The sequence below is a fragment of the Ruegeria sp. SCP11 genome (genome assembly GCF_040329455.1).
Lineage (GTDB): Bacteria > Pseudomonadota > Alphaproteobacteria > Rhodobacterales > Rhodobacteraceae > Ruegeria > Ruegeria atlantica_E.
The window spans coordinates 1-57671 of sequence record NZ_JBDZYG010000009.1 but is presented as its reverse complement, the minus strand read 5'-3'; the positions used below and the strand labels follow the sequence as shown (position 1 = coordinate 57671).

Here is a 57671-nt window from a genome sequence, read left to right as displayed (position 1 = left end):
ACGATGTCATTGCGCTCTGTCTGCCTGACATCTGCCCTTGCGCTGACCGCCGGTCAGGCCGTGGCAGAAATGAATTTCAACCGAATTGCGTCCTTCCCCGTCGTCAAGAACATGGCCGAGGGGACCGACACAAACCGCGAAACCTCACCCGAGATCATCGCGGCGACAGCGGATAGCATGACGCTGGTCTATACCGACAGCCCGCTGGGCGTGATCGGAATGGTCGACATCACAGACCCCGCGAACCCGGCTCCTTTGGGCGCGATGGATGTGGGTGGCGAGCCGACATCGGTTGGGATCGTCGATACGACGGCGTTTGTGGGCGTGAACACCTCGGAAAGTTATACCGCCCCCTCGGGCAAACTGATCTCGGTCGATATCGCGGGTAAGGCCGAAACCGGTGCCTGTGATCTGGGCGGTCAGCCTGACAGCGTCGCCATCGCCCCCGATGGCAGCTTTATTGCCGTGGCGATTGAGAACGAGCGTGACGAAGACCTCAACGACGGCGTCATCCCGCAGTTGCCCGCCGGGTCGCTGGCGCTTGTGCCGCTGAAAGACGGCGCGCTGGATTGCGCGGGCATGAAGATGGCTTCGCTGACCGGTCTGGCCGAGGTTGCACCGACCGACCCCGAGCCGGAATTCGTGGACATCAACGCCCTGGGCGAAACCGTCGTCACCCTGCAGGAAAACAACCACATCGCAGTCGTCGACAATGACGGCACCGTGATCAGCCATTTCTCGGCGGGCGCGGTGGATCTGGAGGGCATCGATGCCACCGATGAACGCGGCGCGCTGATCTTCACCGAAAGCCAAAAGGGCCGCCTGCGCGAGCCCGATGCGGTGAAGTGGATCGATGACAATCACTTCGCCACTGCCAACGAAGGCGACTATCAGGGTGGTTCGCGCGGGTGGACGATCTTCCACAAGGACGGCGTCGTTGTTTATGAGAACGGCACCGAGTTCGAGAAGGCCATCATCCAGATCGGCCACTACCCCGACAAACGCTCGGACAGCAAAGGCGTTGAACCCGAAAGCGTGACTGCAGCGACCTTTGGCGGCACGCCGATGATCTTTGTTGGGGCCGAACGCGCCTCAGTCGTGGGGGTCTATGATGCCACCGATCCGGCGAACCCTGTACTGAAACAACTGCTGCCCTCGGGTGTTGGCCCGGAAGGCTACGTTGCCATCCCCGAGCGCAACCTGCTGATCTCGGCCAACGAAAAGGACCTGATCGAAGATGGCGGCCCGCGTGCGCATGTGTCGATTTTTGAGTATCAGGACGCGCCCGCCAACTATCCGCATCTAACCTCCGCTGGCGCGGATGAGCTGATCGGTTGGGGTGCTCTGTCCGGTCTGGTCGCGGATGAAGATGGTATGATCTACGCGGTCAATGACAGCTTCTACGGCTTCCAGCCTTCGATCTTCAAGATCGACCCCAGCCAGCAACCCGCCCGCATCGTGGACGTGATCCGCATCCACCGTCAGGACGGCAACCCGGCGCAGAAGCTAGACCTTGAGGGCATTACGCTGGACGGCAAGGGTGGCTTCTACGTCGCCTCCGAAGGACGTACCGACCGCGTCATCCCGCACGCGTTCTATCACGTCTCGGCCGATGGTCTGATCAAGGATCGCAAGGGTGAGATCGGCCTGCCGCCAGAGCTGATGGCCGTTGAGAAACGCTTTGGATTTGAAGGCATCACCAAGGTTGGCGACACCCTTTGGATGGCCGTTCAGCGTGAATGGAAGGACGACCCGGAGAACCACGTGAAGCTGGTGGCCTACAACCTGGACACCAAGGAATGGGGCGCCGTGCATTATCCCAAGGCGGACCCGGAAAAAGGCTGGGTCGGCCTGTCAGAAATCGTGGCGTTTGGTGATTACGTCTATGTCATCGAGCGCGATAACCAGCATGACCACCGTGCGGTGACCAAGAAGATCTACCGCATCCCGCTGACCGAGATGACTCCGGCTCCACTGGGTGGTCCACTGCCCGTGGTCAGCAAGGAAGAGGTCCGCGACCTGCTGCCTGACCTAACCTCCACCGGTGGTTACGTTCTGGACAAGATCGAAGGTCTGGCCATCCTGCCCTCGGGCGAGGCGTTCGTGATGACCGACAATGACGGCGTCGACGATGCCTCGGGCGAGACTATGTTCTGGTCAATCGGGTCGGTGACGGCTGGTAATTGAACCGTTCGCAGATCAAAAAAGAAGCCCCGTTCAGAAACGTGCGGGGCTTTTTTATACAGGATGCCCTCGAAGGAAAAACCCAGCTTGAACGACACAACATACTGAATCAATATCGAATTAATAAAACCCAATCATAGTTTGGAGCTTCGCAAATGGGTGCTAAGGCCTGGTTCGCCGCTTACTACGACGAAAACGCCCGGGACATTCTGGCAAAGAATCCCCAACTGGATCGCGATGCGTCCCGCCGTCTGGCAAATCAGCTTTTACTCGATGCCAAACTGGAAGAGGTTGAGGACGGATCATTAGATTTTCTGAACCCTGACGAGCGTGAAGTTCTTGTCGGCGATTACGGCGGTATCAAAATCGTCGCCCATCAAGCTTTCAATATCGACTGTCTTTCTCAACTAGACGCGCGATGGCGCTTTCCTGATCTGGGTTCGACCATCTACGTACGTGCAATGCATTCCGTCATTGATTGGGGCGCCTTTGCGCTCTGGAAAAACGGTGACTTAGTTCGTGCACTGAGCGTTCTTCCAGACGGCGGGGTTATTGAGGACGTGGGACCTCGCATGCCGTTCGAGGCTCCTTTCTGGGACGGAACACCAGCTTTAGAAGGCGACGACGAAGAGGACGATACATACCCTTTGCCATTTCATCCTCTGGAATTTTCAGAGGCAGCACTTCTTGAGCATTTGGGCTTTCAGTTCGAAGGTTATCCGAACGACTGGGTATGCGATCCGTTCGAAATTCCGATCATGAAATTCCGGGCGTCTTCAAAACCATTCTGGAAGCTTTGGTGATTCCAACCAAATACGCCGGCACCCAAAAAAACAACGCCCCGCGTCTGGAGGAACGCGGGGCGTGCAGTCTGCGATAATCCTGAGAGGCGGGATTATCGCCGTGTGTTCGGGCCTTAGTTCACGGCTTTGGCGTCGACCACATCCTTTTCGATGGCTTTGCCGGACGAAATCTCGATCCGCCGCGGCTTCAGCGCCTCGGGAACCTCGCGCTTCAGGTCGATGTTCAGCATGCCATTTTCATGGCTTGCGCCAGTAACGCGCACGTGATCGGCCAGCGCAAAGCGGCGCTCGAACGCGCGGGTGGCGATGCCACGGTGCAGGTAGCTGCGCTCTTTGTCCTCGGCGGCTTTCTTGCCGGCAACGATCAGCGCGTTTTCCTTCACCTCGACCGACAGGTCCTCTTCCGAAAAACCGGCGACAGCGACCGAAATGCGATAGGTGTCAGCATCGGTTTTTTCGATGTTGTAAGGCGGATAGCTGGGCTGAGCCACGTCATTGGTCAGAACGCGGTCCATCATGTCGGCGATCTGGTCAAAGCCAATGGTGGCACGGTGCAGCGGTGCAAAATCAAAAGTACGCATGTGTCATATCCTCATGTTTGAGCGATCTGCTTTTTACCCTCCGTACGGACGGGCGATGGTGTATGCCGAGCCCCGTTCGTGGCGACCCGGTACAGTTCACATGGGGAGCATTTTGATCGAGTTCAAGACCCGTCTGAGGAGATGAATTTCGCGCCGGAACTGGACTTGCCCGACCCCACCTGCAACCGGCGGATCGTGGCCTTGGGTTGGGGTGCATCACGGCGCAAGTCAGCCTTGAGTTCTGCAACGATACCAGACAGTTCCATACCAAACCCGACCTTCTGACGCCCGTCGGTTCCAACCGCGGACACCACCGACAAAATTTGCCAGCGCGGACCGTTTCGGGCCAGCAAGGCCGAGCCCGATGACCCGAAGGTAATATCGCAGTTAAAGGTAATCAGCCCCTGCCGCCGTTGCAAAATTCGGCACGAGCGTTCCCGCGTGATCGCCTCGGAACGGCCACGCCCATAGGAGGCAATGCTGACCTCATTTCCGGCCACACGACCACTGTGCAAAGCAAAGGGATCGGCCACGGAATAAGGAATGGGTTTTTCCAGCCGCATCAGAGCCACGTCTGATCGAACGGCCGCGGCCGACAGTTCTGGATGATTGGCATAATCCGAATGCACCGCGATTTGAACAACTTCACGATCTGCCAATGCCTTGCCATTGCTCAAACCGGCACGGAAGGTCACTTTTCCAGAAGCAAATGGCTCTCCGGTTTTCTTGTCTATCGCACAATGGGCTGCTGTGAGAACAAGGTCCTGCGCAATCAATGTGCCGGTACAGAATCCTTGGTTGCCGATATCCAGCCGCCCGATAGCTTCCCAGCCGTATAGGTCCTCACGGTCCGTCAGCTTGCGCTTGGCGCTTTGGGCATAGGTTGCGGTCGACAGGACCGACAACCACAAAAGGGCACCAAGGAATAATCGCATCATGGCCTGATGAACCTCGCGCCGATATTTCTGTTGGTGGCACTGTCGGGCTTTGCAGCACGGAAACCGCGACCGGCAGACAATTCTGCCTGCAGCACGTTCAACGATCCTTCAACCGGAGTGCCGACCGCGACACGCTGGCCGTTGAATTCAGCCTTGGCTGCCACCACCGATACGATACGCGGGCGATCACCTTCGAACGAAAAAACAGGCGCCCCCGATGAGCCGAATTCCACATCGCAGGACATTACCAAAACCTCGGAGCGCCGGGTCATGACCGAGCAAACCTCTTGCAATGCCGGTGCTTCTGCCCGGTCCTGCGCGTATGAAACCACGCCAACCTCTTCACCTCGATGCGGGCGGTTTCCTGTTTCAAAGGGAATAATGGTGGTGCTGCGAATGGGCTGCCACAGTTCGATCAAAGCAATGTCATTGCGAAGGCGCGCGGCCGAGGTTTCCTTGTCGTACTTGTAGTCCGGGTGAATGACGGCCTGACGCGCTGCACGATAGGCAGACGCGCGCCCCAAGCGCCATGCCGCCAGAAACTCGATCTCAGACAGATCAATCCGCTGCCCCGTTACCTTGTCATACAGGCAATGTGCCGCTGTCAGGACAAGGGTTGGCGATATCAACGTTCCGGTACAGAACCCTGCGCCATTGATGTCCAGACGACCTACAGCCATCCACGCCCGCCCGGCGTCGGTGGTTTCAAGGCTTTTCAGTCCGCTGTCCTGCGCCATGGCAGCCATCGGCGTCAAAGCCAGTACTAAAGCCCTGATCCAGTTTCGCAAACGGTTCTCCGGCGTTGCTGTTAGCTTACATTCCTATGTGCCGGGTAGGGCGAAAATAGGGCGTTTGCGCAGGACAAGGTTTCTGGCGGCGAATGATGCAGGGCTGCATCAGGCTTTTCAACTGGGGATTGTGGGGCCGGACTGGATCTTAAGCCCCTGTTGCATCGCCCTCGGTTTCGGTCCACCGCTGGCCCAATCCAAAAGCTCGACCGTATGCACAACGGGAATTTCCGTACCCGAGCCGATCTGCATCATGCAACCGATATTGCCGGCAGCGATCACATCCGGCTTTTTAGCCTCAAGCGTCCTAACTTTGCGCTGTTTCAGTTTACCCGAGATTTCGGGTTGCATCAGGTTATACGTCCCCGCGCTGCCGCAGCATAAATGCCTTTCAGAAGGCTCTAACACAGTAAATCCAGCCTTTTTTAGCAGATCCTTGGGGTGTGTTTTGATCTGCTGGCCATGCTGAAGCGAACAGGCCGCGTGATAGGCAATCGTCATGTCCTTGTCTGCACCCTTGGGCAGGTCCAGTTGCACCAGAAGTTCACTGACGTCCATTGCAATAGCGGAGACGCGCGCTGCCTCCTCAGCAAGCGGGTCGTTTCGGAACATGTGACCATAGTCTTTCACGGTGGTGCCACATCCACTTGTATTGACGACGATGGCGTCCAAGCCCTCAGCATCCATTTCGGAAATCCAGGCTCTAATATTGGCCTCTGCAGCTTTGTGGCTTTCCTGAACCCTGCCCATGTGATGGGTGAGCGCCCCGCAACACCCAGCCCCGTCAGCCACAACAACCTCGCAGCCCAACTGGGTCAGAAGCCGGATTGTGGCGTCGTTGATATCGGTGTTCAGTGCCTTTTGGGCGCAGCCTGTCATCAGTGCCACCCTCTTTAAGCGCGAACCCTTTGGCGCAAAGCTCTGCGGGTCGTCATTCTGACTGACCGGAGGAATATGCTTCGGTGCCATGTCCAGCATCGCCCGCAGCCGCGCGTCCGGCATAAGAAACCGGAACGGTCGCCCAAGCTTTGCCCCGATCAGCGCCCAGCGAAACCGCGTCGGATAGGGCAGAATCTGTGCCAGCACCCACCTCAGCGCGCGATCGGTGAAGGGGCGTTTGTAGTTGGCCTCGATATACTCTCGCGCGTGATCGACCAGATGCATGTAATGCACACCCGATGGGCAGGTGGTCATGCAGGCCAGACAGGACAGGCAGCGGTCAATATGCTTGACCGTTTTTTCGTCCGGCACCCGCTCATTTTCGAGCATGTCTTTGATCAGATAAATACGCCCGCGCGGACTATCCAACTCATCTCCCAGCACCTGATAAGTTGGGCAAGTCGCGGTGCAGAACCCGCAATGCACACAGCTGCGCAGGATTTCGTTGGAGCGCTGGATTGCCGGATCCTGCAGCTGTTCTTCGGTGAATGTCGTCTGCATCGGCTTACCCCATCAGTCCCGGATTGAAGATGCCGCGCGGATCGAACCTTTGCCTTAACCCTTGTGTTAGAGCCTTTATCTCTGTCGGTTCAGGTTGGAAATGACCCAGAGATACGACAGTATCGATTGCCCCTCGCACCAGTGTGGCATGGCCGTCAAACCTACACAGATTTCCTCGTATGTCCGTGCCACTTGGGGCCCGTGCCCAGATCAGGCCACCTCCCCAATCGAACAATGTCTGATCCGCATTCAGCCGTGCCTCAATATCCGGCGCGTCTGTTGGTTTGACTGAAATCCGCCAGACGTCACCGTCCTGCCCGTGAAACGGCCTGACATTACGAAGAGCGCGCCACAACTCGGCGGAGCCAGACGCCTCGGTGATCTCACCAAACCCTGACAAAACAGTCTTCAACCGGTCAATTCGATATGCCACTGAATCCGAAAACCCCTCGACCCGCAACAGGACACGACCGTCTTGCGGATCAAACGCGGCCCCGCTCACTTCATACGGAGATTTCAGCGCCGCAGACATGACCTGTATGGCTTGAGTCAACTCCGCCACATGAACGATCAAGGTTGCAGTGGACTCGGGTTTTGGCAGCACTTTCAGCGACAGCTCAGTCAGAACCCCTAGCGTGCCCCAGGACCCTGCCATCAGTTTGACCAAATCATACCCGGTCACGTTTTTCATTACGCGGCCACCATTCTTGACCACCTGGCCCATGCCATCGACATAGCGCACGCCAAGAAGAAAATCCCGGCAGGCCCCGGCCTGAACGCGACGCGGGCCCGATATATTGGCGGCAACAACGCCGCCGATGGTAGGCTCTCCGTTCGTGCCTAACAGACCGCGATGATCCATCGGTTCAAAGGCCAATTGCTGGCCCTCTGCTTCCAACGCAGCCTCGATATCGGCCACGGGCGTGCCGGCTTGCGCCACAAGGGTCAGGGCACCAGGCTCATACAAAGTAATGCCGGTCAGACCGGAGGTTTCAATCATAACCTCTGGGCCAGTCACACCGCGGGTCCCGCCTCCGACAATGCGCACCGGTTGCTGTAGTCCAGCCACCAACTCGGCCAGTTCGGCTTCTGTCTCAGGTTTCATAGCAAATCTTCTGTGTTAGAGCCTTATTGAGCCGCCAATCGCGCAACACGGCGAGCTTCAGATGCGTCCAACGGGAACACTTTCGCAGGGTTCAGCAGCCAGCTCGGGTCGAAGACATCTTTGACAGCCATCTGCGCCTCGAGATCCTGCGGCGTGTACTGATGCGACATCAAATCCCGCTTTTCGATACCCACACCATGCTCGCCGGTCAGGCACCCGCCCACATCCACGCAGAGCTTGAGGATTTCGGCGCCGAACGCCTCGCATTTTTCAAGATCGCCAGGCTTGTTGGCATCAAACAGGATCAGCGGGTGCATATTGCCATCACCCGCATGGAATACGTTGCCAACCGGCAAGCCGTATTCCTCGCTCATTTCACCGATCCGGCGCAACACTTCGGGCAAGGATGAAACAGGGATCGTGCCATCCAGACACATGTAATCGTTCATCTGCCCCATCGCCCCGAAAGCCGACTTGCGTCCCAGCCAGATCTTCGCACTTTCCTCGGCCGACTGACTTTCGCGCAACTCGACGGGGTTATGACGCTTGGCGATTTCGGTGATCTTCGACAGTTGGTAGTCAATCTCGGCCTCGGAACCTTCAACCTCGACAATCAGCAGCGCGGTGCAATCGGGGTAACCGGCATGGGCAAAGTTCTCACAGGCCTTGATGCAGAGCGTATCCATGAATTCGATCGCCACCGGCAGGATGCCCGATTTGATGATGTCCGAGACGCATTGCCCGGCCACCTCGTTGTCGTCAAAGCCCATCAGAACGGGTCGTGCTCCTTCGGGTTTACGCAAGATGCGCAAAGTTGCCTCGGTCACTACGCCTAACTGCCCTTCCGAGCCACAGATCAGCCCCAGCAGATCCAGCCCACCCGCATCCAAGTGCGCGCCACCGATCTCAATCACACTCCCATCCATAAGGACCATCTTCACGCCCAGCAGGTTATTGGTGGTCACGCCGTATTTCAGGCAATGCGCCCCGCCGGAATTCATCGCGATATTGCCCGCGATGGCGCAGGCCAGTTGCGAGGACGGGTCGGGGGCGTAAAAGAAATCCTCCTCTTCGACCGCGCCTGTGACGCTCAGGTTGGTGCGGCCGGTCTGAACGCGAATGAAACGGTTGTCATAATCGGTCTCCAGCACTTCATTCATCCGGGCAACCCCCAAGATGGCGCAATCGGCGGTGGGCAAGGCACCGCCAGCCAGAGAGGTGCCAGAACCGCGCGGCACCACCGGCACGCCCTCCTCTTGGCAAATCCGCAGGACATCCGAGACTTCTTGCGTAGTCGACGGCAAAACGGCCAGCATCGGTGGGCAGCGATAAGCAGTCAGTGCGTCACATTCATAGGCGCGGGTCTCGACCGGATCGTGGATCACCGCATCTTCGGGAAGCACCTGCAACAATCGACTTAAAACCACTGCCTTGCGGCGCAGAACGTCGGGGTTTGGCGTTGGCATGTCCACTGGCTGATCCTCCCATTTGGTAAAATAATATTACCAATTTTCTGATCTGGCAAGTTATGACGTCACGCCGTAGTGTCGCGCCATGTCCTGGATCGCTCAATCTATGCCGTTTTCCCCGTTAGACTATGCCGCTTTGCTGTTGCTGCTGGGCGCATGGTTGTGGATCGGTTGGCGGGTCGAGAATCCCTCGCCACAGAAATCCTCGGTCAGCAAGATCATGGACGAGTACCGCCGCGACTGGATGAAGGAAATGGTGACCCGGCAACCGCGCATGTTCGATGCTCAGGTGGTGGCCGCGATGCGACAGGGCAGTACGTTCTTCGCCTCGACCACGATGATCGCCATCGGCGGTGGGTTGGCCTTGCTGGGAAACCCACAACGACTGGCCGGCGTGGCCAAGGATCTGGCCCTTGGCTCTGCGCCCGCACTGGTGTGGGAGGTCAAGATTCTGATTATCCTGCTGTTTCTCACCAACGCCTTTCTGAAGTATGTCTGGGCGCATCGTCTGTTCGGTTATTGCGCCGTACTGATGGCTGCAGTTCCCAATGACCCAGAAGATGCCAGCGCCTATCCCCGCGCATCGCAGGCGGCCGAAATCTGCGTCACCGCCGCACGCAGTTTCTATCGGGGCCTGCGCGCCACCTATTTTGCACTGGCCTCAGCGGCGTGGCTTTTAGGGCCTGCCCCGCTGATGTTGGGCACCGTGATCACGGTGGCGATGCTCTACCGGCGGGAATTTGCGTCCCAGTCCCGAACAATTCTGCTTAACACCGGATCGTGATCACTGGCCGGGCCCAGAGAGGTTAGGTTCACACCATGAGATATCTTGTTTTGTTCGCTCTTATGGCCTCACCCGCCTTTGCCGATGATCCGGTGATCGAAAACGCCACCACCCAGCGCAGCGGGGATACATGGCGATTCGATGTAACCGTCTCACATCCCGAGACGGGTTGGGATGATTATGCCGATGGCTGGCGCGTGCTGGATATGGAAGGAAATGAGTTGGGGATGCGTGTTCTGCATCACCCGCACGAGAATGAACAACCCTTTACTCGATCGCTGAGCGGGGTGGCGATTCCTGAGGGTACATCCCAAGTACAAGTGCAGGCCCGCACTAACGTGGATGGCTGGGCGGAAGACACGTTTATTGTCACCCTGCCCTGATCAGAACACACCCATCTGCAAACCGGCGGCCATGGCCAACCCAATTTCACGACATTTCTCAAGCTGATCTTCGGGGATGGCTTTTTCGGCCATAATTGCCTCGGGTGTCTGCGCATGGGTGCAGATGATCAGTGGCGGTTGCACCTCTTTCAACCGCCAGCCGGTGGCGATCCGGGCGGTTTGGCGAGCGGCGTTCTCGCCATCCGACCCGGCACAGATCATCTGGGCGTAAGGGCGACCCTCAATCTTACCCAGCACGGGATAGTAGCTGCGGTCAAAAAACTCTTTCATCAGACCCGAAATCGCCGCCAGGTTTTCGGGCGCGCAGAAGATATATCCATCGGCGGATAACAAATCCTCGGGCCCAGCCTGATCTGCAAATTTCAGAACAACATCCGCCTCGGTCCGTGCCGCCTCGGCCGTGGCTTCGGCCATCTGCCGGGCACCGCCGGTGCGCGAGTGGTAGACGATCAGAAGCTGCGCCATGTCAGACCCGGTGATAGGGGCCGCCCGACAGGATGGTTGCGGCCCGGTAAAGTTGCTCGGCCAGCATCACACGGACCAGCATATGGGGCCAGACCATCGACCCGAATGAGATGGAAAAATCGGCCTCAGCCCTCAGATTAGGGTCTATTCCGTCCGCCCCGCCAATGATCAACGCCAGATCCTGCCGCCCGGCATCGCGCCATCCGCCCAGCTTTTTCGCAAAATCCGGCGAGGACATCACCCGCCCGCGTTCGTCCAAAGTGCAGATCACTGCGCCTTTGGGCAGCGCCTTGCGCAGCAGTCCAGCCTCGGCCGCCATGCCTGCGTTCTTCTTGTCCTCAACCTCGATCACCCGCGCAGGACCAAGGCCCAGCGCACGACCGGTCCGGTCAAATCGGGTCAGGTAATCGTCAAGCAGGGTCTTCTCCGGTCCGGCTCGCAATCGCCCGACCGCACAAATGCTTATACGCATATTTCTCTCGCCTCCGGCCTGTTAATGCAGACCGGGATGGCGCCTCAGTTGGCCGAGGCGCTGCCGCCCTGAGGCAGCCACATCTTTTCCAGCTGATAGAATTCACGCACTTCGGGGCGGAAGATATGGACGATTACATCGCCCGTATCGATCAGCACCCAGTCGCCGGCATCCTTGCCTTCGACCTTCGAGGTGAAACCGAATTCCTGCTTGATGCGATCCGTCAGCTTTTCCGCCATGGCCGAGACCTGACGGGTCGACCGACCCGAGGCAATCACCATGTGATCCGCAACCGAGGATTTGCCTTGCAGGTTGATCTGCACGACGTCTTCGGCCTTGTCATCGGAAAGTGAGGAAAGGATACGTTCAAGCAGCTTGTCGCTGATTGACTGAGAGTGGGCCATTACACCGGCCCCGTCATCGGCGGGCAAACCCGCCTGAGTATGTAGAGACAGAACATAGTCCTCCTTTGCTGCGCGCCGTCAAACCCCGGCGCCGGGGTACTAATAAGGTAACAAGCAGATTGCAACATTTCAATGAAAGGCCGGGAAGACGGCTGCACGGTGACTCACTCTTTGGCGATCTGTTGCGAGTCTGCGCCGTCGTTCAACAAACGAACCTCGCGCTGAGGGAAGGGGATCGAGATGCCTTCGGCCTTGAATGCGTCCCACAGCGCCAGATAGACATTGCCCCGAATATTGGTCAGACCCTTGGTCGGATCGCTGATCCAGAAGCGTAAGACATAGTCCACGCTACTGTCGCCGAACCCGGTGATGTGACAGACCGGCTCGTGCGACCCACCGCTGAGAACCCGAGTGACGGCCTTTACAGCCCGAATTGCAGTTGCACGCACCTGATGGGGATCATCGTCATAGCTGGTTCCAAACTCCAGATCCAACCGCACGAATTTGTCCGAATGGGACCAGTTCACCACCTGATTGGTGATCAGATCTTCGTTGGGGATCAGATATTCCCGCCCATCCCGCGTGACGACCGAGACATAGCGCGCGCCCAGCGCGTTGATCCATCCAAACGTATCGCCCAGCGAGATCACGTCGCCCGGTTTGATCGACCGGTCCATCAGGATAATGATCCCGGAAATCAGGTTCGACACCACCTTTTGCAGGCCGAACCCGATACCCACACCGATCGCACCGGACAGCAGCGCGATACCCGTCAGGTCAAAGCCGAGCGTGCGGATCGCAGCCAGAAAGACCGCACCGTACAGCAGCACCTGAATGCCTTTGGCCAGCAGAACCTGCATTGACGGGGTGATGTCGTCATTACTCATCAACCCGCGCTCGGCGGCACGAGTGCCGATACGGGCCAGCGTCAGCAGGATGCCGACGAGCAGTACAGCCTGAATGATACCCAGCGCCGAAATGTGCAGGTCACCGATGGAAATCGCCACCCCATCCAGAAACTCGGCCACGTCATCCGTCAGGTTCAGCGCAACAAGCGTCGCATAGATCCACATAGCCCATTTGAATATCCGCCGCAGCGTCCGGTTGCGCACCAATCGCGCAACCAGCGCAATGGCCAGCCATGCCAAGGCCAGAGTCGCCACGACACCGATGATGTAACTGCGCGATGGCCATGTGACCTGCTGCATCAACAGGTACAAAGCCCAGGACATCGCCACGAAATAAACCAGTGTCAGGCGCTGCATGAGCTGAACCAAAACGCGCAATCGCCATTTCGGCCAGCCTTCGCGGGCGCGGGCCCAGGCCTCCCACCGGCCTTGCGTCGTCAATTTCAGAACGTAGGCCAACGCCCACAGGCCCAGAATGATTATCAGCTGGTGCTGGCGCCAGCCCGGCGTGACGACCAGCTCGACAAGGTTTTCGATTTGCACGGAAAAGCCCGCGACCATGTTTTCATAAAGGTCCGACAGCGAGCTGGGGATCAGATCCTGATTCATGGCCCCAGCTTGGACAGCGTTTCCGCGCGATGCAAGCCCGTCGGGGATTGAACCTTGATTGACGGCCAGACGCGATATATCTGATGCGCATGAGACTCACCTTGGCCCCAGCACCGACGTTGCAAGACCGCACGCGCCTGCGTGAACGGTTCTTTGGGGCCGCCCGCACGGTTCTGGCCCGCCTATAAGCGGCGCCCAGCCACTCGCCAGCTATTTCTCATTAAATACGGGAGAGGACCAATGTCCCCCAAAACACTCTATGACAAGATCTGGGATGCCCATGTCGCGCATGAAGCCGATGATGGCACCTGCCTGCTGTATATCGACCGCCACCTGGTCCACGAAGTAACCAGCCCGCAGGCGTTCGAAGGCCTGCGCATGGCGGGCCGCAAGGTGCGCGCGCCGGAAAAAACAATCGCCGTGCCGGATCACAACGTGCCGACCACTGCGGACCGTGTGCATGGGATCGAAAACCCGGAATCGCGCATTCAGGTCGAAGCGCTGGACAAGAATGCCAAGGATTTCGGCATTCACTACTACCCCGTGCATGACGTCCGTCAGGGCATCGTGCACATCGTCGGCCCCGAGCAAGGCTGGACCCTGCCCGGCATGACCGTCGTATGCGGCGACAGCCACACCGCCACCCACGGCGCGTTTGGCGCTTTGGCGCACGGCATCGGTACGTCCGAGGTCGAGCACGTTCTGGCCACCCAGACACTGATCCAGAAGAAATCCAAGAACATGAAGGTGGAGATCACCGGCAAACTGCAGCCGGGCGTGACCGCCAAGGATATCACTCTGGCCGTGATCGGTGAGACCGGCACCGCTGGCGGCACCGGCTATGTCATCGAATATTGCGGCGAAGCGATCCGCGATCTGTCGATGGAAGGCCGCATGACCGTCTGCAACATGGCGATCGAAGGCGGCGCCCGCGCCGGTCTGATCGCGCCGGACGAGACCACCTATGAATATGTCCAAGGCCGCCCGCACGCCCCGAAAGGCGCACAGTGGGAAGCGGCTCTGGCGTGGTGGAAAACGCTTTATACCGACGAAGACGCGCATTTCGACAAAGTCATCACCCTGCGCGGCGAAGACATCGCGCCGGTCGTGACTTGGGGCACCAGCCCCGAGGATGTGCTGCCGATCACTGCGACGGTGCCACACCCGGAGGATTTCCAAGGCGGCAAGGTCGACGCGGCCCGCCGTTCGATCGAATACATGGGTTTGGAAGCTGGTCAAAAGCTGAGCGACGTGGAAATCGACACCGTGTTCATCGGCTCGTGCACCAACGGCCGTATCGAAGACCTGCGCGCCGCGGCCGAGATACTGAAAGGCAAAAAGATCAAGGACGGTCTGCGTGCCATGGTCGTGCCGGGTTCGGGTCTTGTTCGTGCTCAGGCCGAAGAAGAAGGCATTGCCGACATCTTCAAAGAGGCCGGATTCGAATGGCGTCTGGCGGGATGCTCGATGTGTCTGGCGATGAACCCCGACCAGCTGCAGCCGGGCGAGCGCTGTGCCGCGACCTCGAACCGCAACTTCGAAGGCCGTCAGGGTCGTGGTGGACGCACCCACCTGCTGAGCCCGGCAATGGCTGCCGCAGCGGCACTCACAGGACGGCTGACAGACGTCCGTGAATTGATGTAAGGTCCCCTCATATCTAGATATTTGAGGGATTGAAAACATGAGTGACTGGGTCAAATGGCTCCTGCTGGGGCTGCTGTCTATCGCGTTTGGTATCTTTGTACTGGGCGCACCGGTTGTGGCGTCTGTCGCCGTGACGGTGGTAACCGGTGTGTTGCTGCTGATCTCGGGCGCGCTGCAAGTTGTTGGCGGCTTCACCGTCGAGGGAACCGGCAACAAGATCCTGTCATTCATCATGGGCCTCGTGATGCTGTTCCTAGGCTGGTCTTTCCTGGATCACCCGCTGCAAGGAACGCTGACATTGGCGACCGTCTGTCTAATCCTGTTCATGGCAGGCGGTATTGCCCGTGTGATTCTGTCGTTCCAGATGCGCGGAACGCAGTATTTTTGGGCAACGCTGATCTCGGGCATCATTTCGATCCTTCTGGCGATCCTGATCTGGCGTTTCGCCGCCGCCGATCCGGCGGTGTTGCTGCAACTGCTGGGCATCCTGCTGGGCATCGAGATGATCTTCAACGGGCTCGGCCTGGTCTTCATGGCGTTCTACATCAAGGACGCCCCCAAAGACGACAAAGCGCCGTCAGGCGAAACAACCGAAGCGAAGGAAGCTTAAACGCGGGGCATGGGCGCGGCCCTCTCCCGCAGGAGTGTGAACATGGAAAAGTTTGAAAAAGTCCACGGGGTGGCCGCCCCAATGCCACTGATCAATATCGACACCGATATGATCATTCCGAAAGTGCACCTGAAAACCATCAAACGGTCCGGCCTTGGCGTCGTTCTGTTTGACGAGATGCGCTATCACGATGATGGGCAGGAGAACGAAGAGTTCGTCCTGAACAAACCCGCTTACCGCCAAACCGAGATTCTGGTCGCAGGCGACAACTTCGGCTGCGGATCGTCGCGGGAACACGCACCATGGGCGATCAAGGATTTCGGCATCAAGGTCGTGATCTCGACCAGCTTTGCCGATATCTTTTTCAACAACTGCTTCAAGAACGGCATCCTGCCCATCGTGGTCGAGGAAGAACACCATGCAATTCTGATGGACGATGCGCACAAGGGCGAGAACGCCCGCATGACCGTGCATCTGGAAGATCAGCAGATCACGACCTCGGATGGTGTCGTGATCGAGTTCGACATCGACCCACACCGTAAGCACTGCCTGCTGAATGGTTTGGACGATATCGGCCTGACCATGGAAAAGGACCATCACATCGACAAGTTCGAGAATCACGCAAGCCAGGCCCGTCCCTGGGTGTGATTCCCAGGCAGAATCTCTGGGTACTCAACTTAATGGGGTCGCCAAGGCGGCCCCATTCGCATTCTTGGTGTTGAATCCTCAGCAACCACAACATGTAGACCAGATCGTGGTCTACACGTCGGATTTGCGTCAGAAATGATGCAAACTCGCACCAGTTTCGCCATCTTTTTGCCTGAAATGGCGTGTTTTCTGCAGGTTGGCTTGAGCCATTTGTTTTACAGGGTCAATGTTAACGCTCAAGAGGTAGCCGTCAAAAAAACCAGATGGCGGACACAAGTTGGAAAGAAGTCGGCAAAGAATCGACCAATCCAGTTTGAAAGGGTTCGGATAGTGATTGCGCGCACAACAGGGGCGGCAATTCGGGGAATTTTGGTCGCATTAATGGTGTTGACCCCCGCGTTGTACCTGCCCGTATCGTCAACGAATGGCACCGAGATTGTTGTCTTTCTCGCCATTCTCGCCTTCTTTCTGACCTTTGCCGAATATAACTCGGCCTTTCCCAGCTTCATTGAATTCCGCGACGCACCGCCTGTAAACCGCCTGCGCTTTGTTGGGCTGATGTCGATGATCACCTTCCTGACACTGGTCTGCAAAAACGCCTATGCACCCAGCGATCTGACCGCCGCCATCTATGCATTGGGCCTTGGCGTCGCCAACGTAGCGGATTTCCCGTATTCGCCGGTAAGGCTCATCGTGCTCATGCTGCCGGACGATGCAAGTACATCGCTGATCGAATTGGTGCGTATTTCGGCCAGTGTGGCGTATGTGGCTGCACTTGTCACAATAGGCAGCTTTGTCTACGCAGTGAAAATGCGGGGCTGGCCAACCGGCAATGGCGCGTTCAACGTTTGGACCAACCTGCCCCTGTTCGATCCGACCAAGGGTGGTGACGTTGTCACCCGCTTACAGCGTGACGGACGCCTGAACATCTCGATCGGAGTGCTCCTGCCCTTCGTGATCCCAGCGCTGATCAAACTGCTGACCGACTATGCCAACCCAATCTCGTTGAGCAATCCACAGACCCTGATCTGGACTATGAGCGCCTGGGCCTTCCTGCCTGCCAGCATGATCATGCGCGGTATAGCAACCTTACGCATCGCAAATCTGATTGTTGAGAAGCGTCGCGCCTACTCTACTGCCGAGTCTACACAGGCCGCATGATCCGTATCCTTCTGCTGTTGCTGCTGCCGACTTTGGCACAGGCAGAAACAGTGCGCATTGCCACCTACAACACGGAACTCAGTCGCGACGGGCCAGGCCTGTTGCTGCGCGACATTCAGCGGGGTGATGCGCAGGTGCAGGCGGTGGTTGACGTACTGGTCGCCGCGCAACCTGATATCGTTACTCTGCAGGGCATCGACTGGGATATGGATGCTTTGGCCGTGGCTGCGTTGGCCGAGCAGTTGCAGTTAGCCGGGTTGGATTTCCCGCACCACTTCTCAGCACGGCCCAATGCTGGACTGGAAACGTCGCAGGACTTGAACGGCGATGGCCGCACCTATGGCCCCGCAGACGCACAAGGGTGGGGGCGCTTTACGGGCCAAGGCGGGCTGGCGGTGCTTTCGCGATATCCAATTCACACCGATAGCGTGCAGGACTTCACCGATCTGCTCTGGCGCGATCTGCCGGGCGCGCAATTGCCGGTCACGGAAGCCGGGCCCTTTCCCTCAAAAGAGGCCCAGCGCATACAGCGCCTTTCAGCCGTGGCCCATTGGATCGTGCCCGTGGACACGCCCATCGGCTTGCTGGACCTGATGACCTTTCACGCAGCGCCCCCGGTCTTTGACGGGCCAGAGGATCGCAACGGGCTGCGCAACCGCGATGAAATCCGCCTTTGGTCCGTGGTTATGGATGGCGAGCTGGGGCGTGGGGCTGACGGGCCGTTCGTGATCGCGGGAGATGCCAATCTGGACCCGGAACAAGGTGAAGGGCGTAGAGAGGCAATTCGAGATCTACTCACCAATCCTCGCCTGCAGGACCCCCAGCCCAGTGCTCCATCCGGGGCGTCGACAACTGTTGTCTGGAAAGCGGTGGGCGAGATGCGGGTGGACTACGTACTGCCCTCGATCGATCTGGAAATCGTAGGCGCAGGTGTGTTCTGGCCGGAAGAAGGCACGCCGCTGCGCAAAGCTGCGGAACAGGCCAGCAGGCACCGGCTCGTCTGGGTCGATGTGGCAATGCCCGATAAACCACTGAACTGATCCATTCAGTTTACACAAGGCGTTGCCGCATGTCAGAGAACGTGTATTCATATTTGAATGGACAAATCTCTTACTCATGCCGACTGGTCGCTGATCCAAAGTTTTCTGGCTGTGGCGGAAACCGGCTCGCTTTCTGCGGCGGCGCGACAATTGAACCGCAGCCAGCCAACCCTTGGCCGCCAGATTCACGCTCTCGAGGATGAACTGGGCGTGTCGCTCTTTGATCGCCACGCGCGCGGCCTGAAGTTAAGTGAGGTAGGTACCCAACTATTGCCGATGGCGCAGCAGATGCACTCGGCCATGACGTCGTTCAGCCTAGCAGCAGCAGGTCAGGCGCAGCAATTGGAGGGGTCAGTGCGGATTACTGCCTCGGTCTTTGCCTCACACCACCTGTTACCACCGATTCTGGCGCAGATCCGGGCGCAGGAACCGGCTATTCAGCTGGAGCTGGTTGCCACGGACGCCACCGAGAATTTGCTGTACCGAGAGGCTGACATTGCCGTACGCATGTACCGCCCGGAGCAGGTTGATCTCATCTCGCGCTACATAGGGGATGTGCAACTGTGTTTCTGTGCCGCCCGGTCCTATCTGGATCGCGCGGGGCGACCAGAGCAGCCCGATGAATTGTTCGACCACGATCTGGTCGGCTTTGATGCCAATGAACAGATGATCACCAAGATGCGCGACCGCGGCTGGCCCGCCACCAGAGACAGCTTTGCCACGAGGTGCGATCTGCAAAGCGCTTATTGGCAGTTGGTCCGCGCAGGTTGCGGACTAGGGTTTACTCAGGTTCAGGTGGCCAAGGCCGACCCGGATATCGAGATCGTTCTGCCGAATCTAGACGTTCTGGCGCTGCCGGTGTGGTTGGCTGCGCCTCAGGCCATGCGCCAGACCCCGCGTATTCGCAGAGTCTGGGATTTGCTGACCGACGGGCTAAAGGCCAGCCTTCAAAGCTCGCCAGTATAGGTACCGCGCGGCGGGTAGTTGTTGCCCAGCGTGAATTTCAGGCCCCCAACAATGTCGGACATTGCTGGCCGGGCGAAAGGTGTCGTCTGCTGCCACGCGTAGTACAGCATCCGGTCTGGTGAGATGAAGAAATGTCCGGGCTCGGCAAACAGGGCGGGCTCGGCACTGCCTTCGCGCGCCGTCGAGATGTGCAGGCCCCAGTCCTCGCGCGCCGCCGCCATCGGCAGGCCGTAACCCACACGCAACCGCGAAACTTCGGCTTTTTCGACCGTTTCAGCGGCACGATCCGCCGTATCCGTAGTGATCATGATCACTTCGATACCCAGCTCCGCGAAATCGTCCAGAGCGGCCTCAGCCTCTTTCATCTGCTTGATGCAGATCGGGCAATGCAAGCCACGGTACTGAATCACCAGGGTACCGTTTTCGCCCTTGTCCGTGTCCAGATCGAATGTTCCGTGGCCCACAGTTTCGATTTTCAGCGCAGGAACTGGATTTCCCGGTATCAACATGTGTTTTCCTCGTGATTTGGCCGGGCGTCTCATTGACCCGATGCGGCGCAGACGCTAGGGCCTTTGCGACGAAACGCAAGGAGATCCTTCATGTCCAACCCTTCGCTCCTCATCCTGCCCGGAGACGGAATTGGCCCGGAAGTTATGGCCGAAGTGCGCAGAATCATCGACTGGTTCGGCGAAAAGCGCGGCCTTCACTTTGACGTGAGCGAAGACCTGGTGGGCGGCGCAGCCTATGATGCGCATGGCAAGCCCCTGTCCGATGAGACAATGGCCAAGGCGCAAGAGGTGGACGCTGTTCTGCTGGGCGCCGTGGGTGGTCCGAAATACGACGATCTGGATTTCAGCCTCAAGCCCGAGCGCGGGTTGCTGCGTCTGCGCAAAGAGATGGATCTGTACTCCAACCTGCGCCCGGCCCAGTGCTTTGACGCGCTGGCCGATTTCTCGTCGCTGAAGAAGGACATCGTTGCTGGTCTGGACATCATGATCGTGCGCGAGCTGACCTCGGGCGTCTATTTCGGCGAACCACGGGGTATCTTCGAGGAAGGCAACGAGCGTGTGGGCATCAACACCCAGCGCTACACTGAATCCGAAATCGAACGCGCTGCACGCTCGGCCTTTGAATTGGCGATGCGCCGGAACAAGAAGGTCTGCTCGATGGAGAAGGCCAACGTGATGGAATCGGGCATTCTGTGGCGCGAGGTCGTGGATCGTGTGGCCAAGGACTACCCCGAGGTCGAACTGAGCCACATGTACGCCGACAACGGCGCGATGCAGCTGGTGCGCGCACCCAAGCAGTTTGACGTGATCCTGACCGACAACCTGTTCGGCGACATCCTGTCGGACTGTGCCGCGATGCTGACCGGATCTCTGGGTATGTTGCCGTCGGCCTCTCTGGGTGCCCCGATGGCCAACGGCCGCCCCAAGGCGATGTACGAGCCCGTGCACGGCTCGGCACCGGATATCACGGGTCAAGGCAAGGCCAACCCGATCGCCTGTATTCTCAGCTTTGCTATGGCGCTGCGCTACAGCTTCGATCAGGGCGAAGAAGCAGACCGTCTGGAAGCAGCAATCGAGAAAGTGCTGGCCGATGGCGTCCGCACCGGGGATCTGTTGGCCGATGAGGGCGTTACCCCGGTCTCTACCACCGAGATGGGTGACGCGATCCTGGCAGCGCTGGACAGCAGTCTCTGATCACGCCTCACAACTGAATCGAAAGGCGGTGCCCGGTGCACCGCCTTTTTTTTGCGCCTCAGTTTCCGAAAATGTTGTTCAGCAAGTTGTTGATGGCGTTTTCAAACCCACTGCCCTGCCGACGTCTTTGTTGCCGCGGCTGTGCCGTTCGCACCGGCGGGTCCGGTGCCAACATTGGCAACGGCGTGGGCGTCATACCTTCGGTCACGCGCAGCATCGTCTCTTTCCAGATCTCGGCAGGCAGCCCGCCACCGGTTACACCCGACAGGGGAGTATTGTCGTCGTACCCCATCCAGACCCCCGCCACATAGTCGGCCGTGAATCCAATGAACCACGCATCCCGCGCCGCTTGCGTCGTGCCGGTCTTGCCCGCAACCTGCCAACCGGGTAGCTGCGCCCGTGCGCCGGTGCCCTCGGACACCACACGCATCATCATCCAGGTCAATTGCTTGGCCGCTTTGTCGTTGATCACCCGCTCGCCGATACCTGATGTCTTGACCATCATTGGGGTATCATCCCCAAGCAACTTCAACTCAGACAGGCCAAACGGCTCCACGGCCGAGCCCCCGTTCAGGATACCGGCGTAAGCCCCGGTCATCTCGATCAGCGTGCTTTCCGATGCGCCCAGCGCCAGAGCCGGACCCTGCGCCAGATCGCTTTCGATACCAAACTCGCTGGCCACGGTGCGGACATTTTCCAACCCCGCAACCTCAGCCACTTTTACAGCTGGGACGTTCAGCGAATTCTTCAGCGCATCCGCCAGTGTGACGCGACCATAGTACTTTCTGGTGTAGTTCTCGGGGCACCACTGGCCCGAACCTGGAATGTTGATGCAATAGGGCTCATCCACAACTGTATCCAGTGGCGAATACCCCAGCTCCAGCGCCGTGGCATAAACGAAGGGTTTGAAAGAAGACCCGGTTTGGCGCAGCGCCTGCGTGGCCCGGTTGAACGCACCTGACACACGCGTCTTGCGTCCGCCTACCATCGCCCTCACGGCCCCATCCGCCGACATCACGACAATGGCCGCCTGAGCTTTGGAGCCTTCTCGCACTTTCTCCTGAAAGATATATTGCAGTGCCTCTTCTGCAGATTTCTGCAAGCGCTGGTCCAGCGTGGTCCGGATCACCACATCATCCGTGGTGTCGGTACCAAAGAAGCTCGGCAACTCGGTAATCACCCAATCGGCGAAATAGCCACCAGCGCGCGCCGCAGCCGCCTCGGACAATTGCGCCGGGTTGCTGCGTGCCGTGCTGGCCTGCGAGGCGGTCAGATAGTCCTGCGCCTCCATCAAGCCAATTACCAGCCGTGCCCGGTCCTGCGAGCGTTGCAGGTTGTTCGTGGGCGCGTAACGTGTCGGCGCGACCAGCAGGCCGGCCAGCATTGCGGCCTGTGACGGGTTCACCTCGGCGGCCGAGATACCAAAGTAGCGCTGGCTCGCAGCCTCGAACCCGCGCGCGCCCGCGCCCAGGAAGGCGCGGTTCAGATAGATGGTCAGAATCTCGTCCTTGGAGTACTTGACCTCCATCGCCATCGCATAAACCGCTTCCTTGGCCTTGCGCCAAAGGGATCCCTGACGGCAATCGGACTCATAAGCGGCCTCAGACTCCCATTCGCTGGGCACGTAAGGCACGCCAAGACACAGCAGCTTGGCGGTCTGCTGCGTGATGGTCGAGCCGCCATGGCCGGACAGCGGCCCCCGCCCTTCGCTCAGGTTGATACGCACGGCGCTGGCGACGCCGCGTGGGCTGACACCGAAATGGCGGTAGAATCGTTTGTCTTCAGTGGCGACAACGGCGTTTTTCAGATGAGGTGACACGGTATCGGCGGTAATCACCCCGCCGAACTGATCCCCACGCCAGGCAAAGACCTTACCATCACGGTCCAGCAAAGTGACCGAGCCGCGCGCACGACCATCCAGCAGGGAATCCACATCGGGCAGCGACGTGTAGACAACCCCAACCGCAAGCGCCAATAGCAAGCCGGCCACTGCCCCGACGCGCCATGTAATGCCCCAGATCAGACGCCAGACCCAACGGAACAGGCGGCGGAAGAATCCACCTCCGTTGCCACCTGATTTCTTACGGGTTCTCTTTCGGGTGGTCTTTCGAGTCGTCGTTTTTCGCGCAGCCGCCTTTTTGCCCGCGGGTTTCGCGGTGCGTTTGGACGTCGCTGGCTTGCGGCCTTTCGACGGGTATCTTTTATCCGCAACAAGCGGAGCCTTTCGGCGCCTGGACTCAGTCATGCTCAAACTCTGCCCGGTTATCGTTTTGAGGCACAATACCCTGCCGCGGCGATGAAGTAGAGGGATGAATTTCCGCCAAATGCCCTCTTCATTCTGCCTATTTTTTAATCATTCGTGTATTTCTGTGCAAAAATTGTGCACCTTGCTGCCAATTTATCCAGCGTATTACCCCCTTAACCGTTCCTTACAACGCCCTGACACGCTTTTTTCTGCAGGTGCAAAACAGACCGGACAGACCCGGAAAGCAGAGGGGACTAACGTGAAACTGATCATTGCGACAATCAAGCCGTTCAAGCTTGAGGAGGTGCGCGAGGCACTGACCGACGCAGGCGTACGCGGCATGATGGTAACCGAAATTAAGGGCTTCGGCTCTCAATCGGGCCACACAGAAATCTACCGTGGCGCCGAATACGCCGTGAACTTTGTGCCCAAGATCAAACTGGAAATCGTGGTGCCTGCCACAATGGCCGATCAGATCGTCGAAACCATCACCACAACCGCCAAGACCGGCAAGATCGGCGACGGCAAGATTTTCGTCCTCGATGTAGAGCAAGCCATGCGCGTGCGGACCGGGGAAACGAACGAAGAGGCGCTCTAAGCGCCCCCACTCACAACATTCGAGGACTGACAATGAACCTGATGAAATCTCTCATCCCTGCCGCCGCGATCGTCGCGCTGCCGCAGATGGGCCTTGCGCAAGAGGCCGCCGCTGGCGAAACCGCGCAGCACACGCAATACATTCTGACCTCGCTGCTGTTTTTGGTTGGCGGGTTCCTGGTGTTCTGGATGGCCGCTGGCTTTGCCATGCTCGAGGCCGGTCTGGTGCGTTCCAAGAACGTGGCCATGCAGCTGATCAAGAACATGGGTCTGTTTTCCTTTGCCGCCATCATGTACTGGCTGGTCGGCTTCAACCTGATGTACCCGGGCGATGGCTGGACCATTTCCGGTATCCTCGGGGCGTTCTCACCAACGTCGCTGGAACCGGTTGGCCTTGAAGGTGTTGAAACCGACCTGTCCTACGCCTCTGTCGGGTCGGACTTCTTCTTCCAGCTGATGTTCTGCGCCACCACCGCCTCGATCGTTTCGGGCACCATGGCAGAACGCGTCAAACTATGGCCGTTCTTCGCCTTTGTGATCGTGTTGACCGGCATCATCTATCCGATCGAGGCGTCCTGGCAGTGGGGTGGCGGTTGGTTGTCCGAGATGGGCTTCAGCGATTTCGCTGGCTCGACACTGGTGCACGCCGCAGGTGGCTTTGCAGCGCTGGCGGGGGCCATCGTACTGGGCCCGCGTATCGGCAAGTACAACAAGGACGGCAAAGTGGTCCCGATCCCCGGTTCGAACCTGGCGCTGGCAACCTTGGGTACGTTCATCCTGTGGCTGGGTTGGTTCGGCTTCAACGGCGGCTCGCAGCTGGCAATGGGCACTATCGGTGACATGGCCGACATCAGCCGCATCTTCGCCAACACCAACATGGCCGCTGCGGCCGGTGCCGTTGCCGCGCTGATCCTGACGCAGGTGATGTATGGCAAGGTCGACCTGACCATGGTGCTGAACGGTGCTCTGGCCGGTCTGGTGTCGATCACCGCCGAACCGCTGGCTCCGTCGCTGTTCCAAGCTCTGATCATCGGTGCAATCGGTGGTGTGATCGTTGTTCTGACGGTTCCGATGCTGGACCGCATGAAGATCGACGACGTCGTCGGCGCGATCCCGGTTCACCTGATCGCAGGCTTCTGGGGTACCTTCATCGTGGCCTGGACCAACGGTGACGCAAGCTTCGTGACCCAGATCATCGGCTTTGCAGCGATCGGGATCTTTGTCTTCGTGGTTAGCTTCATCCTCTTCTCGATCCTGAAGGCAACAGTTGGCCTGCGGGTTGGTGAGGAAGAAGAGATCAACGGTCTGGATATGGGCGAGCTGGGTATGGAAGCCTACCCGGAGTTCTCCAAGGGCTAAGACCTGAGAACTAAAATCGAAGGCCGGGCGTTCGCGCCCGGCTTTTCCTTTTGGATAGAACTAAAAAAGCCGCGCTGGACTGCGCGGCTTTTGTTTTTTGATGCCGGGTCGCTTAGACACCCACGTCGATGATCGCTTTAGCCAAGATCGGCACGGTGTTTGCATTCAGACCAGCGATATTGAGGCGGCTGTCGCCGACCATATAGATGCCGTGGTCAGCACGCAGTTTCTCGACCAGTTCCGGTGCGGCACCAAGGCGAGAGAACATGCCACGGTGCTGGGCGATGAAGCCGAATCGATCCGAGCCGCTGAGGCGCTGCAGTTCGTCGGCCAGTTGCTGGCGCAGGCCGAGCATGGACAGGCGCACCTCTTCCAGTTCAGCAGCCCAGTCGGCGCGCAGAGCGTCATCATTCAGAATCGTGGTCACGACCCGCGCACCGTGATCTGGCGGGAAGGAATAGTTCTGGCGGTTCAGGAATGCCAGCGTTGCCTGATTCAGGGCGGTTTGCGCCGCGTCGTCGCTGATCGCCATCAGCAGGCCGGTGCGCTCGCGATACACGCCAAAGTTCTTTGAACAGGACGCTGCTATTAGGCAGCGTTTGACCGAGGACGCCACCAGACGGGTCGCCTGCGCATCCTCTTCCAGACCATCACCAAAGCCCTGATAGGCAATGTCGATCATCGCCACGAGGCCCAGTTCGTTGATCAGGTTTACGACCTCCTGCCACTGCACCATGTTCAGATTGGCGCCGGTCGGGTTGTGGCAGCAGCCGTGCAGCAGAACCACGTCGCCCGCCTTGGCGGTCTTCAGGTCTTCGATCATGCCATCGAAATCGACGCCGCGGGTTTCGCCATCGAAATAGCGATAGGGAACCATCTCCATCCCCAGATAGTTCAGGATCGACAGATGGTTTGGCCAAGTCGGATTAGAAACGAACACACGCGCCGAAGGGTTGGCCATGCGGATCATCTCGAACGCCTGACGACAGGCACCGGTGCCGCCCGGAGTAGCCACGGCGGCAATGTTAGCCCGCGGCACAGAGGTGCTCAGGATCAGGCCGATCATCGCATCGGCATAGGCCGGATCACCCGCCAAGCCAGTGTATGCCTTGCTCTCCTGCTCTTCCAGAATGCGCTTTTCGGCAGCTTTCACCGCGCGCATCACCGGGGTCACGCCCTCGGCATTCTTGTAGACGCCAACACCCAGGTCAATCTTCTGATCGCGCGGGTCTTCGCGGTACGCCTGCATCAGCGCCAGGATCTTGTCGGCGGGCTGCGGTTTGAGGTTTTCGAACATCAGTTCTCTCCGGTTGCGACGGGCAGGGTCGGGAAGGCACCCCATTCAGCCCAGGAGCCGTCATAAAGCGAATGGTCTTTTTTGCCGATGCGCTCAAGCGCAAGGCTGAGGATCGCGGCGGTCACACCCGACCCGCAGGAGGTGATCGCAGGCTTCGACAAATCCACACCTGCCGCTTCGAACACGGCGCGGCAGTCGTCGGGCGACTTCATCGTACCGTTCTTGTTCAGAAGATTGCCAAAGGGCACGTTGCGTGAGCCCGGAATATGGCCCGATCGCAAACCCTCGCGAGGCTCAACCTCTGCACCGGCAAAGCGGCCAGCGGAACGGGCGTCGATGATCTCATGATCGGCCAGTTTGGCAGCGGCGGACACCTGCGTGACGTCGCGCACCAGATGGTTCTGCACCCGCACGGTCATGTGACGGTCACGGATGACGGGGGGCAAATCTTCAACTTCGCGCTCCTCGGCCAGCCATTTGGGCATGCCTCCGTCCAGAACAGCGACATTCTCCTGCCCCATCAGCCGGAACAGCCACCAGACACGCGCTGCAGACATCAGACCAGCACCGTCGTAAACCACTACCTGATGGCCGTCGCCCACGCCCATGGCCCGCAGGCGCGACATAAATTTCTCGACCGGAGGGGCCATATGCGGCAAGTCCGAGCGGTGGTCGGAAATCTCATCAATATCGAAAAACCGTGCGCCGGGAATGTGACCCGCGTCATATTCCGCCTTAGCGTCCCGCCCTTGCTGAGGCAGATACCAAGACCCATCCAAAATCCGCAAATCGGGATCTTTCATATGGGCGGCAAGCCATTCGGTTGAAACGAGGGTTTTCGGATCGTCCTGCATCAAAGCCTCCCCAAAGCACGCTTGATCTGTCCCTATACGCGCGGACATGCGGGTTCAAGGCTGGAAGGGGGTTTACGGGGCTATCGCGTGCGTCTCAGCCGGAAAAACTGGATGATTCCGATCAGACTGATCAGAATCCAGAACCCCTCGATCAGCATCGAGGCCAGATTGAAATTCTGCAGCAGCGAGTAGACAATCAGAACCGACCCGGCGAGGTTTAGCACCGGAAAGGCCAGGTCCTCGGAATTCATCATCCGCATCTGGGTGGCGAAATAGGCGGCCACAACGACCAGAGCCCCGAAAGACCCGATGGCATCGGCCAGTGTCAGAGTGTTCAGAAATGCAGCCATGTTCTCAGCCAATCGCGGCCAGCGCATCAAGCTGTGCATAATGATGCATGTTCAGAAACGCCGTGCCCTGTTCGCCCGCGCGATAGCTATGGGGCAGGTCCGCCGCAAAGCGCAGCCCCTGCCCGGCCTGCAACGGCACCCACTCGCCATCCCGTAGAATGTCGAGCTCACCGGTCAGCACAAATACCTCTTCGGTTACACCTGTGGCATGTGCAGCTGAGTCGTGAACCTGATTGGGCGAGAGGTTGACGTGAAACGTCTCGGCCCGCAGCGCGGGATCAAAGGGAAAGACGATCTTGACCTCAAGGCTGCCGGGAAAGGTCACGGTTCGAAACACATCCGAACTGGGCGTATCGCGCAGGGTTTCCGAGCCAATCAGGGCACTCAGAGGCAGTTGGAACCCTTTGGCGATCTTCCACAGTGTCGCGATGGTCGGGCTGGATTCGCCGCGCTCGATCTGGCCCAGCATGGCTTTGCTCACGCCCGTCATCTCGGCCACCTTGGACAGGCTCAACCCCGAGGCCGCCCGCACATCCCGTAATTTCAGCGTTATGTCTTCCGGTGCCATGTCAATCGTCTTTCGAATCCCCTTGTGCGTTATAGCGCACATGTGATACGTGCGCTATAACGCACATATCCCGCATATCGCAACCGGGGCAAAAGGGAAACAGCATCATGCCAATGTACCGATCCAGAACCTCTACCCATGGCCGCAACATGGCCGGTGCCCGTGGCCTGTGGCGCGCCACCGGCATGACCGAGAGCGATTTCGGCAAGCCGATCATCGCTATCGTCAACTCGTTTACCCAGTTCGTACCCGGGCATGTGCACCTGAAGGATCTGGGCCAGATGGTCGCGCGCGAGGTTGAGGCCGCAGGCGGTGTCGCCAAGGAGTTCAACACCATCGCCGTCGATGACGGTATCGCTATGGGCCATGACGGTATGCTGTACTCGCTGCCTTCACGCGAAGTCATCGCGGATTCGGTCGAATACATGGTCAATGCCCACTGCGCCGACGCCATGGTCTGTATTTCGAACTGTGACAAGATCACTCCCGGCATGCTGATGGCCGCAATGCGCCTGAACATCCCGGCGATCTTTGTTTCTGGTGGACCGATGGAAGCTGGAAAGATCGACATCGAAGATCTGGACGTCAAGAAAATCGACCTGGTCGACGCAATGGTTGCAGCGGCCGATGATCACTACACCGACGAGCAGGTCAAACATATCGAGGAAAACGCTTGCCCCACCTGCGGGTCGTGCTCCGGCATGTTCACTGCAAACTCGATGAACTGCCTGGCCGAGGCGCTGGGTCTGGCGCTGCCGGGCAACGGCTCGACCCTGGCCACCCATGCGGACCGCAAGGAACTGTTCCTTGAGGCGGGCCGCCGGATCGTTGAGATCACCAAGCGTCACTACGATCTGAACGAGAAAGGCTTCCTCCCGCGTGAAATCGCCACCTTCGAAGCCTTCGAGAACGCGATGAGCCTCGACATCGCCATGGGCGGTTCAACCAATACCGTTCTGCACCTATTGGCGATCGCACATGAGGGCGAGGTGCATTTCACCATGGCGGATATGGACCGGCTCAGCCGCAAAGTGCCTTGCCTGTGCAAGGTCGCGCCGAACACCGAGAATGTGCATATGGAGGACGTCCACCGCGCTGGCGGCATCTTCTCGATCCTCGGAGAACTCGGTCGAGCCGGGTTGCTGCACGAAGATTGCAGCACCGTACACTCGGCCACCATGGGTGAGGCAATCGCAAACTGGGATATTAAGATTGCCAACAACCCCAAGGCGCAGGAACTCTTCAAAGCCGCTCCGGGCGGCGTGCGTACAACGCAGGCGTTCAGCCAGTCGAACCGCTACAAGGAACTGGATACCGATCGCGAAAATGGCGTGATCCGAAACAAGGAACATGCCTTTAGCCAGGATGGCGGCCTTGCCGTTCTGTTCGGCAACATCGCCCGTGACGGCTGTATCGTGAAAACCGCAGGCGTGGATGAAAGCAGCTTGACCTTCACCGGCTCGGCCTATGTCTGCGAAAGCCAGGATCAGGCGGTGAATGACATCCTGACTGGCAAGGTCGAAGCGGGCGACGTTGTGGTCATACGCTACGAGGGCCCCCGTGGTGGTCCAGGGATGCAGGAAATGCTATACCCGACCTCCTATCTGAAATCCAAAGGTCTTGGTAAAGCCTGTGCACTGCTGACCGATGGCCGTTTCTCGGGCGGTACTTCCGGCCTGTCGATCGGCCACGTCTCACCAGAAGCAGCCGAAGGCGGTGAGATCGGTCTGGTACGACAGGGTGACAAGATCGAGATCGACATCCCCAACCGCTCTATCCATCTGGCCGTGTCAGACGAAGAACTTGCTGCGCGGCGTGAAGAGCAGGACGAAAAAGGCTGGGTGCCAGCCGAGCCTCGCAAGCGTAAGGTATCAACCGCACTCAAGGCTTATGCAAAGCTGACCACCAGCGCAGCAAAAGGCGCTGTGCGTCAGGTCTGACCTGGGCAAGCTGGCTTGCTACAGAGCCGGCTTGTCCCATTCCAGGAATGCTCCCGTGCCCGAAGCGCACCATCGGCTACGCCGATGCCACGTTCGGCCTTGGGCCCGGCGCCGCGCACAGCGCGGCGCCGGGCCCAACCAGAGGAGATGTCTCGTCAGAGACATCGACGATGGGCGGGAGTACTTGCCTGACGGATCAGTCACCCAGTTTGGCGTGAACTTCGTCCAGATCAATTTCGCCAATCGGCATCTTATTCGCTGGGTTCTCGAAATCGTATTTGAACAGTTTGAAATCCTGTTTGTAAATTTCGTAAACCAAATGCATCGACAAATCGTCGAAATAATCCTCAACCGGATGCGCGCGCTTGGGTCCGTGGCCTTCGGACTCGTTGAACCGCGGAATCTCGGACAGGTTAACTGCATGCGGCGTGTCCAGATTGTCCAGGACACCCTGCATCCCATCGTTAAATTGCTCGGTCCAGAAGATGCGGTCGTACCTCCCGCCATTCACGATAAAGGTGGACACGTGGCCTGACATTGCCGACCAGTGTATGTCGGGGTCCATAGGTCTACGCCAACGGATCGTATCCCGGGCGAACAACAGGAACCGACGGAAACTGGCGATCTGGTCGAACTCACCCTTGCCGTCATCTCCTCCCACTTCGATCCCGTAATTGTAGATCAACGTCGGCACCAGGTTCCCACGATAGCGCTTACCGTTGCGCTGAATACCGCAGATTTTGTCAAAAAACGAGCTCAAGATTCGGGTGTATGGGTTACGTACGCAAGTGAAAGAGTATGCCCTGTGATCGCGGACATTCTTAGTTATCGGGTCCTGACTGTCGCCAAAGGCCCATTTGTGTATACCGTCCTGAGCGTCATGGATATCGCCATCAAAGAAGCGTCCGTGATCAGAATAAAACATGATCTGCCCGATGGTTGAGCAGGCGCATTTCGGCACAACACGGTACACCATGCTCTCACTTTCGGTCATCCATGTACCGGGAAAACCCATCTGCTGTGCCTCCTCAACAGGTCAAAACTCATACCACACGCCCGTATTTGTAACCAAAAAACCAAAAATATTCTGTTTATTCAATCGCTCATCCTCAGTATCAGAGTGCAAACAGGCAGAAACGGACATCTCAGACGCAATATGGCAAGGGTTGCCTATATTCTATTGTGCCACAAGGATCCTGACGCGATCATCGCGCAGGCCGAGCAGCTTACGGCCACAGGAGACTGCATGGCCATTCACTTTGATGCCCGAGCCAGCGTAGTCGCCTATGATCGCATTCACAGCGCTTTGAAAGACAACCCGAACGTTACGTTCGCGACAAAGCGCATCAAATGTGGCTGGGGTGGTTGGTCTCTGGTTCAGGCGACATTGTATGCCGTGCAAGCCGCCGTTGATGCATTTCCGCGGGCCACCCATTTTTACATGCTGTCCGGCGATTGCATGGCGATCAAAACGGCAGAGTATACGCATTGGTTTCTGGACGAAAACGACAAGGACTTCGTGGAAAGCCACGATTTCTTTGCCAGCAACTGGATCAAAACCGGTATGAAAGAAGACCGGCTGATCTATCGCCATTTCTTTAACGAGCGGACGCACAGCCGGCTATTTTACACCTCATACGGTTTTCAAAAACGCTTTGGTCTGACGCGTGACACTCCGGCTGATCTTCAGATTATGATTGGCAGCCAATGGTGGTGCTTGCGCCGACGGACGGTCGAGATGATCCTCGACTTTCTGAAACAGCGCCCGGATGTGATCCGCTTTTTCTCGACCACCTGGATTCCCGATGAGACCTTCTTTCAGACCCTCGTCCGCCATCTGATCCCTCGGGAGGAAATTGAAAACCGAACCCCGACCTTCCTGATGTTCTCAGACTACGGGATGCCGGTCACCTTCTACAACGATCACTATGACATGCTTTTAGGGCAGGATTACCTGTTTGCCCGCAAGATCAGCTCCGAAGCGCATGAGTTGAAAGAGCGGTTGGGCAAGCTCTATGCCAGCGAAGGTGTCGAGTTCAAAATTTCGAATGAGGGTCGCAACCTCCATGGTTTTCTCACCGGGCGTGGACGGGTCGGCCGCCGTTTTGGTCGACGGTTCTGGGAGATTGGGAATTCACTAGGCTCCGAGCGTGAAATCCTTATCATCGCGTGCAAAAAATGGCATGTCGCCAAACGCCTCGTCGATCAAATCGCATCCGAGACCGCTATTCCCTGCGTCGAATACCTGTTTAACGAAGAGGACACTCCCCTGCCCGATCTCGGTGGGATTGAAACGACTCTGGACAAACGCTCCCGCCACCGGCGCGCAGTGGTACGGATGCTGTTCGACGCCTTCGAATCCGACAAACTGGTGATTTGCGTCGATCCTGCCAATCTGGAGATCATTCAGGATTTCTGCTCGGATCAGGTCATCACCCATGTGCTTGAAATCGAATGCGAGCACTCTGACGATTACCTGATCGGTCACGCCCGCCGGGTCGGATTGGCCGGTGAGAATAGCCCCGCCGAATCTGTCGCGAAGCTTGTGCCGACTCTGCGCAATTCGCTGGCTTATGAATCCGAACTGATCCGCGCTGTGGGGTTTGACGGGTATTTGCGCATTCGGGAAAACAGCCCGCGCGCTGAAAACGAGGCAGCAATTGCCAGTTTCCTAGGAGTTTCACAAGACACAGCCCAGGCCGTGATGCGGCTGGATTACCTGTTTGCGGACTGACCCGGCGGCACCATCAGGCACCGCCGGGCAGCTAAATCAGATGTCAAACTTCACGCCTTGCGCCAGTGGCAATTCCGCCGAGTAGTTTACAGTATTTGTCTGGCGCCGCATGTAGGCTTTCCAGGCGTCCGAACCGCTTTCGCGTCCACCTCCGGTTTCCTTTTCGCCACCAAACGCGCCGCCGATCTCGGCCCCCGAGGGTCCGATATTGACGTTGGCGATGCCGCAGTCAGATCCGGCTGCCGTCAGGAATTGCTCAGCCTCGCGCATATTGAGCGTGAACACGCAGGACGACAGGCCTTGCGGCACGTCGTTCTGCAGCTCAATCGCGTCGTCGAAATCGTCATAACCGATGACATAAAGGATCGGAGCAAAGGTTTCGGTCTTCACCACCGCTGTCTGACCGGGCATTTCCACAATGGCAGGTTCCATATACACGCCCGACGGGACGCCTTCGGTCACGCGGTTGCCGCCGAACACGGTGCCACCTTCGTCCTTTGCAGCCTCCAACGCGGCTGTCATTGCCGAACCAGAGGCTTCGTCCACCAGCGGGCCGACCAGCGTGCCCTCGGCCAGTGGGTCTCCGATGGGCAGACCGGCATAGGCCTTTTTCAGACGACTTATCAGTTCTGCACGGATCGAGTTATGAACGATCAGACGTCGCAACGTCGTGCAGCGCTGACCGGCGGTACCGACGGCCGAGAACACAATCGCGCGCACCGCCATTTCCAGATCGGCCGAAGGGCCAACAATCATCGCGTTGTTGCCGCCCAGTTCAAGAATGCACTTACCAAAACGCTGCGCCACGATGGGGGCCACGGCTCGGCCCATGCGGGTTGAGCCCGTGGCCGAGATCACCGGAACATCCTCACTGGTCACCAGCGCCTCGCCCAGCGCGGCGCCACCGATCAGCGTTTGCAGCAGGTGATCGGGCGCGTCCCCAAACCGTGCCAGTGCTCGTTCAAAAATCTTCTGACAGGCCATCGCAGTCAGCGGGGTTTTCTCCGATGGTTTCCAGATCACGGGATCGCCGCAAACCAGCGCCAGTGCCGCATTCCAGGACCAGACTGCTACAGGGAAGTTGAAAGCCGAAATCACACCGACCGGACCGGCTGGGTGCCAGGTTTCCATCATCCGGTGGCCGGGGCGTTCCGATGCGATGGTCAGACCATACAACTGGCGCGACAAACCGACGGCAAAGTCGCAGATGTCGATCATCTCCTGCACCTCGCCCAGACCTTCCGAGGTGATCTTGCCGGCCTCCCAACTGACTAGCGCGCCCAGATCGTCTTTGGCGGCGCGCAGTTCTTCGCCCAATAGGCGGATCAATTCACCCCGGCGCGGGGCGGGTACAACGCGCCAGGCCTTAAACGCGGCTTTTGCATTGGCAAAGACAGCCTCCATCTCGGCAGCGGGCGTCTCATGCACCTCGGCCAGCACAGATCCGTCGATTGGAGAGGTCACTTTCAGGCTGCCTCCCGTCAGCTCAGCCTCGGTCAGGTCCAGATTTGAGAGGGTGGTTTGTGCAGTCATCACGATGTCTTTCATATCTCAGGCCGCCTTGTTCTGTTCGGTTACATCACCGGCGCGATAGAGCCGGCCAAATTCGGTGTTCAGGAAATCGGACAGGTTCACCTGTTCCTGACGGATAAACCCTTTTGTGGGCACACCCCCGGTGCGCATCAGATCGACCACGCCCAGAACGCCTGCGGCGGTGGTGACCTGAATGGCGCTCCAGACCTGTCCATTGAGGGTGCGGGCAAAGCTTTTGTTGATCAGCGATTTCTCACGCAGCGCGCCGTCAATCATGCCTTTCGCGGTGCAGTAGACCAAAACCACATCCTGATCGGTGCGCGGCAGTGCGGTCTCGAAGATGTCCTTCAGCAGGTCACGGCGGCGTTCCAGCCCCAGATCCTTGAGCAGCAGCTTCAGGATGTCGCAATGACCGGGATACCGGATCGAGCGATAGGACACCGCCCGCGCCTTGCCTTCAAGCGTCTCGGGCAGCGTGCCCAGACCGCCTGAGGTATTGAAGCATTCGTACTCCACACCGTCATGGCCCAGCACTTCGTAGTCTTCCAGCGGCGCAGTCTTGACCCGCTCGCCATTCACGATGGCATCGCAAGGGTTGCAGTATTCGTTGATCAGCCCGTCCGTGGACCATGTCAGATTGTATTTCAGCGCGTTGGTCGGATAGAGCGGCAAGGCTCCCACCCGCATATGCAGGCTGTCCAGTTCATCGAACTCCGAAGCCAATGCAGCCCCGGCGATGCCGACAAACCCCGGTGCCAGGCCGCATTGCGGCATGAACGCCGTTTCACTGTCTTCAGCCAATTCTCGAACGGCATTGGTGGCCGCAACATCCTCGGTCAGGTCAAAGTAATGCGCGCCTGCCGTCTTAGCCGCCTTGGCAATCTTCGGCGTCAGAAAAAACGGCGCGGCAGAGATCACTGCATCGAACCCGCTCAGCCCTTGTGTCAACTGGGACTCATCCCCCACATCAATCTGCCGGGTCGCAATCCCCTGCTTGTTCAGCACAGCCAGAGCCGACAGATCGCGGTCAGCCACGGTGACTGAATAGTTCGACGATGCTTGCAGCAGGCTGGCGATCATCTGACCGATCTTGCCTGCCCCTATGACACATATATTCCAGCTCAAAACGCGCCTCCTCTTTCGTTTATGAAAGTATGAGGCCTAGGCTGTTCGATCCGCATAGACTATCTTGACGAAAACGCGGAAAGTTACGTCATTATGACGGTAATAATGACATATCGCCCAATAAACTTAGTGCCGTGATCTAAGAAATTTACAAGGCAACTGATTTGTCCTCGAACCCAGAGCCATGGAAACTCAGACAATCAAATCAACACCATCGGTGATTTTTGCCTCCAAATAAGATACGGTGCGGTCAATTGGGCCCATTTGTTCGCACCAATTCCTGCGGCCGCTTGGCCCGGCCAGCGCAGAATGCCCCGTCGGGCCGGTCTTGGAATTCTGTTTGACCGAACACAACCTGACGCCCGCAATACAAAACAGCGTTGGTTCTTCGATCATATTCACGGCGAAGTTCAAGGGGGGAACAGACGTGCCTAAAGACCCGATTGAGAACACTATTTCCTATGATCCAACCAAAGCCGACTGGGCGCTGATACACGAAATCCTGCCGGCAGATGACCCTTCGCATATTCAGCCACATTTCGAGTGTTTCGAGGTGGCCGAGGATACGGTTCTGCCCTCGAAAGGTATGTATGTGGTCCTCAGCGGTGTCGTTCACTTGCGTCAGGAGGGCACAGTTCTGGCCACGGCCGATACAGGCGACTATTTCTACGAAGAACATCTTGAGATTTTCGACATTCCCGTCAGCCTCGAGGCGCTGGCCACGCCCGGCACACGGCTGGCGTATCTATCCAGCAACCATTGGTTTGAAATCCCGACCAAAATCCGCGAGGCCTGCTATGACACCTTGTTTGGCGATCTGGTCAGCGTACATCTGCAAAACTTTCAGCAACCCATCAATTGCTGCAGCGTGACGGCGGCCGCCCTGAGCATGTCGGCACTGGGGTTCAGTTGCGAGGTCAACGACATCTTCCGCGAATGCGCCCTGCCAACGTCCTTCGTGGTGAATGATGGCATCTCGTTGGGCGAGCTGTATGACGTGGCCTGCACATTCATCCATACGCAGGGTCTGCGCGATAAGGTGCAGGTTCAGGCCTATTTCATGGATGAGGCCACGACCTCGGTCGCATTGCTGCTTGAGGCGATCGACGAATCCAACCGGCTGGGCGGGGATAATGACATCCTTGTCGCAAATTTTCAGGTCGGTGTCGCCCATGGCAAACCGACCATGCCTGGCGGTCACTTTGCGATCATCGCCAAGTGCAACCCCAGCACCGGTTTGGTGCATATGATGGATGTACATCCCGAGAAATATGGCAAGCTGTGGGTCACCACGATTGACCGGCTCTGGGCAGGGATGTCGGACCGCGACGGAACTTCGATGCGGTCGCGGGGCATCCTGCGGTTCTCGGCGCGCGAGGCGGTAAAAACCAACCTGCAAACGCTGCAGCAGGACTGCAACTATGTGGACAGCACGCTGTATCTGGCCAAGGACCCCAAGAAACGCCGCAACCTGTTCCGGCGGGCCAGCCCGAACATGAACTCGTTGGGTGTGCTGGCTGAAAGCCTTGCGATTCTTGGAGATGAACAGGTCGATGAAGACAAGCTGGTGATTGCAACGCAGGCAAATCTTACCGAAGCGCTCAGCCGGGTATCCACCGCCAAGGAAATGCACGCACTGGCCCAGCGCTATCTGAGCCAGAGCCCTGACGTGCATCTGGGTAGCGCCTTTCAGAGCTTCAAGGATCGCCGCGACAGGAAGATAACCTCGCCCGAAGAGTGGTTCCGCGCCCAATTGCTTAGCCTGAACGAGGACGAAGACCGCCACCTTATGATCAATATCGACTTCAATCGCGTTCTGGGCTTCGAAGTCATCCGACCGCCTGCAAATGTATTCCGTGAAACGGCGTTGCTCGAAGAGTTCTGGTGCCTTTGCATCGCCTATGATGCAGAGACCGATCTGGTGACGGTGGTGGACATGAGCCCCGCGACCTCTCAGGTATGGCAGGCGCCGCGCGGACACATCTTCCGCGGTCTGCGTGATCTGAAGAACCCGGCGATGCTGGTGATCGAGGAACACGAACCGCCCGAAGATCCCACCGATGTGGCGCGCCTTGTCCGGGAAAACGAGATCGTCCTGTTCTATGCAGATGAGGACCCCTGGTCCTATATGCTGCGCAGTATCCTCGCTAATATCGGCATCACCAGCGTCAGACTGATCGACGTTGAAGGCCACGGGGCCAATGTGATGAAGATGCGGCGGCAACTGAATGTGCTGACCGGCAAGGAAACGGTCCCGTACCTGTTCTTTCAGGGCGAATGTCTGGGCCGGCGAAATGACATCGTCGATATGATCCTGAAGGGCCGTTTGCAGGAACGGATACATAAGGCCGGGCTGCCGGTTTTGCTCCGCCATGAATCTCCCAGTCTGGACAAGAACATTTTTGGCTACCCCAAGGGCGGATTGACCGACGCCCCAACCGAAAAACGTAACGTGCTGCTATGCGCCTGTGGATCGTCAGCCGCCGACAAGGTGCCGGAACTGGTCGAGCGGATTACGGCAGCCGGGCACAACGTGAAACTGATCCCCTCGGTTTCGGCCGAGAAGTTCTTTCGCGATTTCGGCACCGAACGGATCGAGAAATGCATCTCGCACAACGACTACTACCGCGACGATGACGAATGGAATTTCCGCTATATCGAGTTCGGAATGCCCCTGCGCGCCTCGCATCTGGCGCTGTGCGACTGGGCCGATTGCGTGATTGTCGCTCCGGTGACCTGCAACACGATGGGCAAGATCGCCAACGGCATTGCAGACAACCTGCTGACCTCGGTCTTTGTCGCGTGGCAATACCGGAACAAACCGGTGATCCTGTGCCCGGCGTGTAACACTAATATGTGGAACAATGTCACTACTCAGCGGAACGTTGAAAAGCTGCGCGATCTGGGCATCGATCTGGTCGGCCCGCGCAAGGGGCGGCTGTCGAACGGCATGATGGGGATCGGCATGATGGCGACCCCGGACCAGATCATGGAGGTTCTGGACGAAGCCTTCGAGGAACTGGCCGATCAGGAGCACAACATCTGCAAATGGGCGCAGGAAGCCGCTTCTTCGGACGAATTTGCCCAATGGGACCGGGTGTTCCGGGCCATCGACAACGGCATGGCCGGGATCGACATCGTTGACGACAGCAACGGCGACACACTGCTGCATTACGCAGCGGGTGGCGAAGGTGAGATGAACGAAAGCGGTGTGGATCTGGGCAAGCCGGATCTGGAGGCCGCGCAGGCACTGATCGACCGGGGCATTAACATCAACGCTACGAACGATCACGGCTTTACCAGCTTGCATGTGGCGGTGATGAACAACTCGGTCGAGATGGTGGAAATCCTGCTTGGGGCCGACGGGATCGACGCCAGTTCCTGCATTCATTTCCTACAAAATCCGAACAACACCAAGGGTCACAAACTCTCGGAAGAAATTGTCGAGATGCTGGACGAGTGGGCCAACACCCACACCCTGACCGAGTTGGAGGAAGAGGACGAGAACGATCTGATCGAGGATCGCGAAAAGACCTACCTCTACTTCACCTACGGCTCGCTCAAGAAGGGCTTTCCTAACCACGACGCTCACACCGAGGTGCTGGATGACTTCGTGGGCGAAGCAGTGACCCGGCAGCGGATGCCCCTGATCGTCCCGCACGAGCCGCATTGCGACAATCCCAACTGCGGCTTCCTGCACCGCATGGCCACGCTGGTTGACCAGAAAGGCCGCGGCAAAGCGGTGAAAGGCGAGGTCTACCGTGTCTCATCCAGCGGAATGAAGGAACTGGACAAGTTGGAAGGCTATCACGGCCCCAACTCGCCCGAGAATGTCTATGTGCGCAAGCGGATCAACGTCCTGATCAACGGCGTGAAAAAACCTGCCTACACCTATGTGATCGCGCACCCAACCAAGTATCTGGATCAGTGGGAACAGGGCACCTCTGGCATTGTCGCGGAATACACGCTGGATATGGCCACGGGCACGCCCAAGCCGGGTTATCAGCCGCCCACCTAGTTCTGCAATTCGATCACGGTCTCATCTTCGGGTCCTGCCTTTAGGCTGAGGTTGTAGGCCGTGATCGCCACCATGCACAGCAGGACAAAGGGCCAGAACGCAGCCTTTGGGAACAGGTTGTCCCTGTAGTGGATGAACCGCAGCGAGGGCACCGCCTCTGACGCGAACAGGTAGGTGTTGATCGAGACCGCCAGCAGCAGGAAATACATCAGGAAAAAGAACGACTCCATGTAAATCACCGGCGATCCGGCAAAGCCTTCGCGCAGTTGCACATGGGCCAGCAGGATCACGAAAAACAGCACCGAGCAGGTGCCGATAACGCTGGAGGTGCTGAAATCATGCCGTTCCACCAGATTGGGGCGACGGGTGACGGTCATCACGGCACCGAACAGCAACATCGTCACCACGATCAGCGGGATCATGTGAACGATGAAGGCATTCCCGAAGTTTCGCTTGATGACAAAGTTATAGTGCAGCTCGGGCAAGTAGGTCTGAAACTCGTTTTCTCCGATGCCCAGCGTGGTATCCAGATCGGACTGGCGGTAATCGAAATAGGTGTTTTCCCGCTCCCACGTGCCCATGACGATACGGGGATCGATGCCAAAGATGTCCTCGGGGCCGGTTGCCGGATAGGCCAGAAAGTCCGGTATTAGAGCCACATTGACATCAAACTCACCGGGCCAGAACCGGACCCAGACGGTTTTGTGGTCGAAGGGATAGCTGGTGTAATCAAAGCTCTGCCGCAGGGTCTGTTCGAAATACCAGCCGATCAGTTCCGACCCGTTCTGGTCCATGCGATAGACCTCTTCGATCAGACCATTCGCGGCATCGGTAGCCTCGGGCAGGATGAACCCCACCTCGCCCTCGGCGGGTTTGATCGCATCATGGATGCCGTCTTCGTAGTGCTGCCAGATATAGCCGCTGACATGCACGTCGCTGGCGCCGATAAAGCTGAAGGATTTGATGAAAATGCCGGTCTTCACCCTGTATTCCGGCGCATTCCCCAGCTTTTGCAGATAGTCATCGACTGAGGCCTGGTCCGGCAGTTGCGTCGGGTCACCCTCGAAATGGTTCAGCGCGACCAAAAGTTTGAACAGCAGTACAGCCAGACCAAACGTCAGGGCACCGGATACCCACCAAACCTTCTTTTCGATGCTCATTCAGCCCCTCTCATGCGTGGTCCAACCGTCCGACCAGAGACTGCGTGATGCCCATTTCGGCGAATTTTGCGCCCAGCGCCTCGAAGTCTTCATGCGCGGTCATTGGAATGCCCCACCCACCGCATGCGGCCAGTACCCGAGTGTGCTGAATGGACAGATCAACCATCGGCAGGGGTTCGTCCGCCGTGAACCTCGCCAACGCATCGGCGTATTCAACGGCCTTGTCCCATTCCTGCCGTGCAAGCATGACGGCACAGGCATCGGGGTAGAAATGCAGATGACTATGACCCACGCAGCCTTCTGCGATGATCCGAGCACCCAATTTCAGATGCTGATCCTGTGTATTAGGGTCTGTTTCAGCCATTGCCAACGCGGACAGCGCCTTTGGTCCTACAAAGTTTCGGCCATGCTCTAAGGCGATATCGACGGCGCGCAGACCTGTCTCTTGGGCCTGATCCGACTGACCTGCATAGACCTGTGTGCGGGCCAGATGCTCAAGCGCCTGCGCCTCAAGCCGTTTGGCGCCCACGCGGTTGGCGATTTCCGCTGAAATGGCAAAGGTCTCCAACGCCTGATCCAATTCTCCCAGAAAGGTGTGCGCCACGCCCAGACAAGTCTGCGCCACACATTCCGGGACAAAGGCAAAGTATTTCTGAGAAACTTCGATGGCCTCCTGCGCATCCAGCTTCCCCTGCACCACTTCACCGGTATAGCTGCGCGCAACGCTGAGGTTGTGCAGGTTCGCCGCCAGATCGCGGACCAGGCCCTTTTCCCGCGCACGTTCCACAGCCTGCGTATAAAACCCGGCCGCCGTGCGCATCGTGGCGTTCATGAAATTGGCATCCCCAAATCCACTGAGCGCGCCCACCTCCAACCGCGCCGATTCCAGCTTGCGCGCCAGTGTTAGAGCCTTTTCGTTGCTTTGTAGCGCGTCCTCAACCCGACCCAGCGGAAAGTAAACATTTCCCCGAACGTAATTGATCTGCGCCACGTCACGTTCCGAGCCGCTGCGTTCTGCCGCGATCTCGGCCTGTTCAAGGCTTTCCAGCGCGTCGCTGTACAGGCTGGCCTGCCGTGCAGCCTGCGCCAGCCCGATGTGGGCGCGGCAGACCTGTTCGTCCGTGTCGGCTAGTTCTGCGGCCTCTTTGAATTCCCTCAGAGCGTCATCCGACAACCCCTGCAATCGGTGCGTCTCTCCACGGGCGCAAAACAAGTCGAACCTAACCCCAGACGGAGCGGGCAGCTCCAGCGCCCGTTCAATCAATGGACTGGCTTCATCGAACTGAAAGGCCTGAATCAGTTTCTCAGCCGCTTCCAAATAGGCCTGCGCGGCATTGGTGGCACCCGCCCGGTCCAGATGCTGCGCCCGCAGGGTGGCGTCGCGATCCTCGAACCATTTCGCGGCCTGACGATGCAGCCGCGCGCGTTCGGATTTCACCAGCGTTGCATAAGACCCGTCGCGGATCAGCGCGTGGGCAAACATCAGATCCGTTCCCGCCTCCCGGATCAGGGCAGAGCGGATCAGCGTCGAGGTGTCCAGATGCCCCTCGCCCAAAATGAAGTTCAGCACTTCCGGAGAGAACCGCTGCCCCAGCACCGAGGCCGCCTGTATCGCTGCCCGGCTGGACCGATCCAACGCATCCAGGCGCGATTGAACAATCCCCTGAATGCTGCCCGGAACGGATTCTCGTTTCAACACATCGATATTGCGCAGAAGCTGTTCCAGGAACAGCGGGTTGCCGCCGGCACGTTTGACACAGGAATCCAGCAATTCAGGGTCTATTCCTGTGAATTCTTCGACAAGTTTGCGGGCCTGATCGTCTCCCATCGGTGCCAATTCCAATTTCGAAATCAGCGCCCCATCTGTACCCATCTGCCATTCACGGTTGATGGGGTCGCCCTCGACGCGGCTGGTCATGAGCAGCACGCAGGGCGAATCCCGCGTGGTCGCGGCGATATGAGCGCAAGCGGTCAAGATCTCGGGGGCGGCCCAATGAATATCTTCAATCTGGATCAACATTGGCGCGTCGCGGCTGCGCGCCTCAATTAATTCGTCAATCACTTGCCGTCGTCCACGCAGACGGGTTGCGTTGTCCATAACCGCGTACACTTCAGCCAGACCGGGGTCCTGCTCAAGCTCAAGCAGCGCGTTCAGATGGGCCGCGTTCGACGGCGAGACCCAGCCCTTTCCAACTGCCTGTTTCGCCATCTCGGCACAGGTGGTCGCGTCATCCATCGACTCCAGCCCCAAAATGCTACGTGCAACGGATTGAATGGCCGAGTGCCCCTCGCGCGCACCGAAATCCATGACAACGCCGCTATGAATCGAGTAACCCAAACCCGCAGCCATCTCGGCCACTTGCTCGGACAGATGCGTTTTGCCGATCCCCGGTTCACCCAGAATGATATGCACCTCGCCCTTGCCATGATGCTGACAGCGGTCGAACGTGGCCGAGAACAGAGACATCTCACGCTCGCGCCCGACAAAGCGGTGCCGTCGCGACCGGATGTTGCGGGCCATGCGGTCCAGCCGCCACAGCTCAACCGGTTCAGTGAGCCCCTTGATCGCCTTCTCGCCCATGGACTCACCGACAAAAAGCGGCCCTAACGCACGCTGAATGTCGTGTGACACCAGCGTTTCACCCGGCACAGCCATATCGGTGATGCGTGAAGCCAGATTTACGCCGTCGCCCGTCACCGTGTATTCCGTATGCGCCTGACTGCCTGTCGTACTGGCGATCACCTGCCCCGACGCAATCCCGATATGGCAGGACACGGGCGGGTTCAAGCCGGGCAATACGGCGTGGATTTCCAGCGCTGCCCGTGCCGCCCGTTCGGTGTCATTGGTATGTGAGATCGGCGCGCCGAACACCGCCATCACGGCGTCACCGATATGCTTGTCGATCCGCCCGCCAAATTTTTCGACCACATGATCCACTTTGGCAAAAAATGCGTTCAGCAGCGCGTGCATATCCTCGGCATCCAGTTCACTGGTCAGTTTCGTGAATCCGGTGAGGTCGGCGAACATGACCGTGACCTGCCGTTTGGCAGGTTCCAGTGGAGCCTCGGGTTCATAGGGTTGAACTGTCTCGACCGCATCAAGTTCGGCAATCGCGCGCAGCAGCCTGCGGCGGTCGCCCACGGCGGTTACTCCGATTTCGATCAGGTCTTCGCCCGTCAGATCGGGCAAAATAGCGAAATCAATTTTGTTATCCAAAAAGGCTTGCGCGTAGTCAGATAGTCCCAGTGCGCCCAGCCAGTCCTTTACGTCCTGAGACATGTCGCCCCTCTGAAGCCCCCAACTTCAGAGATAGTCCTAGCACAGCAGACCCGCATGAGTCTGCAATGCTTAACAAAATTTATGCTTTTGTCCGCACATATGCCCGAAATCGAGGCGTCAGACCTCAGCGCTTAGCCCTTCGGTCGAAAGATCATCCAGCTTGGGCATCAGGCGCAGCAATTCACCGGCATAATCGGTCTGAGGGTTGGCGAACAGCGCGTTGGTCTCTTGCAGCTCGACCACCTTGCCCTGTTTCATCACCGCGACCCGGTCGCACATCTGGCGCACCACCGGCAGATCGTGGCTGATGAACAGCAGGGTTAGACCAAGATGCTCCTGCAGGTCTTTCAGGATGTTCAGGATCTGCGCCTGAATGGACACATCCAGCGCGCTGGTTGGTTCGTCACAAATCAGGAACCGCGGTTGCGTCGCCAGCGCGCGGGCAATCGAAATCCGTTGACGTTGGCCACCCGAGAACTCATGCGGGTATTTTAACCCGGCGTCGGAACCCAACCCCACCTGATCCAGCAGCTCATCCACGCGGCGCTTGATATCAGCACCCTCCATCAAGCGGTGATGGCGAATAGGTTCGGCCACAATGTCGTCCACTCGCATCCGGGGATTGAGCGAGGAATACGGGTCCTGAAAGATCATCTGGATGTTCTTGCGATAAGCATCCAGCGCGGTCTTGTTGGTCAGATCGCTGACCACCTGCCCCTCGAACGTGATGGTGCCGCCATCCACCGGATAAAGTCCTGCAATCATCCGCGCGACGGTGGACTTGCCCGAGCCGGACTCGCCCACAACGCCAAATACCTCGCCCGCGCGGATGTCAAAGCTGACATCATCCACAGCGGTGAAATAGGTGCGGTCCCAAGGCAGCAGGCCTTTGCGCTGCAGGAATTTTTTGGTCAGATTGCGGATTTCGAACACCGGCTTGGTGGTGTCGTTGTCCACTTTCGGCCAGTGCCGAGCCATGTCTTCGATGGCAAATCGAGTTTCGCGCCCGCCATAGCTGATCTGAGGGAAGCGATGCAGCTTAAGTGTTGGGCGCGGTACGGCAGCGATCAGCGACTTGGTGTATTCGTGGCTGGGCTGCCCCATGACTTGCGAGGTCGGACCGGACTCGACCACCTTGCCCGCGTACATCACCGTCACCTTGTCGGTGGTATCGGCGATCACGCCCATATCGTGGGTGATCAGGATGACGCCCACCTGACGTTCGCGCGCCAATTCCTTGATCAGGTCTAGAATCTGCGCCTGAACGGACACGTCCAGCGCCGTGGTCGGTTCGTCTGCGATGATCACATCCGGTTCAGTACACAGTGCCAGTGCAATCACCACACGCTGCCGCATCCCGCCCGAGAACTGGTGCGGGTATTGGTCCAACCGCGTGTCCGGGTCGGGGATGCCGACGCGATCAATCAGGTCACGGGCGCGTTTGTTTGCCTCGGTGTCCGAGCCGCCCAGATGGGCCTGAATGGTTTCGACCAGTTGCTCACGCACGGTGAACAGCGGGTTCAGCGACGTCAGTGGGTCCTGAAAGATCATCGAGATCTTCTTGCCGCGCAGCCCGCGCATCGCCTCGGCATCTAGACCGCTGATCTGATCGCCGCTCAGCCTGATCGTGCCGCTGGCAATACGGCCGGGGCGGTCCAGCAGGCCCATGATGGCGGCACCTATGGTGGATTTACCCGCGCCGGATTCACCCACTAACCCATGGATTTCGCCGGGTTCAACCGACAGATCCACATGATCCACGGCAGTGAACAGCTTGCGGCGGGTCGGGAATTCGACCGTCAGGTCATTGATAGTCAGAAGGCTCATGAAATCACCGCAGCTTGGGGTTCAGCGCATCGCGCAGCCAGTCGCCCAGCAGGTTCACAGACAGGGCCAGCGCCAACAAGGTGCAAGCCGGGAAGAACAGGATCCACCACTCACCCGAGAACAGAAAACCCTGCCCGATGCGGATCAGCGTGCCCAGTGAGGGTTGGGTTGGAGGGGCTCCAACTCCGAGGAAACTCAGCGTCGCCTCGGCAATGATTGCCAGCGCCAGGGAGATCGTGGCGATCACCAAAACCGGGCTTAGCACGTTGGGCAGGATATGGCGGAACATGATCGGGATCGAACCACGACCGATCAGGCGGGCGGCCTGAACATATTCCTTGTTCTTCTCCACTAGCGCGGCACCACGCACCACGCGGGCGAATTGCACCCAATCCGACAGGGCAATCGCGATGATCAGCACATAGATGGCCATCGCATTGCGGTACTCGGGCGGGGTTACCCCCTTGGCGATGCCAAAGATCAGCATCGCCACCAGAATGGCCGGAAAGGTCAACTGCACATCGGCGATCCGCATGATAATGGTCTCAACCCAGCCGCCATAATAGGCCGCCATCAGCCCCAGGATTACGCCGATGATCATCGCCAGCAGCACAGCCGAGGCGCCCACGAACAGCGAGATACGCAGCCCGTAAAGGATGGTCGAGAACACATCCCGCCCCTGATCATCGGTGCCCAACAGGAATGTCTCTTGCGTGAAAGCGTTCGGCGTGCCCGGCGGTGTGAACCCGTTCATCAGGTTCAGCGTCGCCGGATCAAATGGATTATACGGCGCGATCAGCGGCGCAAAGATTGCCGCCAGTACTAGGATCACCACAACAAGTGACGCCACAATGGCCACAGGTGAATGCCGGAACGACCATGCGAAATCACTGTCCCAGAACTTGGCGAAGCGAGACTTGGGCGCGGATGGCGGGGTTTCGATGGTATCGGTCATGTGGCCCTCGCGTCGACACGCAGGCGCGGGTCAATGGCATAGTAGAGAAGATCGACAATCAGGTTGATCGTCACGAACATGACCGAGATCAGCATCAGATAAGCGGCCATGACAGGGATATCGACGAACTGGATCGCATTAATGAACAGCAACCCGACGCCGGGCCATTGAAACACCGTCTCGGTGATGATGGCGAAGGCGATGATCGAGCCCAGTTGCAGACCGGTGATCGTGATCACCGGCACCAGCGTATTCTTCAGCGCGTGGCGGAAGTTGATCACCCGATCTGACAACCCCCTGGCGCGGGCAAAGCGAACATAGTCGGCGCGCATTACTTCAAGCATTTCCGACCGCACCAGCCGCATGATCAGCGTCATCTGATACAGGCCCAGCGTGATCGCCGGCAGGATCAACGCCTTCAAGCCCGAGGCCGTCAGGAATCCGGTCGACCAGCTGCCGATCTTCACGGTCTCACCCCGGCCAAAGCTGGGTAACCAACCAAGTTCAATCGAAAAGATATAGATCAGCAAAATGCCGATCAGGAAGGTCGGCAGCGAAACCCCCAGCAGCGACACTGTCATGATCACATTTGCTGCGATCCCTTGTCGTCGGATTGCCGTGAAAACGCCCAGCGCGATGCCCATGGTGATGGCCAGAAAGCCCGAAACAAAGGCCAGTTCCAGCGTGGCAGGCGCGCGTTCGATCAGGATCGTCGAAACAGGTCGCCCCTGACGGTACGAGACGCCGAAATCGCCCTGTACCGCGCCTTTCAGGAACTTGAAGTATTGGACCGGAAAGGGCTGATCGAGGCCCAGCTCGGTGCGCAGCCGGTCAATGTCGGCCTGTGTGCGTTCCTGCCCCAGCATGTTGTCGATCGGATCACCGACAAAGCGGAACATGGAAAAGGCCACCAGACCCACGACCAGCAGCACGATCACGGATTGGAACATCCTTCGGACGATATATGCGAACATGCGTTTCCCTCGTTGATCGGTCTCTCTAGGCCGTCTTTGACCAGATGGTCAAGGTATCGCTAACAGACGGACGTGGCGTTGCATCAGTTCACCGTCACCCAACGCAGCAGAAAGAAGTTATCCGGGCGTTGGGTCAGGTCGACAGTGCTGCGCGTGCCCCAGAGCAGAGGCTGCACGTAGAGCGGCACATAGACCTGTTCGTCCTGAATGATCTGTGCGACTTCATCCAGCATGGCCTGCCGTTTGCCTGCGTCCAGTTCGGATTGGATCCTCGGCAGCAGTTCATCCACGCGCGCATTGGAAAAGCCGCCAAAATTCCAGCTGCCTAGTTTCTTTTCCTCGTTTGGGGTCGCCACAAGGAACCGTACCGGGTGTTCGGCATCAAATGTACCAGGACTCCAACCCAGCATGTACATGTCGTAATTGTCCTCACGCAGCTCGGGCCAGTAGTTGCGCACAGGTATGGCGTCCAGTTCCGCCGTGATGCCGATTTGGGCCAGCATGGCGACCACGGCCTGACAAACGGCCTCATCATTCAGATAGCGGTCGTTGGGGCATTTCAGACCAAAGGAAAAGCCGTCCGCATACCCCGCCTCGGCCAGCAGGACCTTGGCGGCTTCGACGTCAAAAGCCGGTCGGTTCGCATTGGCTTCGGAAAAGCCACTCATCGCGGGGCTGACCAGTTGCGAGGCCGCTTCGGCATTACCGCGCATGATGGTGGCCAGAATGGCATCGACATTCACCGCCTGCGCCACCGCCTTGCGCACGCGCGGGTCGCGGAACGGGTTCGGTTTACCCGCGTCGTCGGTGTATTTCAACGTCTCAGCCTGATGATCAAAGCCCAGCATGATCACGCGGGCCTCGATGCCCTGAATCACCTCGACATTATCCTGCCGCTGCAGGCGTGCAACGTCCTGAATCGGCACCGGGTTGATCATGTCTACATCGCCCGACAGCAACGCCGCAACGGCGGTGGCCGGGTTCTGGATCGGAGTGAACTCGGCGCTGGTGATGTTGTGTTCGGCTTCGCCCCACCAGCCGCCGAACGGCTCCAACACTGTACGCAGGCCCGGCTCGCGTGCGGTGACCTTGAACGCGCCGGTGCCGTTGGCGTTCAGCGTGGCGTAGTTGCCGGTTTCCTTGTCAGGCACAACCGCATCATTGGCCTCGGTCCAGCCCTGATCCATGATCATCCAGTTGGCTATCGAAGACGGAAACAGCGGGTTCGGCGCGGCGGTCATGAAATCGACGGTGTAATCATCGACAACTTTCACCTCACTGATCGGTGCAAACCAGCTGCGCGTATCGGCGGCCTCGCCCGAGGCACGCTGATAACTAAACAGCACGTCCTGCGCATCGAATGTGCTGCCATCGTGAAAGGTCACGCCCTCTCGCAGATTAAATCGCCAGCCCTCGCCATCACTGATCGGCTCCCAACTGACTGCCAGGGCCGGTTCTACCTGCATCTCTTTGTCTCGACGGACAAGCCCTTCGTAGACATTATTCAGGAAGCCCAGAACCGGGGCCGAGTTCACTGCGTGCGGGTCCATCGTTTGCGGATCGGCGGTTGAGGCCCATTTGAACTCGGCGGCATGCGTGCTGGTGGCTGCGAGCATCGCCAGACCAATGGCGCTGTGTCTGAGGATCATGGCGAAATCTCCCTGAATGTCCCGCAACTGGGCGCGGTGTTGAAGGATAACGCAAAAGGCAGGGCGCGTTGGTCACGCCCTGCCAAGTCTCTGATCTAAATAGCTTAGTTCAGAGTAAAGTACTTGATCTTGGGCGAGTCTTCCGGCTCGACCACAGTACCCACGTTGGACTTCATACCCCAGTTCAGCACCTGGTGGTGGATCGGGATATACAGCTGTTCGTCCTGAACCACCTGCCAAATTTCCGCGATCTGCTTGTCGCGCTCGGGCAGGTTGGTTTCCGAAGCCAGCCCCTGAATCTTGGCGTCCAATTCCGGGTTGCTGTAGCGCGTGCCGTTCCACGAGCCGTACTTCTCACCCTTGGTATGGGCAAGGAAGTTGAAGATGTATTCCGAGTCGTAGGTCGGAACGCCCCAGCCCAGCATGTAGAAGTCGGTTTCGAGGTTGTTGATCAGCGGGAAATGCTGCGCCTTTGGCTTGGCGTCCAGGTTCACGGTGATCCCGATCTGCGCCAGCATGCCGACAGCGGCCTGACAGATCGCCTCATCATTTATGTAGCGGTCATTCGGGCAGTCGAGCTGGATGGTGAACCCATCCGGATAGCCTGCCTCAGCCATCAGCGCCTTGGCACCTTCGATGTCTGTGGTGGATGAGCTGTCCATGCCCTCATCCCAACCGTTCACGAAGGGCGGGGCAATCATGCCTGCCGGAGCGGACTGGCCACGCATCACGACCTGTTTGATCGCATCGCGGTTGATCGCCTTGGACATGGCCTGACGGACGCGGACATCAGACAAGGGGTTCTTGCCGTCGACATTATCATTGGCCAGATCAGCATCGCCCATGTTCAAGCCAAAGAAGATGACCCGATTCTGTGGCGCAGTACGCACGTCCAGACCATCGGCACCGGCAACACGCTCAAGGTCTTGCACAGGGACATCCTGAATGAAGTCGACCTCACCCGACAGCAGCGCTGCAACACGGGTCGCGGCGTTCTGAATGGGAGTATAGACGATCTCGGTCACGGCCAGCGGGAACTCATCCTTGCCCCAATAGCCGTCATAGGCTTGTAGAACGGTTTTGACGTCCGGTTCGCGGCTGATCAGCTTGTAGGGGCCGGTGCCGTTCGCATTCTTGGCCGCGAACGTGTCTTCGCCGCCTTCATAGTCTTGCACCTTCACGGCGTTGTTCGCCTCGGCCCAGCCTTTGTCCATCATGAACATGTTGGTCAGGTTGTTGGGCATGATCGGGTTGGGACCATCGGTTTCGATCTCAACCGTGTATTTGTCCGGCGCTCGTACCTCTTTCACCGAAGCCAGCAGTTCCTTGTAGTCGGAATCCGGCGTCATCGCCCGGTTCAACGAAAATACGACGTCTTCGCTGTCGAACTCGGCCCCGTCATGGAAGGTCACACCTTCACGCAGCTTGAATACCCAGATATTTGGGTTGGCTTCGGACGGTGCCCATTCGGTGGCCAGCGACGGCACAAGAGCACCGGAATGGTCGCGCATCACCAGCGTCTCCATGATCTGGTGTGCCAGCGCTGAGGTCGGGCCCTCGTTCTGGGCATGCGGGTCCAGCGTCAGCGAGTCGCCTGCACGGGCCCAGCGCAGGGTTTCAGCCGATGCGCCTGCCGCCATCAACGCGGTGGCGCTGGCGGCAATCATCAGGTTTCTTAGGATCATGTTAAACTCCCCGTATTTTGTTAGCGCCGTCATTGCGACGGCCAGCCGCTTGCTGCGACCGTGGTGCACCTGATCATCCAGATCATTTTGCCGGTTGCAACAATAGATTGTGAACTCACGTGACGACCCAAGGGCAAGTTGGGCAAACTAACATGGTTCAGACGAACGGAACCCGCGATTCATCCAGCGGTTTTTGCCCTGTAGGCAGGTTCAGGGCACTAATGATTGGGCTTGCTCGCGCAATTACGCGCCCTTTGCGCACTACGGCCAGACGATGGGCGCGCAGCCGGATCGCCTCGATCCGGTCCGTTGCCTGAAGCAAAACAAAATTCGCCGCGCATCCCTTGGCTACACCATACCCTTCCAGCCCCATGATCCCAGCCGAATTTTCGGTGACGGCATCAAAACACCACGCCATATCGGCCCGGCTGGACAGTTGCCCCACGTGCAGCCCCATGAAGGCCACATCCAGCATGTCAGCCTTTCCCAGTGAGTACCACGGGTCCATCATACAATCCGAGCCGAACCCGACAGTGATCCCGGCATCACGCAACTCTCGCACGCGGGTCTGGCCCCGGCGCTTGGGATAAGTGTCGTGCCGGCCCTGCAACATGATGTTGATCAGCGGGTTCGGAATCGCGTGCACTCCGGCCTCAACCATCAGCGGAATCAGCTTTGAGACATAGTAATTGTCCATCGAATGCATTGAGGTCAGGTGAGACCCTGCAACCCGCCCATTCAGACCCAAACGTTGGGTTTCATAGGCCAGAGTCTCGATATGGCGGCTTTGCGGATCATCGCTTTCGTCGCAATGCATATCCACCATCAAACCGCGCTCGACCGCGATTTCACACAACAGGCGCACGGATTCTGCCCCATCGGCCATGGTGCGTTCGAAATGTGGAATACCGCCCACTACATCCACGCCCATATCCAGCGCGCGGACCGTATTCTCCATCGCAGTTGGGTCGCGCAGAACGCCGTCCTGTGGGAACGCTACAAGCTGCAGGTCCAGATAATCTTTCACTTGTTCGCGCACCTCTAACAAAGCCTGCACACCCTTCAATTCATCATCGCAGGTGTCCACATGGCTGCGGATCGCGCCGATCCCCTTGGCTGCCGCGAGTTCGCAATACCTCAAGGCGCGGGCAACAATGTCTTCGACCGATTGGATCGGCTTCAATTCTCCCCACAAGGCTATGCCTTCCAGCAGCGTGCCCGAGACATTCATACGCGGCGTGCCCAGCGACAAAGTGGCGTCCATGTGGAAATGCGGGTCGACAAAAGGGGGTGAAACCAATTGCCCCTCGGCTTCGATCACCTCTTTCGTCTCGGCTGTAATTCCAGCCTCCACCGCGGCAATCTTGCCGTCTACGCAGGCGATATCCACGCCGGACTGACCATCAGGCAGGGTGGCATTCTTGACGATCAGATCGAACATGGCGGCTCCTTATCGTTGGCCTTTGAACCAGGGGGTAAGCAATGCACGCGGATAATCCGCCGACCGGGCCGCGACGACAAGCGCGATGATCGACAGGATATAGGGGGCCATCAGGAACACCTGACCAGGCACCAGCGCGCCAATCTCAGTCTGCAGCCGCACCTGCAACGCATCGAACGCGCCGAACAACAGCGCGCCCAGCAGGGCTTTTCCGGGGCGCCAACTGGCAAAGATTACCAGCGCAATACAGACCCAACCGCGCCCGTTGACCATGCCGAAGAAAAAGGCGTCAAAGGCGCTCATGGTCAGGAAGGCTCCGCCAAGCGCCATCAGGGCCGATCCTGCCACAATGGCACCGATCCGAAGCCCATAGACCGAAAGCCCTTGTGCATCGACACTGTCCGGGTTGTCTCCAACCGCCTGAAGAGCCACGCCCAAAGCGGTGCGGTTCATCACATACCAGACCACCACCACCATCAGCAGCGCCAGCCAAGTGAGGGCGGTTTGCTGGAATAAAACAGACCCTAAAAAGGATAGATCAGACAATATGGGCAGATCCAGTGGCTGAAACGGCTCTATCCGGGGAGGAGACGACACGTTCGGCAACGCCGTGCGGTAGGTGTAGTAACTGACCGACGTGGCAAAAAGCGTGATCCCCAACCCCGAGACATGTTGCGACAAGCCCAAAGGCACTGTCAGGATTGCGTGCAGCAGACCAAAGAACGCCCCAGCCAGTGCCGCAACCAGAACTCCGCCCCATAATCCCGCGCCCAGCCAGACGGCCATCCAACCGCACATTGCACCCACAACGAAAATCCCCTCGATCCCGAGGTTCAGCACCCCAGCGCGTTCACAGATCAGCGCGCCCAGCACACCAAAGATCAGCGGAGTCGCGATGCGCAGGGACGCGGCCCAGAAACTTTCGGACAACAGGATGTTCAGGATATCCATCATGATGCCGCCCTCGTGGTGCTGGCCCGGACGACCCGGTATCGGGCAAAGAACCCGCCGACCAGCACGCAGAGCAACGAGACGGACACCACAAGGTCCGCCAAAAAGGACGATACACCCATTGCCCGGCTCATGCTGTCTGCGCCCACAAAAACCGAGGCGATAAACAGTGCTGCGATTACCACACCCATCGGTGATAGGCCCGCCAACATTGCCACGACGATACCGGTATAGCCAAAGCCGGGAGACAGGTCCGCGGTCAAGTAGCCCTTGAGCCCTGCCACCTCGCTGACCCCCGCCAAACCAGCCAAACTGCCCGACAGAATGGCAACGCCAAACAGCGATCGGTTCACGTTGATCCCCGCATGGCGCGCGGCGGCTGCGTTCTCACCCACCGCGCGCAGACGGAACCCCCAGACCGAACGCGCCAGCATGAATTGCGCCAAAAAGGCCAGTATTAGAGCCAGAATCAGACCAGAATGAATCCGCATCCTATCCATCAACGGCGGTAACATTCCCTGATCCAGCACCGGGGCTGATTGCGGCCAGCCTAGACTCATAGGGTCCTGTAATGGCCCTTCCAGCATCATCTGCACAAAGATCAGGATGATGAAGTTCATCAACAGCGTGGTCACAACTTCATCCGCACCGAACCGCGTTTTCAGATAGGTCGGGGCGACCATCCCCGCCGCGCCGGCCGCCGCGCCCAAAATGACGATCAAGGGCAACAACAAGATACCGGACACATCCAGCACGCCTGACCCAATGGCCACGGCAGCCATTGCCCCCAGGTACAACTGCCCTTCGGCGCCGATATTCCACAGCTTGGCGCGGAAGGCCAAAGCGGCGGCGAGACCAGTGAAGATAAGCGGCGTGGCTCGGGTCAGCACTTCGGAAAAGGCAAATACCGAGCCAAACACACCTCGAAACATCTCGCCATAAGCCTGAATCGGGTTTGCCCCGGCGGCCAACAGCGGAATGGCGGCAAAGCCAAGCGCAATCAGGGCGGACAGGATGGGCACGCCGATCGTGAATGCCTGCGACTGGGTTTGACGAGGTTCAATGCGGATCATGCCGGTTCTCCCGCCATCATCAGCCCGATCTGCTCCCGGTCGCGGCTGGGGGCCTCGTGCAACTCGCCGTCACGGATCACGACGATCCGATCGGCAAGGCCCAGAATTTCGTCCAAGTCTTCTGAAATCAGCACAACCCCTGCTCCCCGTTCGCGCGCTTCAAGCAAACGCCGCCCAACCTCAGCCGCAGCACCCATGTCCAAACCGCGGGTGGGTTGGTTGGCGAGGATCAGGCGCGGAGAACGGTCGAATACGCGCGCCAGAATGAGTTTCTGGATATTTCCACCCGACAACAGTCTTGCGGGTGCATCCACTCCCGGCCCGCGCACATCATAGGCCTTGGCAAGGCGGTCGGCATTGTCGTCAATCGCCTCTCGTCGCAGCAGACCTCGTGACTGCACATCGGGATCGTCCAGCCGTTCGATCACCATGTTCTCGGCCACACTCATTGCACCGACAATGCCTTCGCGGTGGCGGTCTTCAGGAATGCGCCCCACACCAGCACGCACCATCGCAACCGGGCTTGGCGTGCCGATTTCCGACCCGTTCACTTTAACTAGACCCATTTCAGGTTGCGTCAGACCCGAAATCACGTTGGCCAGTCCACTCTGACCATTGCCCGAAACCCCGGCAATTCCCAAGATTTCATGGGCATGTACTGTCAGATCAACACTGCTCAATGTATCGCGCTTGGACCGGCCTGTGACCGAGATGCCGGACAAGGTGAGCACGGGTACGCCGGGCGCCATCGCAGCACCTGCCAATTCCGGTGTTTCCGCCCCGACCATCATTCGGGCGATAGAGGCCTCATCCGCTTCGGACGTGGTCATTTCACCAACTTCACGGCCATGACGCAGCACAGCGATCCGGTCAGAAAAGGCCAAAACTTCACGCAGTTTGTGGCTGATGAAGATGACAGACAGTCCCTCGGCCGTCATCATCCGAATGTTTTCAAACAGCGTGTCGGCCTCTTGCGGGGTCAGAACGGCGGTCGGTTCGTCCAGAACCAGAATACGCGCCTCGCGGTACAGCGCCTTGAGGATCTCGACACGCTGGCGCTCACCAACCGACAGCCGCCCCACAGGCGTATCCAGCGGAGCGGTCAGTCCGCTTTGGGCAATAATCGCCTCGATCCTGCGCCTTGCCGCTCGTCGATTGCGGCGCAGCGCAAACAAGGGTTCCGAGCCCAGCGTAATATTGTCCAGCGCCGAGATGTTTTCGGCCAGCGTGAAGTGCTGGTGCACCATGCCCACACCCGCAGCCAAGGCCACTTGCGGATGGCCAAGTGGCAGAGGCTGCAACACACCCGCTTCATCGGCAACCTCAATCGAGCCTGAATCGGGCAGGTAATGCCCGAATAGCATATTCATCAGCGTGGTCTTTCCCGCGCCGTTTTCACCCAGCAATGCCAGAACCTCGCCCTTGTTCAGGGTCAGGCTTACATCGTCATTGGCGATGACCGGACCGAAACGCTTGCTCAGCCCGTTGAGCTTCAGAACTGTGGTCATTGGGAAAGCGGGCCCGCGCTTAGCCCGGCCCGAATGCAATCAGTTGTCCGAGACCGGCCGGTCATCGTTGACGTTCACGCGGAACAGCCCGTCCAGAATCTCGGCCTGACGCGCGTTCACCGCGTCAAGCACCTCAGCCGGAACCAGTGCCTCATCCAGAACCATCGAACCGCCGCCATAGCCCATGAAACTGTACTGACCGTAATCCGCGGCCTCGAACGAGCCACCCGCGACATTTGCGATCGCCTTATCGATGGTCGGCTCCATATGCCACAGGGCCGAGGCCATGATCGTGCCCGGGTAATCGCCCGAGGTGTCGATGACATTGCCCACGGCCTTGACGCCCCGTTCAACCGCCGCGTCCGACACCCCAAAGCGTTCCGCGTACATGATGTCCGCCCCCGCATCCATCATGGCGATAGCGCTTTCCTTGGCTTTTGGCGGGTCGTACCAGCTGTCGATGAAGGTCACGAGGAAGGTGACATCCGGATTCACCTCACGAGCGCCGTCCATGAAGGCGTTCATCAAGCGGTTTACTTCGGGGATGGCATAACCACCCACCATGCCGATGACATTCGACTCGGTCGCCGCACCGGCGACCATCCCTGTCAGGTAGGACGGTTCGTGAATCCAGTTGTCAAAGACTGAGAAATTGGGCGCCACCGGCCCAAAGGACGAGCCCATCAGAAACGCTGTATCGGGATAATCCTTTGCTACTTTGCGCGCGGCGCGTTCCAATCCAAATACCTCACCCACAACAAGCTGCGCGCCTTGTTCGGCGTATTCGCGCATCACGCGCTCATAATCGGTGTTGGCTACGTTTTCGGAAAAGACATACTCGATGTCACCGCGTTCGGCCGCAGCGTTCAGGGCCTTGTGAATGCGACTGATCCATTGTTGTTCAACCGGCAACGTGTAAATCGCGGCCACTTTGACAGTTTCAGCCGCCGCCAATCCGGCGGAATATAGGGTCGATGCCGCTGTGACCGTCGCCAGCAGCACTCTGCGTGTAAATTTCATTTTTGACATAACTCTCTCCTGTGTGGCGAGATGGCAGCATTTTTTTACTGTTCAGTCAATTTTTTCGTCTCTAGCAATGCCTTGTTCTGAAGTGCGATAGCTATCCGAACATTATGTGAGCAAAATTTAATTCGGTCTTCTGGAGCTGCTAGAACTCATTCTGCCGCCGATCTTTTCGCTCAAGCCACTCCCAAGTGTTTCACCATCTTTAACATTACAACTATCAAGCGATGCACAACCTTTGAGAGTATCCGATAGATTGCTTCTGTTTTGGCATTGCCTGCATTCGCGGCAGTTGCGCAACAAATGATCGTGTTGGGGATTTTTTTGGGGGCAGGTTGATTTCCGTCTTAAACTTTTTTGGATGTGGGTTTATCGGGTTGGTTGTTTGAGTGCTTGATT

Annotated in this window: 49 protein-coding genes; 17 read left to right on the top strand and 32 right to left on the bottom strand. The window is 58.3% G+C overall.

Translation table 11 applies throughout. The annotated features are described in order from the left end of the window. Positions 1 to 3 precede the first annotated feature (3 nt). Together ABLN94_RS14865 and ABLN94_RS14860 are read left to right on the top strand one after the other, a co-directional pair. The gene (locus ABLN94_RS14865; protein ID WP_352993569.1) at positions 4 to 2187 is read left to right on the top strand and encodes an esterase-like activity of phytase family protein; all 2184 of its coding nucleotides are present in this window, start codon (positions 4 to 6) and stop codon (positions 2185 to 2187) included. A 152-nt stretch (positions 2188 to 2339) separates the two neighbouring features. Then, the gene (locus ABLN94_RS14860; RefSeq protein WP_352993568.1) at positions 2340 to 2987 is read left to right on the top strand and encodes a DUF6928 family protein; all 648 of its coding nucleotides are present in this window, start codon (positions 2340 to 2342) and stop codon (positions 2985 to 2987) included. Positions 2988 to 3100: 113 nt separating this feature from the next. On the opposite strand, the gene ABLN94_RS14855 is transcribed toward ABLN94_RS14860, so the two are convergent. From ABLN94_RS14855 to ABLN94_RS14830, 6 genes are all read right to left on the bottom strand, one after another. Continuing rightward, positions 3101 to 3568, bottom strand: a complete 468-nt coding sequence (locus tag ABLN94_RS14855) for an Hsp20 family protein (RefSeq protein ID WP_170491352.1) — start codon at positions 3566 to 3568, stop codon at positions 3101 to 3103. Between the two features lie 122 nt (positions 3569 to 3690). Then, positions 3691 to 4506 (bottom strand): trypsin-like serine peptidase, encoded by an 816-nt coding sequence (locus ABLN94_RS14850; RefSeq protein WP_352993565.1) that lies wholly within the window; start codon positions 4504 to 4506, stop codon positions 3691 to 3693. Continuing rightward, positions 4503 to 5294 (bottom strand): trypsin-like serine peptidase, encoded by a 792-nt coding sequence (locus ABLN94_RS14845; protein WP_352993563.1) that lies wholly within the window; start codon positions 5292 to 5294, stop codon positions 4503 to 4505. The genes ABLN94_RS14850 and ABLN94_RS14845 overlap by 4 nt, the downstream gene beginning before the upstream one ends. A 117-nt stretch (positions 5295 to 5411) precedes the next feature. Then, complete coding sequence (glcF, locus tag ABLN94_RS14840; RefSeq protein WP_352993561.1) at positions 5412 to 6734, bottom strand: glycolate oxidase subunit GlcF; 1323 nt, start codon at positions 6732 to 6734, stop codon at positions 5412 to 5414. Positions 6735 to 6738: 4 nt separating this feature from the next. Continuing rightward, the gene (locus tag ABLN94_RS14835) at positions 6739 to 7839 is read right to left on the bottom strand and encodes an FAD-binding protein (RefSeq protein ID WP_352993559.1); all 1101 of its coding nucleotides are present in this window, start codon (positions 7837 to 7839) and stop codon (positions 6739 to 6741) included. Positions 7840 to 7862: 23 nt separating this feature from the next. Then, positions 7863 to 9311: an FAD-linked oxidase C-terminal domain-containing protein gene (locus ABLN94_RS14830; protein WP_352993557.1), complete on the bottom strand. Its 1449-nt coding sequence runs from the start codon at positions 9309 to 9311 to the stop codon at positions 7863 to 7865. 82 nt (positions 9312 to 9393) lie between these two features. Between ABLN94_RS14830 and ABLN94_RS14825 the strand changes: the two genes are divergently transcribed. Together ABLN94_RS14825 and ABLN94_RS14820 are read left to right on the top strand one after the other, a co-directional pair. Beyond that, positions 9394 to 10092 (top strand): DUF599 domain-containing protein, encoded by a 699-nt coding sequence (locus tag ABLN94_RS14825; protein ID WP_352993555.1) that lies wholly within the window; start codon positions 9394 to 9396, stop codon positions 10090 to 10092. Positions 10093 to 10127: 35 nt separating this feature from the next. Continuing rightward, entirely contained in the window at positions 10128 to 10475 is a 348-nt protein-coding gene (locus ABLN94_RS14820; RefSeq protein WP_352993551.1) for a hypothetical protein, read from the top strand. Here the strand turns inward: ABLN94_RS14820 and ABLN94_RS14815 are convergent, their stop codons facing one another. The 4 genes from ABLN94_RS14815 to ABLN94_RS14800 form a co-directional block, all read right to left on the bottom strand. Next, positions 10476 to 10961: a flavodoxin family protein gene (locus ABLN94_RS14815; RefSeq protein WP_352993549.1), complete on the bottom strand. Its 486-nt coding sequence runs from the start codon at positions 10959 to 10961 to the stop codon at positions 10476 to 10478. A 1-nt stretch (position 10962) separates the two neighbouring features. Continuing rightward, on the bottom strand, positions 10963 to 11433 hold the full coding sequence (gene rlmH / locus ABLN94_RS14810) for a 23S rRNA (pseudouridine(1915)-N(3))-methyltransferase RlmH (protein WP_352993547.1): 471 nt from the start codon (positions 11431 to 11433) through the stop codon (positions 10963 to 10965). 44 nt (positions 11434 to 11477) lie between these two features. Further along, entirely contained in the window at positions 11478 to 11837 is a 360-nt protein-coding gene (rsfS, locus tag ABLN94_RS14805) for a ribosome silencing factor (protein WP_058276550.1), read from the bottom strand. Between the two features lie 164 nt (positions 11838 to 12001). Further along, complete coding sequence (locus ABLN94_RS14800; RefSeq protein ID WP_352993545.1) at positions 12002 to 13354, bottom strand: mechanosensitive ion channel family protein; 1353 nt, start codon at positions 13352 to 13354, stop codon at positions 12002 to 12004. 83 nt (positions 13355 to 13437) lie between these two features. Between ABLN94_RS14800 and ABLN94_RS14795 the strand changes: the two genes are divergently transcribed. From ABLN94_RS14795 to ABLN94_RS14765, 7 genes are all read left to right on the top strand, one after another. Next, entirely contained in the window at positions 13438 to 13542 is a 105-nt protein-coding gene (locus ABLN94_RS14795) for an isopropylmalate isomerase (RefSeq protein ID WP_352993543.1), read from the top strand. 52 nt (positions 13543 to 13594) lie between these two features. Beyond that, positions 13595 to 14998, top strand: coding sequence for a 3-isopropylmalate dehydratase large subunit (gene leuC / locus ABLN94_RS14790; RefSeq protein ID WP_352993542.1), 1404 nt, complete (start codon positions 13595 to 13597; stop codon positions 14996 to 14998). Between the two features lie 37 nt (positions 14999 to 15035). Then, positions 15036 to 15608, top strand: a complete 573-nt coding sequence (locus tag ABLN94_RS14785; protein ID WP_352993540.1) for an HdeD family acid-resistance protein — start codon at positions 15036 to 15038, stop codon at positions 15606 to 15608. 42 nt (positions 15609 to 15650) lie between these two features. Beyond that, the gene (gene leuD / locus ABLN94_RS14780; RefSeq protein ID WP_352993539.1) at positions 15651 to 16256 is read left to right on the top strand and encodes a 3-isopropylmalate dehydratase small subunit; all 606 of its coding nucleotides are present in this window, start codon (positions 15651 to 15653) and stop codon (positions 16254 to 16256) included. A 381-nt stretch (positions 16257 to 16637) separates the two neighbouring features. Beyond that, a complete protein-coding gene (locus ABLN94_RS14775; protein ID WP_217357693.1) occupies positions 16638 to 17417 on the top strand; it encodes a hypothetical protein in 780 nt (259 codons plus the stop codon). Next, positions 17414 to 18457 (top strand): endonuclease/exonuclease/phosphatase family protein, encoded by a 1044-nt coding sequence (locus ABLN94_RS14770; protein ID WP_352993538.1) that lies wholly within the window; start codon positions 17414 to 17416, stop codon positions 18455 to 18457. Before ABLN94_RS14775 ends, ABLN94_RS14770 begins: the two co-directional genes overlap by 4 nt. A gap of 57 nt (positions 18458 to 18514) precedes the next feature. Beyond that, entirely contained in the window at positions 18515 to 19423 is a 909-nt protein-coding gene (locus tag ABLN94_RS14765; RefSeq protein WP_352993536.1) for a LysR family transcriptional regulator, read from the top strand. Here ABLN94_RS14765 and ABLN94_RS14760 read toward each other — a convergent pair. After that, positions 19405 to 19932: a redoxin domain-containing protein gene (locus ABLN94_RS14760; protein ID WP_352993534.1), complete on the bottom strand. Its 528-nt coding sequence runs from the start codon at positions 19930 to 19932 to the stop codon at positions 19405 to 19407. The genes ABLN94_RS14765 and ABLN94_RS14760 overlap by 19 nt on opposite strands. A 90-nt stretch (positions 19933 to 20022) precedes the next feature. On the opposite strand from ABLN94_RS14760, the gene leuB reads away from it, so the two are divergent. After that, entirely contained in the window at positions 20023 to 21126 is a 1104-nt protein-coding gene (leuB, locus tag ABLN94_RS14755; protein WP_352993532.1) for a 3-isopropylmalate dehydrogenase, read from the top strand. Positions 21127 to 21184: 58 nt separating this feature from the next. Here leuB and ABLN94_RS14750 read toward each other — a convergent pair whose 3' ends face one another. Further along, entirely contained in the window at positions 21185 to 23371 is a 2187-nt protein-coding gene (locus ABLN94_RS14750) for a transglycosylase domain-containing protein (RefSeq protein WP_352993530.1), read from the bottom strand. Between the two features lie 259 nt (positions 23372 to 23630). Here ABLN94_RS14750 and ABLN94_RS14745 point away from each other — a divergent pair, with 259 nt between their 5' ends. Next, entirely contained in the window at positions 23631 to 23969 is a 339-nt protein-coding gene (locus tag ABLN94_RS14745; protein ID WP_170491408.1) for a P-II family nitrogen regulator, read from the top strand. Between the two features lie 32 nt (positions 23970 to 24001). Beyond that, positions 24002 to 25327 (top strand): ammonium transporter, encoded by a 1326-nt coding sequence (locus tag ABLN94_RS14740; protein WP_170491411.1) that lies wholly within the window; start codon positions 24002 to 24004, stop codon positions 25325 to 25327. A gap of 112 nt (positions 25328 to 25439) precedes the next feature. Here the strand turns inward: ABLN94_RS14740 and ABLN94_RS14735 are convergent, their stop codons facing one another. The 4 genes from ABLN94_RS14735 to ABLN94_RS14720 form a co-directional block, all read right to left on the bottom strand. Beyond that, positions 25440 to 26624, bottom strand: a complete 1185-nt coding sequence (locus ABLN94_RS14735; RefSeq protein ID WP_352993528.1) for an amino acid aminotransferase — start codon at positions 26622 to 26624, stop codon at positions 25440 to 25442. Next, positions 26624 to 27478 (bottom strand): 3-mercaptopyruvate sulfurtransferase, encoded by an 855-nt coding sequence (gene sseA / locus ABLN94_RS14730; RefSeq protein WP_352993527.1) that lies wholly within the window; start codon positions 27476 to 27478, stop codon positions 26624 to 26626. Before sseA ends, ABLN94_RS14735 begins: the two co-directional genes overlap by 1 nt. A gap of 80 nt (positions 27479 to 27558) precedes the next feature. Beyond that, entirely contained in the window at positions 27559 to 27828 is a 270-nt protein-coding gene (locus ABLN94_RS14725; RefSeq protein ID WP_170491509.1) for a CBU_0592 family membrane protein, read from the bottom strand. A 4-nt stretch (positions 27829 to 27832) separates the two neighbouring features. After that, the gene (locus ABLN94_RS14720; RefSeq protein WP_352993525.1) at positions 27833 to 28396 is read right to left on the bottom strand and encodes a helix-turn-helix domain-containing protein; all 564 of its coding nucleotides are present in this window, start codon (positions 28394 to 28396) and stop codon (positions 27833 to 27835) included. Positions 28397 to 28503: 107 nt separating this feature from the next. Here ABLN94_RS14720 and ilvD point away from each other — a divergent pair, with 107 nt between their 5' ends. Next, positions 28504 to 30336 (top strand): dihydroxy-acid dehydratase, encoded by a 1833-nt coding sequence (ilvD, locus tag ABLN94_RS14715; protein ID WP_352993523.1) that lies wholly within the window; start codon positions 28504 to 28506, stop codon positions 30334 to 30336. A gap of 196 nt (positions 30337 to 30532) precedes the next feature. Here the strand turns inward: ilvD and ABLN94_RS14710 are convergent, their stop codons facing one another. Continuing rightward, the gene (locus ABLN94_RS14710) at positions 30533 to 31351 is read right to left on the bottom strand and encodes a sulfotransferase family protein (protein ID WP_352993522.1); all 819 of its coding nucleotides are present in this window, start codon (positions 31349 to 31351) and stop codon (positions 30533 to 30535) included. 141 nt (positions 31352 to 31492) lie between these two features. Here ABLN94_RS14710 and ABLN94_RS14705 point away from each other — a divergent pair, with 141 nt between their 5' ends. Beyond that, positions 31493 to 33070, top strand: coding sequence for a DUF5928 domain-containing protein (locus ABLN94_RS14705; RefSeq protein ID WP_352993520.1), 1578 nt, complete (start codon positions 31493 to 31495; stop codon positions 33068 to 33070). A 36-nt stretch (positions 33071 to 33106) separates the two neighbouring features. Here the strand turns inward: ABLN94_RS14705 and ABLN94_RS14700 are convergent, their stop codons facing one another. The 3 genes from ABLN94_RS14700 to ABLN94_RS14690 form a co-directional block, all read right to left on the bottom strand. Further along, positions 33107 to 34603: an L-piperidine-6-carboxylate dehydrogenase gene (locus ABLN94_RS14700; protein ID WP_417750525.1), complete on the bottom strand. Its 1497-nt coding sequence runs from the start codon at positions 34601 to 34603 to the stop codon at positions 33107 to 33109. Positions 34604 to 34621: 18 nt separating this feature from the next. Beyond that, positions 34622 to 35728: a saccharopine dehydrogenase family protein gene (locus ABLN94_RS14695; protein WP_352993516.1), complete on the bottom strand. Its 1107-nt coding sequence runs from the start codon at positions 35726 to 35728 to the stop codon at positions 34622 to 34624. A 192-nt stretch (positions 35729 to 35920) separates the two neighbouring features. Then, positions 35921 to 36130, bottom strand: a complete 210-nt coding sequence (locus tag ABLN94_RS14690) for a hypothetical protein (RefSeq protein WP_352993514.1) — start codon at positions 36128 to 36130, stop codon at positions 35921 to 35923. A 25-nt stretch (positions 36131 to 36155) separates the two neighbouring features. On the opposite strand from ABLN94_RS14690, the gene ABLN94_RS14685 reads away from it, so the two are divergent. Continuing rightward, positions 36156 to 39746 (top strand): flavoprotein, encoded by a 3591-nt coding sequence (locus ABLN94_RS14685; protein WP_352993513.1) that lies wholly within the window; start codon positions 36156 to 36158, stop codon positions 39744 to 39746. On the opposite strand, the gene ABLN94_RS14680 is transcribed toward ABLN94_RS14685, so the two are convergent. The 12 genes from ABLN94_RS14680 to ABLN94_RS14625 form a co-directional block, all read right to left on the bottom strand. Next, positions 39743 to 40906, bottom strand: a complete 1164-nt coding sequence (locus ABLN94_RS14680) for a hypothetical protein (RefSeq protein ID WP_352993511.1) — start codon at positions 40904 to 40906, stop codon at positions 39743 to 39745. The two genes, ABLN94_RS14685 and ABLN94_RS14680, sit on opposite strands and share 4 nt — an antisense overlap. 10 nt (positions 40907 to 40916) lie before the next feature. Continuing rightward, positions 40917 to 44186 carry an adenylate/guanylate cyclase domain-containing protein gene (locus ABLN94_RS14675; protein WP_352993509.1) on the bottom strand — a complete coding sequence of 1090 codons (3270 nt, stop codon included), beginning with the start codon at positions 44184 to 44186 and terminating at the stop codon, positions 40917 to 40919. A 117-nt stretch (positions 44187 to 44303) separates the two neighbouring features. After that, positions 44304 to 46013 (bottom strand): ABC transporter ATP-binding protein, encoded by a 1710-nt coding sequence (locus ABLN94_RS14670; RefSeq protein WP_352993507.1) that lies wholly within the window; start codon positions 46011 to 46013, stop codon positions 44304 to 44306. 4 nt (positions 46014 to 46017) lie between these two features. Beyond that, positions 46018 to 46968, bottom strand: a complete 951-nt coding sequence (locus tag ABLN94_RS14665; protein WP_352993505.1) for an ABC transporter permease — start codon at positions 46966 to 46968, stop codon at positions 46018 to 46020. Further along, a complete protein-coding gene (locus ABLN94_RS14660; protein WP_170491468.1) occupies positions 46965 to 47942 on the bottom strand; it encodes an ABC transporter permease in 978 nt (325 codons plus the stop codon). Before ABLN94_RS14660 ends, ABLN94_RS14665 begins: the two co-directional genes overlap by 4 nt. A gap of 83 nt (positions 47943 to 48025) precedes the next feature. Next, the gene (locus ABLN94_RS14655) at positions 48026 to 49591 is read right to left on the bottom strand and encodes an ABC transporter substrate-binding protein (RefSeq protein ID WP_352993503.1); all 1566 of its coding nucleotides are present in this window, start codon (positions 49589 to 49591) and stop codon (positions 48026 to 48028) included. A 104-nt stretch (positions 49592 to 49695) separates the two neighbouring features. After that, on the bottom strand, positions 49696 to 51276 hold the full coding sequence (locus tag ABLN94_RS14650; RefSeq protein WP_352993501.1) for an ABC transporter substrate-binding protein: 1581 nt from the start codon (positions 51274 to 51276) through the stop codon (positions 49696 to 49698). A 157-nt stretch (positions 51277 to 51433) separates the two neighbouring features. After that, positions 51434 to 52717 carry an amidohydrolase family protein gene (locus ABLN94_RS14645; protein ID WP_352993499.1) on the bottom strand — a complete coding sequence of 428 codons (1284 nt, stop codon included), beginning with the start codon at positions 52715 to 52717 and terminating at the stop codon, positions 51434 to 51436. A gap of 9 nt (positions 52718 to 52726) precedes the next feature. Further along, positions 52727 to 53668 carry an ABC transporter permease gene (locus ABLN94_RS14640; protein ID WP_352993942.1) on the bottom strand — a complete coding sequence of 314 codons (942 nt, stop codon included), beginning with the start codon at positions 53666 to 53668 and terminating at the stop codon, positions 52727 to 52729. Continuing rightward, positions 53668 to 54738 carry an ABC transporter permease gene (locus tag ABLN94_RS14635; RefSeq protein WP_417750524.1) on the bottom strand — a complete coding sequence of 357 codons (1071 nt, stop codon included), beginning with the start codon at positions 54736 to 54738 and terminating at the stop codon, positions 53668 to 53670. The genes ABLN94_RS14640 and ABLN94_RS14635 overlap by 1 nt, the downstream gene beginning before the upstream one ends. Further along, positions 54738 to 56249, bottom strand: a complete 1512-nt coding sequence (locus ABLN94_RS14630; RefSeq protein WP_352993496.1) for an ABC transporter ATP-binding protein — start codon at positions 56247 to 56249, stop codon at positions 54738 to 54740. Before ABLN94_RS14630 ends, ABLN94_RS14635 begins: the two co-directional genes overlap by 1 nt. Positions 56250 to 56288: 39 nt before the next feature. Further along, a complete protein-coding gene (locus ABLN94_RS14625) occupies positions 56289 to 57278 on the bottom strand; it encodes a BMP family protein (RefSeq protein ID WP_352993494.1) in 990 nt (329 codons plus the stop codon). Positions 57279 to 57671: the final 393 nt, after the last annotated feature.

What these genes read in the sequence shown, in the direction of transcription:
- ABLN94_RS14785 (WP_352993540.1), top strand. Translation starts at nt 15,036, where the DNA reads ATGAGTGACTGGGTCAAATGGCTCCTGCTGGGGCTGCTGTCTATCGCG.
- glcF (WP_352993561.1), bottom strand. Translation starts at nt 6,734, where the DNA reads ATGCAGACGACATTCACCGAAGAACAGCTGCAGGATCCGGCAATCCAG.
- ABLN94_RS14725 (WP_170491509.1), bottom strand. Translation starts at nt 27,828, where the DNA reads ATGGCTGCATTTCTGAACACTCTGACACTGGCCGATGCCATCGGGTCT.
- ABLN94_RS14665 (WP_352993505.1), bottom strand. Translation starts at nt 46,968, where the DNA reads ATGACCGATACCATCGAAACCCCGCCATCCGCGCCCAAGTCTCGCTTC.
- ABLN94_RS14655 (WP_352993503.1), bottom strand. Translation starts at nt 49,591, where the DNA reads ATGATCCTCAGACACAGCGCCATTGGTCTGGCGATGCTCGCAGCCACC.
- ABLN94_RS14710 (WP_352993522.1), bottom strand. Translation starts at nt 31,351, where the DNA reads ATGGGTTTTCCCGGTACATGGATGACCGAAAGTGAGAGCATGGTGTAC.
- ABLN94_RS14765 (WP_352993536.1), top strand. Translation starts at nt 18,515, where the DNA reads ATGGACAAATCTCTTACTCATGCCGACTGGTCGCTGATCCAAAGTTTT.
- ABLN94_RS14640 (WP_352993942.1), bottom strand. Translation starts at nt 53,668, where the DNA reads ATGGATATCCTGAACATCCTGTTGTCCGAAAGTTTCTGGGCCGCGTCC.
- ABLN94_RS14800 (WP_352993545.1), bottom strand. Translation starts at nt 13,354, where the DNA reads ATGAATCAGGATCTGATCCCCAGCTCGCTGTCGGACCTTTATGAAAAC.
- ABLN94_RS14835 (WP_352993559.1), bottom strand. Translation starts at nt 7,839, where the DNA reads ATGAAACCTGAGACAGAAGCCGAACTGGCCGAGTTGGTGGCTGGACTA.
- ABLN94_RS14630 (WP_352993496.1), bottom strand. Translation starts at nt 56,249, where the DNA reads ATGACCACAGTTCTGAAGCTCAACGGGCTGAGCAAGCGTTTCGGTCCG.
- ABLN94_RS14865 (WP_352993569.1), top strand. Translation starts at nt 4, where the DNA reads ATGTCATTGCGCTCTGTCTGCCTGACATCTGCCCTTGCGCTGACCGCC.
- ABLN94_RS14645 (WP_352993499.1), bottom strand. Translation starts at nt 52,717, where the DNA reads ATGTTCGATCTGATCGTCAAGAATGCCACCCTGCCTGATGGTCAGTCC.
- ABLN94_RS14770 (WP_352993538.1), top strand. Translation starts at nt 17,414, where the DNA reads ATGATCCGTATCCTTCTGCTGTTGCTGCTGCCGACTTTGGCACAGGCA.
- ABLN94_RS14775 (WP_217357693.1), top strand. Translation starts at nt 16,638, where the DNA reads ATGGTGTTGACCCCCGCGTTGTACCTGCCCGTATCGTCAACGAATGGC.
- leuC (WP_352993542.1), top strand. Translation starts at nt 13,595, where the DNA reads ATGTCCCCCAAAACACTCTATGACAAGATCTGGGATGCCCATGTCGCG.
- ABLN94_RS14625 (WP_352993494.1), bottom strand. Translation starts at nt 57,278, where the DNA reads ATGTCAAAAATGAAATTTACACGCAGAGTGCTGCTGGCGACGGTCACA.
- ABLN94_RS14735 (WP_352993528.1), bottom strand. Translation starts at nt 26,624, where the DNA reads ATGTTCGAAAACCTCAAACCGCAGCCCGCCGACAAGATCCTGGCGCTG.
- rsfS (WP_058276550.1), bottom strand. Translation starts at nt 11,837, where the DNA reads ATGGCCCACTCTCAGTCAATCAGCGACAAGCTGCTTGAACGTATCCTT.
- ABLN94_RS14700 (WP_417750525.1), bottom strand. Translation starts at nt 34,603, where the DNA reads ATGACTGCACAAACCACCCTCTCAAATCTGGACCTGACCGAGGCTGAG.
- rlmH (WP_352993547.1), bottom strand. Translation starts at nt 11,433, where the DNA reads ATGCGTATAAGCATTTGTGCGGTCGGGCGATTGCGAGCCGGACCGGAG.
- ABLN94_RS14650 (WP_352993501.1), bottom strand. Translation starts at nt 51,276, where the DNA reads ATGATCCTAAGAAACCTGATGATTGCCGCCAGCGCCACCGCGTTGATG.
- ABLN94_RS14760 (WP_352993534.1), bottom strand. Translation starts at nt 19,932, where the DNA reads ATGTTGATACCGGGAAATCCAGTTCCTGCGCTGAAAATCGAAACTGTG.
- ABLN94_RS14705 (WP_352993520.1), top strand. Translation starts at nt 31,493, where the DNA reads ATGGCAAGGGTTGCCTATATTCTATTGTGCCACAAGGATCCTGACGCG.
- ABLN94_RS14860 (WP_352993568.1), top strand. Translation starts at nt 2,340, where the DNA reads ATGGGTGCTAAGGCCTGGTTCGCCGCTTACTACGACGAAAACGCCCGG.
- ABLN94_RS14720 (WP_352993525.1), bottom strand. Translation starts at nt 28,396, where the DNA reads ATGGCACCGGAAGACATAACGCTGAAATTACGGGATGTGCGGGCGGCC.
- ABLN94_RS14855 (WP_170491352.1), bottom strand. Translation starts at nt 3,568, where the DNA reads ATGCGTACTTTTGATTTTGCACCGCTGCACCGTGCCACCATTGGCTTT.
- ABLN94_RS14795 (WP_352993543.1), top strand. Translation starts at nt 13,438, where the DNA reads ATGCGCATGAGACTCACCTTGGCCCCAGCACCGACGTTGCAAGACCGC.
- ilvD (WP_352993523.1), top strand. Translation starts at nt 28,504, where the DNA reads ATGCCAATGTACCGATCCAGAACCTCTACCCATGGCCGCAACATGGCC.
- ABLN94_RS14740 (WP_170491411.1), top strand. Translation starts at nt 24,002, where the DNA reads ATGAACCTGATGAAATCTCTCATCCCTGCCGCCGCGATCGTCGCGCTG.
- ABLN94_RS14675 (WP_352993509.1), bottom strand. Translation starts at nt 44,186, where the DNA reads ATGTCTCAGGACGTAAAGGACTGGCTGGGCGCACTGGGACTATCTGAC.
- ABLN94_RS14680 (WP_352993511.1), bottom strand. Translation starts at nt 40,906, where the DNA reads ATGAGCATCGAAAAGAAGGTTTGGTGGGTATCCGGTGCCCTGACGTTT.
- ABLN94_RS14660 (WP_170491468.1), bottom strand. Translation starts at nt 47,942, where the DNA reads ATGTTCGCATATATCGTCCGAAGGATGTTCCAATCCGTGATCGTGCTG.
- leuD (WP_352993539.1), top strand. Translation starts at nt 15,651, where the DNA reads ATGGAAAAGTTTGAAAAAGTCCACGGGGTGGCCGCCCCAATGCCACTG.
- ABLN94_RS14820 (WP_352993551.1), top strand. Translation starts at nt 10,128, where the DNA reads ATGAGATATCTTGTTTTGTTCGCTCTTATGGCCTCACCCGCCTTTGCC.
- sseA (WP_352993527.1), bottom strand. Translation starts at nt 27,478, where the DNA reads ATGCAGGACGATCCGAAAACCCTCGTTTCAACCGAATGGCTTGCCGCC.
- leuB (WP_352993532.1), top strand. Translation starts at nt 20,023, where the DNA reads ATGTCCAACCCTTCGCTCCTCATCCTGCCCGGAGACGGAATTGGCCCG.
- ABLN94_RS14750 (WP_352993530.1), bottom strand. Translation starts at nt 23,371, where the DNA reads ATGACTGAGTCCAGGCGCCGAAAGGCTCCGCTTGTTGCGGATAAAAGA.
- ABLN94_RS14850 (WP_352993565.1), bottom strand. Translation starts at nt 4,506, where the DNA reads ATGATGCGATTATTCCTTGGTGCCCTTTTGTGGTTGTCGGTCCTGTCG.
- ABLN94_RS14670 (WP_352993507.1), bottom strand. Translation starts at nt 46,013, where the DNA reads ATGAGCCTTCTGACTATCAATGACCTGACGGTCGAATTCCCGACCCGC.
- ABLN94_RS14825 (WP_352993555.1), top strand. Translation starts at nt 9,394, where the DNA reads ATGTCCTGGATCGCTCAATCTATGCCGTTTTCCCCGTTAGACTATGCC.
- ABLN94_RS14815 (WP_352993549.1), bottom strand. Translation starts at nt 10,961, where the DNA reads ATGGCGCAGCTTCTGATCGTCTACCACTCGCGCACCGGCGGTGCCCGG.